Origin of the sequence: Streptomyces roseicoloratus (assembly GCF_004117935.1) — a bacterium.
Taxonomy (GTDB): domain Bacteria; phylum Actinomycetota; class Actinomycetes; order Streptomycetales; family Streptomycetaceae; genus Streptomyces; species Streptomyces roseicoloratus.
Genome location: NZ_SDOY01000038.1, coordinates 1 through 40,872 on the forward strand (window position 1 = coordinate 1; position 40,872 = coordinate 40,872).

29 protein-coding genes and 1 pseudogene are annotated in these 40,872 nt (G+C 74.0%); 20 read left to right on the plus strand and 10 right to left on the minus strand.

Annotation, left to right across the window (positions count from 1 at the left end):
* Window positions 1–174 precede the first annotated feature (174 nt).
* The gene (locus ESG85_RS02625) at window positions 175–642 is read right to left on the minus strand and encodes an NUDIX hydrolase (protein ID WP_128976371.1); all 468 of its coding nucleotides are present in this window, start codon (window positions 640–642) and stop codon (window positions 175–177) included.
* Between the two features lie 48 nt (window positions 643–690).
* Window positions 691–1,224 (minus strand): HPP family protein, encoded by a 534-nt coding sequence (locus ESG85_RS02630; protein WP_128976372.1) that lies wholly within the window; start codon window positions 1,222–1,224, stop codon window positions 691–693.
* A 164-nt stretch (window positions 1,225–1,388) separates the two neighbouring features.
* On the opposite strand from ESG85_RS02630, the gene ESG85_RS02635 reads away from it, so the two are divergent.
* The 4 genes from ESG85_RS02635 (at window position 1,389) to pepN (ending at window position 9,485) form a co-directional block, all read left to right on the plus strand.
* Complete coding sequence (locus ESG85_RS02635; RefSeq protein ID WP_128976373.1) at window positions 1,389–1,937, plus strand: CGNR zinc finger domain-containing protein; 549 nt, start codon at window positions 1,389–1,391, stop codon at window positions 1,935–1,937.
* A 249-nt stretch (window positions 1,938–2,186) separates the two neighbouring features.
* The gene (locus ESG85_RS02640) at window positions 2,187–5,510 is read left to right on the plus strand and encodes a S8 family serine peptidase (protein ID WP_128976374.1); all 3,324 of its coding nucleotides are present in this window, start codon (window positions 2,187–2,189) and stop codon (window positions 5,508–5,510) included.
* 240 nt (window positions 5,511–5,750) lie between these two features.
* On the plus strand, window positions 5,751–6,767 hold the full coding sequence (locus tag ESG85_RS02645) for an aspartate-semialdehyde dehydrogenase (protein ID WP_128976375.1): 1,017 nt from the start codon (window positions 5,751–5,753) through the stop codon (window positions 6,765–6,767).
* Window positions 6,768–6,908: 141 nt separating this feature from the next.
* Window positions 6,909–9,485, plus strand: a complete 2,577-nt coding sequence (gene pepN / locus ESG85_RS02650) for an aminopeptidase N (protein WP_128976376.1) — start codon at window positions 6,909–6,911, stop codon at window positions 9,483–9,485.
* Between the two features lie 92 nt (window positions 9,486–9,577).
* On the opposite strand, the gene alc is transcribed toward pepN, so the two are convergent.
* The 4 genes from alc to ESG85_RS02670 are packed head-to-tail and all read right to left on the minus strand — an operon-like array spanning window position 9,578 to window position 13,756.
* A complete protein-coding gene (gene alc, locus ESG85_RS02655) occupies window positions 9,578–10,747 on the minus strand; it encodes an allantoicase (protein WP_128976377.1) in 1,170 nt (389 codons plus the stop codon).
* A gap of 60 nt (window positions 10,748–10,807) precedes the next feature.
* The gene (locus ESG85_RS02660) at window positions 10,808–11,740 is read right to left on the minus strand and encodes a LysR family transcriptional regulator (protein ID WP_128976378.1); all 933 of its coding nucleotides are present in this window, start codon (window positions 11,738–11,740) and stop codon (window positions 10,808–10,810) included.
* A gap of 10 nt (window positions 11,741–11,750) precedes the next feature.
* Window positions 11,751–12,794, minus strand: coding sequence for a DMT family transporter (locus ESG85_RS02665; protein ID WP_128976379.1), 1,044 nt, complete (start codon window positions 12,792–12,794; stop codon window positions 11,751–11,753).
* 5 nt (window positions 12,795–12,799) lie between these two features.
* Entirely contained in the window at window positions 12,800–13,756 is a 957-nt protein-coding gene (locus tag ESG85_RS02670; protein WP_128976380.1) for an EamA family transporter, read from the minus strand.
* Between the two features lie 223 nt (window positions 13,757–13,979).
* Here ESG85_RS02670 and ESG85_RS02675 point away from each other — a divergent pair, with 223 nt between their 5' ends.
* Window positions 13,980–14,477 carry a MarR family winged helix-turn-helix transcriptional regulator gene (locus ESG85_RS02675; protein WP_128976381.1) on the plus strand — a complete coding sequence of 166 codons (498 nt, stop codon included), beginning with the start codon at window positions 13,980–13,982 and terminating at the stop codon, window positions 14,475–14,477.
* Between the two features lie 227 nt (window positions 14,478–14,704).
* Here the strand turns inward: ESG85_RS02675 and ESG85_RS02680 are convergent, their stop codons facing one another.
* Genes ESG85_RS02680 through ESG85_RS02690 form a run of 3 tightly spaced genes read right to left on the minus strand, consistent with a single transcriptional unit; the run spans window position 14,705 to window position 17,530 of the window.
* Window positions 14,705–14,953, minus strand: coding sequence for a hypothetical protein (locus ESG85_RS02680; protein ID WP_128976382.1), 249 nt, complete (start codon window positions 14,951–14,953; stop codon window positions 14,705–14,707).
* Between the two features lie 20 nt (window positions 14,954–14,973).
* Window positions 14,974–17,340 (minus strand): 4-alpha-glucanotransferase, encoded by a 2,367-nt coding sequence (gene malQ / locus ESG85_RS02685; protein WP_128976383.1) that lies wholly within the window; start codon window positions 17,338–17,340, stop codon window positions 14,974–14,976.
* 1 nt (window position 17,341) lies between these two features.
* The gene (locus ESG85_RS02690; RefSeq protein ID WP_128976384.1) at window positions 17,342–17,530 is read right to left on the minus strand and encodes a hypothetical protein; all 189 of its coding nucleotides are present in this window, start codon (window positions 17,528–17,530) and stop codon (window positions 17,342–17,344) included.
* Between the two features lie 360 nt (window positions 17,531–17,890).
* Between ESG85_RS02690 and ESG85_RS02695 the strand changes: the two genes are divergently transcribed.
* Window positions 17,891–21,097, plus strand: a complete 3,207-nt coding sequence (locus ESG85_RS02695; RefSeq protein ID WP_128976385.1) for a glycoside hydrolase family 84 protein — start codon at window positions 17,891–17,893, stop codon at window positions 21,095–21,097.
* Window positions 21,098–21,292: 195 nt separating this feature from the next.
* Here the strand turns inward: ESG85_RS02695 and ESG85_RS02700 are convergent, their stop codons facing one another.
* Entirely contained in the window at window positions 21,293–21,856 is a 564-nt protein-coding gene (locus ESG85_RS02700) for an HNH endonuclease (protein WP_128976386.1), read from the minus strand.
* A 226-nt stretch (window positions 21,857–22,082) separates the two neighbouring features.
* Here ESG85_RS02700 and ESG85_RS02705 point away from each other — a divergent pair, with 226 nt between their 5' ends.
* The 14 genes and pseudogenes from ESG85_RS02705 to ESG85_RS02770 form a co-directional block, all read left to right on the plus strand.
* Window positions 22,083–23,177, plus strand: a complete 1,095-nt coding sequence (locus ESG85_RS02705) for a mechanosensitive ion channel family protein (protein WP_128976387.1) — start codon at window positions 22,083–22,085, stop codon at window positions 23,175–23,177.
* Between the two features lie 301 nt (window positions 23,178–23,478).
* Entirely contained in the window at window positions 23,479–24,645 is a 1,167-nt protein-coding gene (locus ESG85_RS02710; protein ID WP_181018942.1) for an ROK family transcriptional regulator, read from the plus strand.
* Between the two features lie 113 nt (window positions 24,646–24,758).
* Complete coding sequence (locus ESG85_RS02715; RefSeq protein WP_128976389.1) at window positions 24,759–26,108, plus strand: ABC transporter substrate-binding protein; 1,350 nt, start codon at window positions 24,759–24,761, stop codon at window positions 26,106–26,108.
* A 6-nt stretch (window positions 26,109–26,114) separates the two neighbouring features.
* Entirely contained in the window at window positions 26,115–27,056 is a 942-nt protein-coding gene (locus tag ESG85_RS02720; protein ID WP_128976390.1) for a carbohydrate ABC transporter permease, read from the plus strand.
* Window positions 27,057–27,059: 3 nt separating this feature from the next.
* Window positions 27,060–27,977 (plus strand): carbohydrate ABC transporter permease, encoded by a 918-nt coding sequence (locus ESG85_RS02725; RefSeq protein ID WP_128976391.1) that lies wholly within the window; start codon window positions 27,060–27,062, stop codon window positions 27,975–27,977.
* 8 nt (window positions 27,978–27,985) lie between these two features.
* Complete coding sequence (locus tag ESG85_RS02730) at window positions 27,986–29,251, plus strand: 6-phospho-beta-glucosidase (RefSeq protein WP_128976392.1); 1,266 nt, start codon at window positions 27,986–27,988, stop codon at window positions 29,249–29,251.
* On the plus strand, window positions 29,242–30,222 hold the full coding sequence (locus ESG85_RS02735; protein ID WP_128976393.1) for an N-acetylglucosamine kinase: 981 nt from the start codon (window positions 29,242–29,244) through the stop codon (window positions 30,220–30,222). The genes ESG85_RS02730 and ESG85_RS02735 overlap by 10 nt, the downstream gene beginning before the upstream one ends.
* A gap of 277 nt (window positions 30,223–30,499) precedes the next feature.
* Window positions 30,500–31,942: a hypothetical protein gene (locus ESG85_RS02740; protein WP_181018943.1), complete on the plus strand. Its 1,443-nt coding sequence runs from the start codon at window positions 30,500–30,502 to the stop codon at window positions 31,940–31,942.
* Between the two features lie 11 nt (window positions 31,943–31,953).
* Complete coding sequence (locus ESG85_RS02745; protein ID WP_128976394.1) at window positions 31,954–33,072, plus strand: glutamate ABC transporter substrate-binding protein; 1,119 nt, start codon at window positions 31,954–31,956, stop codon at window positions 33,070–33,072.
* A gap of 20 nt (window positions 33,073–33,092) precedes the next feature.
* Entirely contained in the window at window positions 33,093–34,370 is a 1,278-nt protein-coding gene (locus ESG85_RS02750; protein ID WP_164986147.1) for a coiled-coil domain-containing protein, read from the plus strand.
* Between the two features lie 59 nt (window positions 34,371–34,429).
* A complete protein-coding gene (locus tag ESG85_RS02755; protein ID WP_128976397.1) occupies window positions 34,430–36,862 on the plus strand; it encodes a serine/threonine-protein kinase in 2,433 nt (810 codons plus the stop codon).
* Between the two features lie 2 nt (window positions 36,863–36,864).
* On the plus strand, window positions 36,865–38,409 hold the full coding sequence (locus tag ESG85_RS02760) for a PP2C family protein-serine/threonine phosphatase (RefSeq protein WP_128976399.1): 1,545 nt from the start codon (window positions 36,865–36,867) through the stop codon (window positions 38,407–38,409).
* A gap of 162 nt (window positions 38,410–38,571) precedes the next feature.
* The gene (locus ESG85_RS02765; RefSeq protein WP_128976395.1) at window positions 38,572–39,897 is read left to right on the plus strand and encodes a vWA domain-containing protein; all 1,326 of its coding nucleotides are present in this window, start codon (window positions 38,572–38,574) and stop codon (window positions 39,895–39,897) included.
* A 40-nt stretch (window positions 39,898–39,937) separates the two neighbouring features.
* Window positions 39,938–40,872, plus strand: a pseudogene (locus ESG85_RS02770) (hypothetical protein); the annotation flags it as partial.

The following is a 40,872-nucleotide window of genomic DNA, read 5'->3' on the forward strand; positions in this document are numbered from 1 at the left end:
GGCGACGGCGGGCGCGGCGAGCGCGGTCGCGGCGAGGCCGGCCACCAGGCCGGCGGCGGCGACGGTGCGGGCGGCTGACATGCGGACTCCCCTGATCGTGGTGCTTGCGGTCACGGGAGGGGACCGGGGGCGGCCCGCGGAGGGTTGAGGCCGGTCCTGACGGTTGAGCCGTTTTCAGCCGTTCGCCGGATCGGAGAGGTGGGAGTGGCCGGTGGGGGGCCGGTCGCGCCACAGCTGGAGGCCGATGTCGACGAGCTCGACGCGGTGGAGCGAGGGCACGGAGTCGAGCGGGTGCCAGGCGGCGAGGTCGGTGGAGCCGCCCTGCTCGTTGCGCAGGGAGCCGCCGGTGATCCCGGCCTCGTAGATGATCCTGAGGCCCTGCCAGTCGAGGCTTCCGCCGAGCCGGCCCGGCCGCTCGCGGCGGATGGAGTCGATGCCGAGCAGGGCGACGACCTCGGCGTCGTACCCCGTCTCCTCCTCGACCTCCCGCACGACGGTCTCGACCGGCAGCTCGCCGTGGTCCATGCCGCCGCCGGGCAGCGTCCACCGCCTGACGCCGCCCCCGTCCACCCAGCGGGCGAGCAGGATCTCGCCGTCCCGCACGCACACGGCGTAGGCCGCCACCCTCAACTCCGTTCTCATACGGCGAGGTTAGGCCGTCCCGTTCGGATCTTGGCCGGAAAGGGCTCTCTAGGTCCAGTACGCCGGGTAGCGGCGGCCGGTGAGGCGGGCGCCGGCCAGGCCGGTGGCGACGAGGAGGAGGGAGGCGAGGGCGAGGAGGCCGAGGAAGGTCCAGAACGGCGGATTCTGGACGGTCACGATCACGGCGGTGGCCGCGGCGGGCGAGTGGGGGGTGCGGGCGGCCGCCATCACACCGAGGGCGAGACCGCCGGCGAGCGCGGCGCCCCACAGGCCGGGGCCGGTGACCGCGAGCACGGCGAAGCCGGTGAGCGCGGACAGGAGCTGACCGCCGACGACGGAGCGGGGCTGGGCCAGCGGCAGGTCGGGCGCGCCGGCCACCAGCGCCATGCTCGCGGCGAGCGGCGGGATGAGCAGCGGCTGGTGCAGGACGCTGCCGACCGCGACGAGCAGGAACAGGGCGGTGACGCTGACCGCGGTGGACGCGAGCAGCACCCGCGGCCGGGGCCGAGGAGGCGCGACGACGGACCGGGCGGGGGTGACCGGGGCCGTCGCGGACGTCGGGGCGGCCGGAGTGGTGGTCATGCGCGGTCCTTCGCGTCGGAGGGAGGTACGGACGGGCGGGTGAGCGGACCGAGGATGGGCTAACCGCTGATCGCGACTTTAGAGGTTAGATCCGGCCCCATGCAACCGCTCACGTACCCTTGAAGGGTTAGTCCGGAATTCGTCCTTCGAGGAGGCCGCCCGCCATGACCGCCACCGCCACCGATCCGCGGCCGCTCACCGGCGAGCCCCTCTCCCTCGACCTGCTCAACACCCGGTGGATGGCGGACGGCGTACGCCAGGACCTGCTCACCGACACCGACGGGCTCACGGTCTGGCTCGTCTCCAACGGGCTCGACGGGCGCTTCGCCGCCGACGCGGCGACCCTGCGCCACACCCTCGTCGCCCGCGACGCCCTCGCCGCGCTCGTCGACCGGCCCGGCGACGCCGGGGCGACCGCGGCGGTGGACGCCGTGCTCGGGCACGGCCGCATCCGGGCCACGCTCACCGCGGACGGCCCGGGCGAGACGGCGGAGTTCACGGATCCCGCGTACGGGCCCGGCTGGACGGCCGCGCGCGACTACCTCGACCTGCTCCGGACGAACCCCGACCGCATCCGCGCCTGCGCGCACGAGGCGTGCATCCTGCACTTCTTCGACACCTCGCGGAACGGCACGCGCCGCTGGTGCTCGATGGCCCTGTGCGGCAACCGGGCCAAGGCCTCGCGCCACTACGCCCGCACCAAGGACAACTAGGCCACGACCAGGCCGCCCCTTCCGGGTCCCGGCCCGGGTCCGAACGAAGCGGCCTGGCCCGGCACTTCGCGAGAACGCCCCCGTTAGGGGCGTTTCGTCCCTCATGGCGCACGGTCCGCAGTGGCGGATGTGCGCCATGCGCGCATTCCGCCGCCCGCGAACTCTCCCCAAAACCCTCCCTCTTGCGAAAGGCTGAGCGGTCATCCGGTACCGAAATCCGGACTCTCTCTTTTCACAACAGGGATGTAAATGACCACCCCCGAAACCCAGAGCTCCATACCCGGGCGCTCGACCACCGGGACCAGACGCGCGGCCCGCATCGCCGCCGCCGCCGGACTCGTGACCGCGCTGGTCGCGACCGGCGCCGCCCCGGTTCTGGCCGCCGACGACCCGGCGACCACCCCGGCGACCACCGCCAAGACCGCCGACGCGGGCGACAAGCTCGGCGCCACCGACGCCCAGCGCCTCTCCGAGGCCGAGGCCGCCGACGCGCCGCACGTCACCGTCCTGGTCGCCACCGCGCCCGGCGCCACCGAGCAGGTCGCCGGCCAGCTCGACGCCGTGCCCGGCGCCTCCGTCGGCCGGCGGGACGACAAGCTCGGCTACGTCCGCGCCACCCTGCCGACCGGCAAGGCCCAGGCCGCCATCAAGGCCGCCACCAAGCTCTCCTCGGTCCAGTCGATCGACCTCCAGGCGGAGATCGAGCTCGACGACCCGACCCCGGACGCGGGCACCACGGGCGCCGTCGACGGCACCACCGTCAAGCGGACCTACCCGGCGCCGTCCCGCAAGACCCCGGCGAAGAACCCGTACAACCCGTCCCACGAGACCGGTGCGGTCGACTTCGTCCAGGACCACCCCAAGGCCGACGGCCGCGGCGTGACCATCGGCATCCTCGACTCCGGCGTCGACCTCGGCCACCCGGCCCTGCAGAAGACCACCACCGGCGAGCGCAAGATCGTCGACTGGGTCACCGCCACCGACCCGCTGACCGAGGGCGACGGCACCTGGCGTGCCCAGATCACCCCGGTCGCCGGTCCCGTCTTCACCGCGGGCAACCAGAGCTGGAAGGCCCCCGAGGGCTCCTACAGCTTCAGCGTGTTCCGCGAGTCGGTCACCGCGGGCGGCGACCCCAAGGGCGACATCAACCGCGACGGCGACACCACCGACGTCTTCGGCCTGCTCTACGACGCCGCCGCCGGCACCGTCCGGGTGGACTCCGACCAGAACGGCGACTTCACGGACAACGCTCCGATGAAGCCGTACAAGGACGGCAACCAGGTCGGCTACTTCGGCACCGACAACCCGGCCACCGAGGTCGTCGAGAAGACCCCGTTCGTCGTGCAGATCCGCAAGGACGTGCCGATGGACCCGCTGGGCGGCACCTGGGTCGGCAAGAAGGCCGACTTCGTGAACGTCGGCCTCGTCGAGTCCTCGCACGGCACCCACGTCGCCGGCATCACCGCCGCCAACGGCCTGTTCGGCGGCAGGATGAACGGCGCCGCGCCCGGCGCGAAGATCGTCTCCGCCCGTGCCTGCACCTGGACCGGCGGCTGCACCAACACCGCGCTCACCGAGGGCATGATCGACCTCGTCGCCAACCGCGGCGTCGACATCGTCAACATGTCCATCGGCGGTCTGCCGCTGCAGAACGACGGCGACAACGTCCGCGCCCGCCTCTACACCCGTCTCATCGACGAGTACGGCGTGCAGCTGGTCATCTCCGCCGGCAACGAGGGCCCCGGCATCAACACGATCGGCGACCCCGGCCTGGCCGACAAGGTCCTGTCGGTCGGCGCCGCCGTCTCCAAGGAGACCTGGGCCGCCAACTACGGCTCGGCGGTCGAGAAGAAGTACGCCATGTTCCCCTTCTCCTCGCGCGGCCCGCGTGAGGACGGCGGCTTCACCCCGACCATCTCCGCCCCCGGCTCGGCCGTGAACACCATCCCGACCTGGCAGGCCGGCGCCGGTGTCCCCGAGGCCGGTTACGACCTGCCCGCCGGCTACGGCATGCTCAACGGCACCTCGATGTCCTCGCCGCAGGCGGCGGGCGCGAGCGCGCTGCTGATCTCCGCGGCCAAGCAGAAGCGCATCGCGCTCTCCCCGAACACCCTGCGCACCGCGCTCACCTCGACCGCGAAGCGGATCCCCGGTGTCGCGGCCCACGAGCAGGGCGCCGGCCTCATCGACATCGAGGAGGCCTGGGAGTCGATCAGGGACGGCGCCACGGCGCACGACTACAAGGTCGAGGCCCCGGTCGACACCGTGATCTTCCCGGCCCCCCACACCGGCACCGGTGTGTACGACCGCGAGGGCGGCCTCAAGGTCGGCCAGAAGAAGGTCTACGAGGTCACCGTCACCCGTACGAGCGGCCCGAACCGTGCCATCGAGCACGAGCTGGACCTCAAGTACAACGACGGCACCTTCCGCATCCTCGGCGACGACGAGGTCCGCCTGCCGCTGAACAAGCCGGTCACCGTCCGGCTGGAGGCCCGCCCGAAGACGGCCGGCGTGCACAGCGTCATCCTGGAGGCCGACGACGAGCGCACCGAGGGCGTCGACAAGCAGATCCTCGCCACCTCGATCGTCTCCGCGAACCTGACCGCCCCGAGCTACGGCTTCACCGCCTCCGGCTCCGTGCAGCGCAACAGCCACAAGTCGTACTTCGTGACCGTGCCGAAGGGCGCCAAGACCCTCGAGGTCGCGATCGGCGGGCTGAAGGCGAAGAGCCAGACCCGGTTCATCACCCAGCACCCGTACGGCGTGGCCCTCGAGGACAACGCGACCAACCAGTGCTACCCGCACTACAACCCGGCGAACACCTGCCGTCCGGACGTGCGCTCCTACGCGAACCCGATCCCGGGCGTCTGGGAGATCATCGTCGAGTCCCGCCGCACCTCGCCGGACCTGGACAACCCGTTCACCCTGAACGTGTCCGTGCTCGGCGCCGACTTCGACCCGGCGGTGCAGACCGTCGCCGAGGCGAAGATCGGCACCCCGGCCGCCGTGCAGTGGAACGTCGCCAACGGCTTCGCCGCGCTCGACGGGCGTCTGAAGGGCGGCCCGCTCGGCTCGCGGAAGTCCGAGACGGCGACCATCCAGCACCACGAGCAGCAGATCAAGACCGTCACCATCGGTGAGGGCGTGGAGCGCCTGGACATCGCCATCGGCAACACCTCCGACCTGGCCGCCGACCTCGACCTCACGGTCCTGCTCGGCGACGAGCAGGTCGGCCAGTCCGCCGACGGCGACTCCGAGGAGTCCGTCACGCTGCTCAAGCCCGCCGCGGGCACCTACACCGTCGTCATCGACGGCTACTCCGTGCAGGCGGCCGGCGGCACCAGCTACGACTACAAGGACGTGTACTACTCGTCCGCGCTCGGCACCGTGAAGGTCGACGAGTCGAAGCAGGTCAAGCTGGCCAACGGCGGCACCGCCCAGGTCGCCGCCGAGGTCGTGGTGAACGCCGCCGCGCCCGAGGGCCGGCAGTTCTTCGGCCAGGTCCAGCTGCTGAACGCGCGCGGCACCGCCGCGGGCACCGGCAGCGTCGTGATCGAAAAGGTCACGCCGTAACCGGCCGGCGATGAGGCGGGCAGCCTCGTCGTCACGATGAGGCGGGCAGCCTCGTCGTAACAAGGGTCACACTCCCGCATGGGAGTGCCGGGGGCGGGCACCGGAACGGTGTCCGCCCCTTCGGCGTCTTGACAGCTGCCGGAACCGTCCCGCCCCTTGGACAATGAACTGGACAAGGCGCCCCCGGCCACACGCATGATGGACGCGGCACCACCCTGCACACACATTCGGAGGACCCCCGTGAAGGTCGGAATCGTCGGAGCCACCGGTCAGGTCGGCACAGTCATGCGCAGGATCCTGGTCGAGCGGGACTTCCCGGTGACCGAGCTGCGCCTGTTCGCCTCGGCCCGCTCCGCCGGCACCGTCCTGGACGGCGTCACCGTCGAGGACGCCGCCACCGCCGACTACACGGGCCTGGACATCGTCCTCTTCTCGGCCGGCGGCACCACCTCCAAGGCCCTCGCCGAGAAGGTCGCCTCGCAGGGCGCCGTGGTGATCGACAACTCCTCCGCCTGGCGCCGCGACCCCGAGGTCCCGCTGGTGGTGTCCGAGGTCAACCCGCACGCGATCAAGGACCGCCCCAAGGGCATCATCGCCAACCCGAACTGCACCACCATGGCCGCCATGCCGGTGCTCAAGCCGCTCCACCAGGAGGCCGGCCTGACCGCCCTGGTCGCCACCACCTACCAGGCCGTGTCCGGCTCCGGCCTGGCCGGTGTCGCCGAGCTGGACGGCCAGGTCAAGGCCGTCGCCGGGGGCGCCACCGCGCTCACCCACGACGGCGGGGCCGTGGAGTTCCCCGAGCCCGGCGTCTACAAGCGCCCGATCGCCTTCAACGTGCTGCCGCTGGCCGGCTCGATCGTCGACGACGGCTCCTTCGAGACCGACGAGGAGCAGAAGCTCCGCAACGAGTCGCGCAAGATCCTGGAGATCCCGGACCTCAAGGTCTCCGGCACCTGTGTGCGCGTGCCGGTCTTCTCCGGCCACTCGCTGCAGGTCAACGCCCGCTTCGAGCGTCCGATCAGCGTCGAGCGCGCCTACGAGCTCCTCAAGGACGCCGAGGGCGTCGAGCTCTCCGAGATCCCGACCCCCCTCCAGGCCGCCGGCAAGGACGCCTCGTACGTGGGCCGCATCCGGGTCGACGAGACCGTCGAGCACGGCCTGGCGCTGTTCCTGTCGAACGACAACCTGCGCAAGGGCGCCGCTCTGAACGCGGTGCAGATCGCCGAGCTCGTCGCCGCCGAGCTGAAGGGCTGACACCCGGACGTACGCATCGAGGGCGGCCACCCGTGGGGGTGGCCGCCCTTTCGGCTGTTCGCCCTGGGAAATGGACCGTGCGCCGCCCGCACACCCCGTGGAAGGATGAGCCAAACGTCACGAAACCGAGGAGTTGACCGGGTGCCTGGCACGAACCTGACCCGTGAAGAGGCGCAGCAGCGGGCGAAGCTGCTGTCCGTGGACGCGTACGAGGTCGAACTGGACCTCACCGGTGCGCAGGAGGGCGGCACCTACCGGTCCGTCACCACCGTCCGCTTCGATTCCGCCGAGGCCGGTGCCGAGACCTTCATCGACCTGGTCGCCCCCGCCGTCCACGAGGTGGTGCTCAACGGGCACGCCCTCGACGCGGCCGCCGTCTTCCGGGACTCCCGGATCACGCTGCCGCAGCTGCGGGAGGGCCGCAACGAGCTGAAGGTCGTCGCCGACTGCGCGTACACCAACACGGGTGAAGGCCTGCACCGCTTCGTCGACCCCGTCGACGGCCAGGCCTACCTGTACACGCAGTTCGAGGTGCCGGACGCCCGCCGGGTGTTCGCGTCCTTCGAGCAGCCCGACCTGAAGGCGACCTTCCGGTTCACCGTGAAGGCGCCGGAGGGCTGGAGCGTCATCTCCAACTCGCCCACGCCGGAGCCGAAGGACGGCGTGTGGGCCTTCGAGCCGACGCCGCGGATCTCCACGTACATCACGGCGCTGATCGTCGGCCCGTACCACGCCGTGCACTCGACGTACGAGGGCCCCGGCGGCCAGGTCGTGCCGCTCGGCATCTACTGCCGTCCGTCGCTGGCCGAGTTCCTGGACGCGGAGCACATCTTCGACGTCACCCGTCAGGGCTTCGGCTGGTTCCAGGAGAAGTTCGGCTACGCCTACCCGTTCGCCAAGTACGACCAGCTGTTCGTGCCGGAGTTCAACGCGGGCGCGATGGAGAACGCGGGCGCGGTCACCATCCGCGACCAGTACGTGTTCCGGTCGAAGGTGACGGACGCGGCGTACGAGCGCCGGGCCGAGACCATCCTGCACGAGCTCGCCCACATGTGGTTCGGCGACCTCGTCACCATGGAGTGGTGGAACGACCTGTGGCTGAACGAGTCGTTCGCCACCTACACCTCGGTCGCCTGCCAGGCCGCCGTCAAGGGCACCCGCTGGCCGAACGCCTGGACCACCTTCGCCAACGCGGAGAAGACCTGGGCCTACCGCCAGGACCAGCTGCCGTCGACGCACCCGATCATGGCGGAGATCAACGACCTGGAGGACGTGCTCGTCAACTTCGACGGCATCACCTACGCCAAGGGCGCCTCCGTCCTGAAGCAGCTGGTGGCGTACGTCGGCCAGGACGAGTTCTTCCAGGGCGTGCAGGCGTACTTCAAGCGCCACGCCTTCGGCAACACCCGCCTCACCGACCTGCTCGGCGCGCTGGAGGAGACCTCCGGGCGTGACCTGAAGGCCTGGTCGAAGGCCTGGCTCGAGACCGCGGGCATCAACATCCTGCGGCCCGAGATCGAGACCGACGAGAACGGCTCCGTCACCTCCTTCGCCGTCCGCCAGGAGGCACCGGCGCTGCCGGCCGGCGCCAAGGGCCAGGCCGTGCTGCGCCCGCACCGCATCGCGATCGGCTTCTACGACCTGGACGCGGCCGGCAAGCTGGTGCGCACCGACCGTCTGGAGCTGGACATCGAGGCGGCCGAGCTGACGGCCGTCCCGCAGCTCGTGGGCAAGAAGCGCCCGGCCGTGGTGCTGCTCAACGACGACGACCTGTCGTACGCGAAGGTCCGTCTCGACGAGGTGTCCCTGAAGAACGTCACCGCGCACCTCGGCGACTTCACCGACTCGCTGCCGCGGGCGCTGTGCTGGGCCTCGGCCTGGGACATGACCCGGGACGGCGAGCTGGCCACCCGCGCCTACCTGGACCTGGTGCTCTCCGGCATCGCCAAGGAGACCGACATCGGCGTGGTGCAGTCGCTGCAGGGCCAGGTCAAGGCGGCCCTCGAGCTGTACGCGGCGCCGGAGTGGCGCGCCGAGGGCCTGGCCCGCTGGGGCGCGGCCGCGCAGGAGCAGCTGCGTGCGGCGGCCCCGGGCAGCGACCACCAGCTGGCGTGGGCGCGGGCCTTCGCGGCGACCGCCCGCGAGGACGCGGAGCTGGACCTGCTCGCCGGCCTGCTGGACGGCAGCGAGGTCATCGACGGCCTGGCCGTCGACACCGAGCTGCGCTGGGCGTTCGTGCAGCGGCTCGCGGCCACCGGCCGGTTCGACGAGCCGGAGATCGCGGCGGAGCTGGAGCGGGACAGGACCGCCGCCGGAGAGCGGCACGCGGCCACGGCCCGTGCGGCCCGCCCGACCGAGGCCGCCAAGGCCGAGGCGTGGGCGTCGGTCGTGGAGTCCGACACGCTGACGAACGCGGTGCAGGAGGCGGTGATCGGCGGCTTCGCGCAGGCCGACCAGCGTGAGCTGCTGGCGCCGTACACGGAGAAGTACTTCGCCTCCATCAAGGGCGTCTCCGAGACCCGCAGCCACGAGATCGTCCAGCAGATCGTGGTGGGCCTCTACCCGACCCTCCAGGTCTCGCAGGCGACCCTGGACGCCACGGACTCCTGGATCGCGGCGAACGACCCGTCCCCGGCGCTGCGGCGCCTGGTGACGGAGTGCCGTGCGGGCGTCGAGCGTGCCCTGAAGGCGCAGGCGGCGGACGCGTCGGCGGCCTGACGGCGCATGCGGTGAGGTGAGGGGCCCCGGACCGATGTCGGTCGGTCCGGGGCCCCTCCGTCATGGGGGCGCGGAGGCGCCGCGCGCGGTGCTCAGTCCGTCAGGCGGGCGTGGCGCGCGCGGAGTCCGGCCGCGCCGTCCGCCGTCAGACTGCCGTGGAGGCGCATCCGGGCGATGCCGCCGTCGGGGAAGGCGTCGAGGCGGACGTGGGTGACGACGGCGTGCGCGGGGAGCGCGAACCGGTGGAGGGTGTCGGGCTGGAGGCGGGTGCGCGGAATGATCTCGAACCACTCGCCGGCTTCGCCGTCGCGGCCCTGGAGGGCGATCCAGCCGGCCGAGTTGCCCTTGAGGTAGGCGGTGTCGATCTCGACCGCGCGGACGGCGCCCTGGGCGGCGAGCCGGAAGCGTACCCAGTCGTGGGTGCCGCGGACCCGGCGGCGGCGGTTCTCCCAGCCGTCGTCCATCTTGCGGGAGGTGCCGGGCAGGATGATCTGGGTCGGCGAGGAGTAGAAGCGGTCGGAGGCGTCCTCGTACACACCGCCGTTGACCACGGCGATCAGGTCGAGGGTGCCGAGGACGGCGAGCCACTCGGGGTCGGGGACGACCTCGCCGTGCACCCGGAGACGGGCGATGCCGCCGTCGGGGTGCTGGCGGAGCCGGACGTGGGTGTAGCGCCGCTCGGCGTCGACGGCGAAGCCGTTGGCGGCGTGGCCGCGGACGGGTGTGGGCGGGACGAGCTCCTCCCACTTCGCGTCGAGGAGCTCCTCGGGGCTCGGTGAGCCGTCGACGGCGGTGGCCTGGACGCTGACGCGCTGCGGGTAGTTGCCGCGGAAGTGGGCGGTGTCGACGACGATGCCGCGGATGACGCCGGGGGCGCCGAGGCGGACGATCGCCCAGTCGTGGTCCTCGGGCGAGGGGAACGGGTGGGCGGCGTCGGCGCCGCGGCGGCGCCGGGTCTCCCAGCCGTCCATGATCTTGCCCTTGTGGCCGAAGTGCTCGGGGTCGAAGACGGCGCGCTCGCGGACGAGCAGGTTCTCGCGCTCGGCGAAGAACTCGTCGTTGGCGGCGACGACTCCGGCGCCGAGGCGGCGGTCGGCGAGGTCGACGAGCTCGGTGAAGGGGAAGTCGCCGGCGCGGTAGTCGGCGTACGGGTCGCCTCCGGCGTAGGGGGCGGCGTCGTTGGCGTGCGGGTCGTCGGTGAGCGTCCCGGGTGCGTCGGGGGCGGTGGTGTCCTGGGTGGGGGCGTCGGCGTCGTGGCTCATGCCTTCGACTGTGCCGCCGCACTTCCTCCCGGGTCCATCGAATGTTTTCGACGGTTGTCTTCAGCTCTGCTGAACGGTCTCGCGCTGTGCGGCGGCCTGCCGGAGCGCCGCCAGGACCTTGGCCACGGCGGGACCCTCCTCCGCCCCGCGCCGTACCGCCGCGACGACGTGGCGGCGCGGCTGGTCGGCGGAGAGCACCCGCATGACGACTCCGGAGCCCGCTCCCGTGCGCCGCTCGGCGGCGGCCATGCGGGGCACCAGGGCGACGCCCATCCCGGCCTCGACCAAGGCGAGGATCGCGGTCCAGCCGGCCGCGCTGTGCGCCTGCTCGGGCACGAAGCCGGCGGCCTCGCAGGCGGCGGTGGTGATCTCCGACCAGGGTCCGGAGCCGCCGAAGATCCAGGGCTCGGCGGAGAGGTCGGCGAGCCGCAGGCCCGGGGAGCCGGCGAGCGGGTGCCCGGCGGGCAGGGCGACGTCCAGCGGGTCGGCGAGCAGCGGCACCCGGCTGAACCGGGCGTCGCGGGCGGTGGGCGCGTGGGCGGCGAGCGACAGCGCCAGGTCGACCTCGCCGGCGGTGAGCAGCTCGTACGCCTCCGCCGCCTCGGCCTCGCGGATCCGGACGTCGAGCCCGGGATGGACGGGCCGCAGGGCCTGGACGGCGGGGACGACGAGCGCGGGCACGGCGGTGGAGAACGCGGCGACCCGCACCCGTCCGGCCTCGCCCCGCAGATAGCCGTCGAGCTCGGCCTCGGCCCGCTCCAGCTGCGCGAACACCGCCTCGGCGTGCCGCAGCACGAGGTGAGCGGCGTCGGTGAGCCGCACCCGCCGCCCCTGCGCCTCCAGAAGCGTCACGCCGAGCTGCCGGGAGAGGTTGGTGAGCTGCTGCGACACGGCCGAGGGCGTCATGAGCAGCGCCTCGGCGGCCGCGGTGACGGTCCCGCGGTCCCGCAGCGCCCGAAGGATCCGCAGCTTCCTGATGTCCCACTCGGTCATGCAGCGCAACCTACCGGGCCGAACTCAGCGCGACTCCGCCCAGGATCAGCGCCATGCAGGCGATGCCGGTCGCGCCGAGCCGTTCGCCGAGCAGGGCGTACGAGAGGAGGGCGACGCAGACGGGCTGGAGGTAGTAGACGGCGCCGGCGCGGGCGGCGCCGATGAGGGTGATCGCCTTGTTCCAGGCGAAGAACGCGACGGCGGAGGACATGACGCCGACGTACAGCAGGGGGCCGACGGTGCCGGTGGTGGCCGGGAAGCCGCCCTGGACGGCGACGGAGACCGCGTAGGCGGGCGCGAGCATCAGGGCGCCGAGCACGAAGGTCGTGAACAGGAAGGCCGGTCCGTCGATGCCGGCGGGCCTGCGCTTGAGCAGGGCGCTGTACGAGGCGAAGGACAGCGCCGCGGCGAACATCCACAGGTCGCCGGCGGCGAGGTCGACGGTGAGCGACCCCTTGCCGACGAGCAGGAGCACCCCGAGGGCGGCGGCCGACATCCCGAGGACGCGGCGGGCGCCGAGCCGTTCGCCGCCGAGCCGGGCGTACACCGCCATGATGACCGGCGAGGCGGCCATGATCATGCCCATGTTGCCGGCCGAGGTCGTGAGCCCGGCCTGGTGGACCAGGGTGTTGTAGAGGGCGACGCCGAACAGCGAGGCGAGGGCGACGAAACCGAGGTGACGGCGGATCAGCCGCCGCTGCCGCCAGAACGGGCGGGCGGCGAACGGGGCGACGGCGGCGAGGGCGATGATCCAGCGCCAGAAGACGGCCTGGACCGGTGGGACCGAGTCGGCCATGTCGCGCGTCGCGACGAAGCTGCCGGACCAGACGACGGTGGCGAGCAGTGCCAGCAGCACGCCGAGGCCGGCGCCCCGCGCGAGCTTCCTCGCGGGCGCCGGCCTCTCGGTGGTGGCGATGGTGGTGGTGCCTGTCGCAGCGGGTGCGGTGGCCGCAAGGGGGGCGGCCTGGGGGGTGGTCGGAAGGGGGGCGGCCTGGGGGGTGGTCGGAGGGATGGTCGGAGGGATGGTCGGGTGGCGGGCGGTGGTGGGGGTCATGCGGCCTACCGTCGCACCGCCTGAACCTCCAGGTCCATCGAAAGTTCCTGAGCGTTCTTTTCGGCTTCCCTGAACGATTCCACGGAGGCGGAGGCCGCCGGCTGCTTCGCCGGGGGGTTCAGCTGGCCGACCAGGGTGGCGCCGAAGGCGATCACCATGCCGAGGAGCTGGACCGGGCCGAGCGCCTGGCCGAGCGCGGCCCAGCCGATGACCGCGGCGGTGATCGGCGAGAGCGGGCCGAGCAGGGTCACCGAGGAGGCGCTGAGCCGCTCGATGCCGCGGAACCAGAGGAAGTACGAGATCGCGGTGTTGCCGAAGGCGAGGTACGCGTAACCGGCCAGGCTGCCGCCGGTCAGCGCGGGCGGCGCGCCTTCGAGCAGCAGGGCCGGCGGCAGGATGATGAGGCCGCCCGCGGTGAGCTGCCAGCCGGTGAGCGCGAGGGCGCCGACGCCCTCGGGGCGGCCCCAGCGCTTGGTGAAGACGGTGCCCGCCGACATCGACAGGGCGGAGAGCAGTCCGGCGACGACGCCGATGGTGTCGAGCGCCGCGTTCGCCTTGAGGACCACGAGGCTGACGCCGAAGGCGGCGGCGATGGCCGTGAGCAGGGACTTCACGGTGGGCTTGTCGCCGAGCAGGAGGGCTGCGAGGCCGACGACGAAGAGCGGACCGACCGAGCCGACCACGGCGGCGACACCACCGGGCAGGCGGTAGGCGGCCAGGAAGAGCAGCGGGAAGAAGGCGCCGATGTTGAGGCCGCCGAGGACCGCCGCCTTCCACCACCAGGCGCCCCGCGGCAGCTTGCGGGTGAGGGCCAGGAGCAGGAGCCCGGCGGGCAGGGCCCGCATCAGACCGGTGAAGAGCGGCCGGTCGGGCGGCAGGAACTCCGTGGTGACGTAGTAGGTCGAGCCCCAGGAGACCGGGGCGAGGGCGGTCAGGGCGATGGTGGCGGCCTTGCGGGACATGACGGTTCCCCCCTGCGCTGGACGGACCGGGCCGGGCACCCGGACTGACTTGGCGGTAATTAACTTAGCACTAAGCTACTTGCTGGCAAGCGGGTTAGCTGGAAGTGGCTTGAATGCGAGTCACTTGATGGTGAGTGACTTGGCGGTGAGTGACTTGTCGGTGAGTGACTTGGTGGTGAGTGACTTGCTTGCGAGTCACTCACCAGGCGGGGAAACTGGCGCCATGGACAACCACGACGCCGTCGACGCCATCGCCGACCAGTGGGCCCGCGTGCGGCCCGACCTGGACAGCCTGCCCATGGTCGTGTTCGGCCGGATCTACCGGCTCGCGGCCGCCATGCGCGGCAAGGTGGACAAGGCCTACGGGCAGTACGGCGGGATGTCGCTCGGCGAGTTCGACGTGCTCGCGACGCTGCGCCGCTCGGGCGAGCCGTACACCCTCTCACCCCGCGAGCTGACCGCCACGCTGATGATCACCACCGGCGGGATGACGGGCCGGCTCGACAAGCTGGAGCGGGCCGGACTGCTCACCCGCAGCCCCGACCCGAACGACCGGCGCGGACTGCGGGTCACGCTCACCGAGGAGGGCCTGGAGCTGGTGGACCAGGCCGTGGGCGCCGGACTCGCCCAGCAGCGCGCGGCCCTGGAAGCGGCGCTCACCCCGGAGGAGGCGGAACAGCTCTCCGGGCTGCTGCGCAAGCTCCTCGCGACGACGGCCTGAGGCGGGGACGCGGCGGGGACGTGCCGGGGCCGCGGCGGGGCGGGACCGGGCCGTCCGCCCGTACGGGGACCCTGTCCGCCCGTACGGAGACCCGTCCCCCGTACGGAGACCCCGTCCGCCCGTGCGAAGCCGGCGACGCCCCGTACGAAGACACGCGAGGGCGCCGCGCGGTGACGTGCACCGCGCGGCGCCCTCGGTGAAGCAGGGTGAAGAAGAGGACCCGCGTCCTACTTGGCCTTGACGGCCTTGACGCGGTCCTTGGACCTGTCGAGCACCATCACCAGGCCGGCGATGACCAGGAACAGCGCGAGCGGGAGGGCCACGAACAGACCGAGGGTCTCGACGACCTCCAGCTTGGGGGCCGGGTCGTCACCGTCGTCGCGGGTCAGCGCGAGCGCGGGGGACGACATGAGCAGCATCATCAGCGTCGTACCGGCCGCGACGGCGCCGGCGCGCAGGGCGTTCTTCTTGTCCACGGTGCAAAAGTAGCGAACACCTAAACGGGCCGCGCGCCCGGGGGTGCCGTACGGGCCCCGACCCGCTCCGCGAGCGACCGCAGCAGGTCGTGCGCGCGGGCCGAGGAGGCCAACCGCTCCAGGGACACCGGCTGCCCGTCGGAGCCCGCCACGGGCAGCCGCCAGTTGGGGTACTGGTCCCAGGTGCCCGGCAGGTTCTGCGGCCGGCGGTCCCCCACCGCGTCCGGCAGCCACACCCCGACCATCCGGGCCGGCGTGGCCGCCAGGAAGCGGTGGAAGGCGCGGATCTCGGCGGGTTCGTCGCCCGGCCCCTCCGGCAGCAGGTCGAGCCGCTGGAGCACGCCCAGCCACTCGGCGGTCTCCGCCGCGTCCCGGGCCCGCTCCCGGTCCAGGTCACCGGAGAGCAGGCCCAGCCGATGGCGCAGCGTCACGTGGTCGCCGGAGAGCCGGGCCGCGGTCGACGGCAGGTCGTGGGTGGTGACGGTGGCCACGCAGTCGGCCCGCCACTCCTCCGGGGCCAGCGGACGGCCGCCGCCGGCCCAGTCCCGCTCGAACCACAGCACCGAGGTGCCGAGCACCCCGCGCCGCGCCAGCGCCTCCCGTACGCCCGGCTCGACGGTCCCCAGGTCCTCGCCGACCACGGCCGCGCCGGACCGGTGGGCCTCCAGGACGAGCACGGCGAGCATCGCCTCGGGGTCGTAGCGGACGTACGTGCCCTCGGTCGGCTCGCCGCCCTCGGGCACCCACCACAGCCGGAACAGGCCCATCACGTGGTCGATCCGCAGCGCGCCCGCGTGCCGCAGCAGTTCGCGCAGCAGACCGCGGTACGGCGCGTAGCCCTCCGCCTCGAGGACGTCGGGCCGCCAGGGCGGCAGGCCCCAGTCCTGGCCGCGGGAGTTGAACGCGTCGGGCGGCGCGCCCACCGACATGCCCGCGGCGAAGACGTGCTGCTGCGCCCAGGCGTCGGAGCCGTCCGGGTGCACGCCCACGGCCAGGTCGTGCACGATCCCGACCGCCATCCCGGCCCGCCGGGCGGTCAGCGCCGCGTCGGCGAGCTGCCGGTCCGTCAGCCAGGCGAGCCGGCAGTGGAAGTCGACGCGGGCGGTGAGCCCGGCGTCGGCCCGGACCGCCGCAGCGGCCGAGCGCGGGTCGCGCAGCTCCTCGGGCCAGCGGCGCCAGTGGTGACCGTGCCGCTCGGCGAGCGCCTGGTAGGTCGCGTGGTCCTCCAGGGCCCGGCCGCGCTCGGCCAGGAAGTCGCGGTAGTCGGCCCGGCGGCCGGGCCCGAGCTCCACGGTGTGCACCAGCTCCAGGGCCCGGCGCTTCACCTCCCACACGGCGTCCCGGTCGATCAGGGCGCCCTTGCCGAGCACCTGTTCGCGCAGCTCGGCGGCGTCGGCCAGCACCCGGTCGAGCTCCTCGCGGCGGCCCGGGTCGACGTGTCCGTACTCCGGCACGTCCTCGATCCGCAGGTGCACCGGGTCGGGGAAGCGACGGGAGGACGGGCGGTAGGGCGAGGGGTCGGTGGGCGCGCCGGGCACGGCCGCGTGCAGCGGGTTGATCTGCAGGAAGCCCGCGCCGTGCGTACGGCCCGCCCAGTCGGCGAGCTCCCGCAGGTCACCGAGGTCGCCCATGCCCCAGGACCGGCCGGAGAGCAGCGAGTACAGCTGGACCAGCAGGCCGAAGGCCCGCCCGTCGGGGCCGGGCACGCGCGCGGGGGCCACGATCAGCGTGCTGGTGGAGCGGCGCCCGTCGGGAGCGACGGCGACCAGCCGGTGCACGCCGAGCGGCAGGCCGCTCCAGTCGGGGCCGGTGACGGTCCGTCCGTTCTCGGTGGTGACGGTGAGCCGGGTCCCGGCGGGCAGCCCGCGCGCCGACGGGAGGAACGGCGCCCGGCGGGACCGGTCCTCGGGCACGGCCTCGCCGTGGGACACGGCCTGGGCCTGGGGCACGGCCTGGGCCTGGGGCACGGCCTGGGCCTGAGGCACGGCCTGGTCCTGAGGCACGGCCTGGTCCTGAGGCACGGCCTGGTCCTGAGGCACGGATTCGCCCTGGGGAACGGCCTGGTCCTCGGGCACGGCCTGGTCCTCGGGCACGGTCCGCCTCCGCGCCCGGCCCGCGCCCTCCCGCTCCTCCCGCTCCTCCCGGGGCTCGTCCCGCTCCGGCTCCTCCTCCCGCCACAGCACCACGGTGGCCGGCAGCAGCCGCTCCCGGTCCGCCCGTTCCGCCGCTTCGAGCGCCGTGGCCAGCGCCTCCGGGGTGGACGCGTCGACGTCCAGGGCGCGCAGTACGGCCACCACGGTGGCCTCGGGCACGGTCACCGTGACGCCCTCGGAGGGGGCGTACTCGGTGGCGACACCGTGCAGGGCGGCGAGACGGGCCAGGGTCACGTCACACTCCGGGGGACTCCGAACCGCCCGCGGTGGCACGGGCGGTGGGTTCGCTGGTGAGGGGCGCCGCCTCGACGAGGGGCGGCTCGCTGGTGAGCGGTGCGGCGTCGGCGAGGGGCGGCTCGCTGGTGAGCGGCGGGCCCTGCCGCGGAATGCGTATCCGTTTGGAGGTGGGGTCGGTCGTGGTCACGGGGTCTCCGGTTCGTCTCGACAGGTGGGACAGCACGAGGAGCCCTACCCACGGATCCCCGTTTTACCGGCGGAAATCGGCGAAAGCGCGCCACCTCGCCGAAACGCCGCCGGGCAAAGCCGACACTTCGACCACGTGCATTGACACCCCGTCGGCTCGGATGGTGGGCTCGTCATCGAATCGTGACCAACGGGCAGGACGACCGGCGGCCGGACCGCCGGCGGCCGGACGGCCAACGGGCCGGAAGCTCGACGGTCGGACGGCCGCGGGTCGACGACCGACAGGTCGGACGGCCGGCGGGCCGTCGCGGCCGAGGACCGAGAGGAGTCCCGCGTGCCGAAGGGCGGAGAGGAGTCGCGCGTGCGCGTCGGACGCAGGAAGCGGACGGCGACGGCCGTGGCCGCGGCCGTCATCGGCGGACTCCTCGGCGGTGTCGTGCCCGGTGCCGCCCACGCCGCGCCCGTCTCCCCCGTCGCCACGCCCGACCGGCAGCCCGCCGCGGTGCCTCCGGTGTGGCCGCGACCCCAGTCCCTGACCGCCGCGGGCGAGGCCGTACCGCTCGGCACCGAGGTGACCCTGCTCGCCGCGCCCGAGGCCGACCCGTACGCCCTGACCGCCCTGCGCACGCTCCTGCGGGCCGCCGGGGTGCGCACCGTGCACGAGGCGCTGCCCGGCCGCGGCCCGGTCCTGCGGGTCGGCGACAGCCTGGAGACCGAGAAGGCCCTGCGCGCCCTGGGGGTGCCCGAGCGCGGGGACCTGCCCGACGGCGGCTATCGCCTCGCCACCGGCCGGCTCCAGGGCCGGGACACCGTCGTCCTCGACGGCGTCGGCGACGACGGCCTCTTCCACGCCGTCCAGACCCTCCGTCAACTCGTCGGACTCGTCGGGCACGTCGGGCACGTCGGCGGCACCGTGCGGGTGCCCGGCGTGGTCGTCCGCGACTGGCCGGCCGGTGCCGTGCGCGGCATGACGGAGGGCTTCTACGGCCGCCCCTGGACGACCGCCGAGCGGCTCGCCCAGCTCGACTTCATGGGCCGCACCAAGCAGAACCGTTACCTGTACGCGCCGGGCGACGACCCGTACCGCCGGGCGCTGTGGCGCGAGCCCTACCCGGCCGCCGAGCGGGCCGCGTTCCGCGAGCTGTCCGCGCGGGCCGCCGCCAACCACGTCACGCTCGCCTGGGCCGTGGCCCCCGCCCAGGCGATGTGCCTGTCGTCCGACGCCGACGTGAAGGCACTCACCCGGAAGATCGACTCGATGTGGGCGCTCGGGGTGCGCGCCTTCCAGCTGCAGTTCCAGGACGTCAGCTACAGCGAGTGGCACTGCTCCGACGACAGCGACACCTTCGGCAGCGGTCCCCGGGCCGCCGCCCGCGCGCACGCGCGCGTGGCGAACGCCGTCGCCGCCCACCTGGTGGAGCGGTATCCGGGCGCGGCCCCGCTGTCGCTGATGCCGACGGAGTACTACCAGGACGGCGCCACCGACTACCGCACCGCGCTCGCCGGCGCCCTCGACGCGCGCGTGGAGGTCGCCTGGACCGGCGTCGGCGCCGTGCCGCGCACCATCACCGGGCGCGAACTGGCCGGCGCCCGTGACGCGCTGCGCCACCCGCTGCTCACCATGGACAACTACCCGGTCAACGACTACGCCCAGGACCGGCTGTTCCTCGGCCCGTCGACCGGCCGCGAGCCGGCCGTGGCCGCCGGGTCCGCCGGGTTCCTGGCCAACGCGATGGAGCAGGCCGCCGCCTCCCGGGTGCCGCTGTTCACCGCCGCCGACTTCGCCTGGAACCCGAAGGGCTACCGGCCGCAGGAATCCTGGCAGGCGGCCGTCGACGAGCTCGCGGGCCCGGATCCGGCCGCCCGGGAGGCGCTGCGGGCGCTGGCCGGGAACGGCGCCTCGTCGCTCCTCGCCCCGAACGGCGAGTCGGCCTATCTGAAGCCGCTGGCCGCCGCCTTCTGGGCGAGCCGCGGCCAGTCCGACCCGGCCGTACGGGAGAAGGCGGCGCGCGAGCTGCGGGCCGCGTTCACGGTGATGCGGGAGGCGCCCGCACGCCTGGAGGACACCGCGGGCGGCGCGCTGGGCGACGAGGCGGGGCCGTGGCTCGACCGGCTCGCGCGGTACGGGGCGGCGGGCGAGACGGCCGTCGACATGCTGGCCGCGCAGGGGCGCGGCGACGGCGCCGCGGCCTGGCGGTCCCAGCTCGACCTGGAGCGGCGGCGCGCGGAGCTGCGGCCGGGCGGTGTGACGGTCGGCAAGGGCGTCCTCGACGGCTTCCTCGTCCGTGCGGTGTCGGAGGCGGCGGCGTGGACGGGCGCCGACCGGGCGCAGCGGGGCGGGCAGGGCCGTGACGCGGACGCCCGGCCGGAGGCGGCGGTGGACGCGGCGCGCGGCACGTACACCGTGCGGCTCGACCGCTCGCGGCCGGTGGAGACGGCCACGGTGATGACGGACCCGGTGGGGCCCGGGGAGCCGTCCGGCGGTACGGGCGAGCCCGGCGGCACCGCCGAAGGCGCCCCGGCCGGCTTCCTCGAGGCGTTCGTGCCGGGCGAGGGCTGGCGGCGGATCGGCGCGCTGGCCGCCTCCGGCTGGACCCAGGCGGATCTGAAGGGCCTGCGGACCGAGGCGCTGCGCATCGTCTGGACCGGCACCGGCGAGCCGCCCCGGGTGCGCTCTCTGGTGCCGTGGTTCGCCGACGAGCCGCGCGCCGGGCTGGAACTGGCCCGTGCCGAGACGGACGCCGAGATCGGGGGCCCCGCCCAGCGGGTGGACGTGACCCTGGAGGGGCGGCGCGCGGCCCCGGTGCGCGGCGCCCTGGCCGCGCGGGCGCCCCAGGGGATCGCGGTGCGGCTGCCGAAGGAGGCCGTGGTGCCGCGGGGCACCCGGACCACGGTCCCGCTGGAGGTGTCGGTGGCGGCGGACGTGCCGGCCGGCTCGTACGAGGTGCCGGTGTCGTTCGCGGGCGAGGAGCGGGTCCTGACGGTGCGGGCCTTCCCGCGTACGGCGGGCCCGGACCTGGCCCGTACGGCCACGGCCTCCTCCTCGGGCGACGAGACGCCCGACTTCCCCGCCGCGCTCGCGGTGGACGGCGACCCGGCCACGCGCTGGTCCTCGCCGGCCGAGGACGGGGCCTGGTGGCAGATGGAGCTGGCGGAGCCGGCCCGGATAGGGCAGGTGGTGCTGCACTGGCAGGACGCCTACGCCTCCCGTTACCGCATCCAGGTCTCCGCCGACGGCCGCACCTGGCGTACGGCCGCCACGGTCCGCGACGGCCGGGGCGGACGCGAGTCGGTCCGCATGGACGCGGCGGACACCCGCTTCCTGCGCGTGCAGGGCGACGGGCGGGCGACGCCGTACGGCTACTCGCTGTGGTCGGTGGAGACGTACGCCGTGGCGGGCACGGCGACGGATCCGGGGGCGGGCGGCGCGACGGGAACGGCGGGAGGCACGGCGACGGACCCGGGCGCGGGCGCTGGTACGGGCGCGGCGGCCGGCGCCGGGACCGGGACCGGGGGCACGACGGAGGCGGAGTCGGAGCCGGGCGCGACGACACCCGGCTCCCCATAGCGGCTTCCCGGACCAGCCTCCCGGCGCGCGGCCTCCCCGAGCGGCCTCCCGGCGCGCGGCCTCCCCGAGCGGCCTCCCGGCGCGCGGCCTCCTGGAGCGGCCGTCCGGAGTGCGCCGTACGCGCACCCGGCGTGCCCGGCGCGCCGACCGCCGCCCCCGCGCGAGGCGGGCGGCCGGATACGCGAAAGGCCCGGCTCAACCCGTCGTCAGCACCTCCTGAGGAGTGCTGCCGACGGCGTCGATCCGGGCCATGGCGTCATCCGCGCCGTACGGCTGGAGGTACGGCAGCCAGCGTGGGTCGCGATGGCCGGTGCCGATGATCCGCCAGGCGAGGCCGGTCGGCGGCGCGGGTTGGTGCCGCAGCCGCCAGCCGAGCTCCCGCAGGTGCCGGTCGGCCTTCACGTGGTTGCAGCGGCGGCAGGCCGCCACGACGTTGTCCCAGGCGTGCGTGCCCCCGCGGCTGCGCGGAACGACGTGGTCGACGCTGGTTGCGACGCCACCGCAGTACGCGCAGCGCCCGCCGTCGCGGGCGAACAGGGCTCTGCGGGTCAAGGGAACGGGCCCCCGGTAGGGGACCCGCACGAACCGTTTGAGCCGCACCACACTGGGCGCGGCGATGACACGGCTCTCGCTGTGCAGGAAGGCGCCGGATTCCTCGAGGCAGAGTGCCTTGTTCTCCAGGACGAGGACGAGCGCGCGGCGGAGCGGTACGACGCCGAGCGGCTCGTACGACGCGTTGAGGACCAGGACGTGCGGCACGGATGCCTCCTATGACGCCGGCGGCGCGTGGCTCGCGCCGGGACGAAACTGCAACCAGTCTCTCCTCCTGCCCTGCCGGTGCGCCACCACGTGGAGGTAACGGCCCTGAGGTGTTCTCGACCACATCGGCGGGCGTACGGGAGTCTTCCCCGGCCGCGAGCCGTCCTTCCTTGTGCACGAGCGCGCGTACGGCGACGGGGGCACCCCCTGTCCCCCGCTAGTGTGGATGAATTGCGAACGCCTTCCTGGAGGTCTCCCCGTGCTCTGGTCCGCCCCGCCGACCGACGATCCGCAAACCGTCCCGGTGACGCTGGACGAGGCGGCGGAGAAGGCGACGAACGCCGCGGGCTGGGTGGAGCAGAACTGGGCCACCTGGCTGAACACCGGTCTGCAGATCCTGCTCATCCTGGTCGTGGCGCTGACCCTGCGGATGCTGGTGCGCAAGGCGCTGACGAAGCTGATAGCGCGGATGAACCGCTCGGCGCAGGCGGTGGAGGGCACGGCCCTCGGCGGTCTGCTCGTGAACGCGGAGCGCCGCCGGCAGCGCTCGGAGGCGATCGGTTCGGTGCTGCGCTCGGTGGCGTCGTTCCTGATCCTGGGCACGGCCGGACTGATGATCCTGGGCGCGTTCAAGATCGACCTGGCGCCGCTGCTCGCGTCGGCGGGTGTGGCGGGCGTCGCGATCGGTTTCGGTGCGCGGAACCTGGTCACGGACTTCCTGTCGGGCGTCTTCATGATCCTGGAGGACCAGTACGGCGTCGGTGACTCGATCGACGCGGGCGTGGCGTCCGGCGAGGTCATCGAGGTGGGTCTGCGCGTGACGAAGCTGCGCGGCGTCGACGGCGAGATCTGGTACGTCCGCAACGGCGAGATCAAGCGCATCGGCAACCTGAGCCAGGGCTGGGCGACGGCGGCGGTCGACGTGACGGTCCGGCCGACGGAGGACCTGGACCGCGTCCGCGAGGTCATCACCGAGGCGACCGAGGCGATGTCCAAGGAAGAGCCCTGGAACGAGCGCCTGTGGGGCCCGGTCGAGGTCCTGGGCCTCACCGAGGTCCTGCTGGACTCGATGACGGTCCGTGTCTCGGCGAAGACGATGCCCGGCAAGAAGCTGGGCGTGGAGCGCGAGCTCCGCTGGCGCATCAAGCGCGCGCTGGACCGGGCGGGCATCCGCATCGTCGGCGGCATCCCGCCGCAGGCGGAGGAGCCGGCGAAGTCGGACCCGACGGCCGGCATGGCGGCCCCGTCGGTCTTCGCGTCGCCGTCCTCCCCCCAGTCGGCCGCGGCGACCCCCCTGCCGAAGCCGGACATGAGCAAGTAGTCCCCTCCCCCGCACCCCGAAGGGGCGCCCCCGCCGAATCCCCGGCGCGGGCGCCCCTTCGCCGTACGGCACCGCATCGTCGTCGCCGGGCCGGTCACGACCGCTCCGTCGGGATCCGGCCGCCGTTCAGGGGCCGTACGCGAAGTAACCGCCTGCTACGAGGTATTGACCAGCCGTCCGGCTTCGCCGTACCGTCCTTTCACGCCAATAGGAAACTTTCCTAACAGTAGACCCAGGCAGGGGGAGCGTCTTGGCCGGTACGACCCCGGGTACGCCCGGTACCCCGCGTGTGCTGCGCGCCATGAACGACCGGGCCGCGCTCGATCTGCTGCTCGCGCACGGGCCCCTGTCGCGGACCCGGATCGGGAAGCTGACCGGGCTGTCCAAGCCCACCGCCTCGCAGCTGCTCGCGCGGCTCGAGGCGGCCGGGCTCGTCGTCGTCACCGGGACGACCGAGGGACGGCCGGGACCCAACGCGCAGCTGTACGGGGTGAACCCCCGGGTCGCGCACGCGGCCGGGCTCGACGTCAGTCCCGTACGGGTGCGCGCCGCCGTCGCCGACATCACCGGCGCGGTCGTCGGGGAGTTCCGGGTGCCGACGCCCGGCCGCGGCGGGGACGACGTGGTGCGGCAGGTCGCCGACGCCCTCGGCGGGGCGGTCAAGGACGCCGGGCTCTCCCTCTCCGACGTCCACCGCGTCGTCATCGGCACGCCCGGCGCCTTCGACCCGGCCACCGGGCGGCTGCGCTACGCCTCCCACCTGCCCGGCTGGCACTCCCCCACCCTCCTGGAGGAGCTGGCCGTCGCCCTGCCGATGCCGTTCGAGTACGAGAACGACGTCAACCTCGTCGCCGTCGCCGAGCAGCGGCTCGGCGCCGCCCGCGGCCACGAGGACTTCGTGCTGCTGTGGAACGAGGAGGGCATCGGCGCCGCCCTCGTCCTCGGCGGCCGGCTGCACCGCGGCTTCACCGGCGGCGCCGGCGAGGTCGGCTTCATGCCGGTGCCCGGCACCCCGCTCGTCCGGCAGGTCGCCAAGGCCAACTCCGGCGGCTTCCAGGAACTCGCCGGCGTCCAGTCCGTCCCCCGGATCGCCAAGGCCGTCGGCATCCCGACGCGCGAGCAGCCGTACGTCGAGACCGCCGCCGCGCTGCTCGCCCGCGCCGCCGAACTGCACGCCGAGGACGAGCGCCACGGCCGGCTCCTCGACGTCTACGCCGAGCGGCTCGCGACCGGGCTCGCCGCCCTCGTCGCCGTACTCGACCCCGAGCTGATCGTCCTGTCCGGCGCCGCCGTCAGCCCCGGCGGCGAGCCGCTCCGCTCCCGCGTCCAGGCCCAGCTCGCCGACCTCGCCGCCTCCCGGCCGCGGCTGGTCCTCGCCGAGGTCGACCGGCACCCGGTGCTGCGCGGCGCGCTCGAATCCGCCCTCGCCGCCACCCGCGACGAGGTCTTCGACACCACCGCGCGGTAGGCCGCGCCCGGGCCGCCCACGCCCGTGTCCGTACTGCCCCGGCACCCCTGCCCCCGTCCCCTGCCCCCGTCCCCTGCCCCCGTCCCCCGGCCCCCGTCCCAGGGAGATCCTCCATGCCCGCTCGTCCCCGCCGCCGCGCCGCGGCCGCGCTCGCCGTCACCGCCTCCATAGGGCTCTTCGCCTCGGCCTGCACCGGCCAGTCCGACGGCGCCGCGGCCGCCGACGACCCGAACGCCAAGGTCACCCTCACCTTCTGGCACGGCTGGGCCGCGGAGTCCGAGGTGAAGGCCATCAACGACAGCATCGAGCGCTTCGAGCGGGCCCACCCCAACATCACGGTGAACGCCGTCGGCGACATCAACGACGACAAGCTCAACCAGGCGCTGCGCACCGGCGGTTCGAAGGGGCCCGACGTGGTCTCGTCGTTCACCACGTCCAACGTCGGCAAGTTCTGTTCGTCCGGCGCCTTCGCCGATCTGAAGCCCTTCATCGAGAAGTCGAAGCTCGACCTGGAGAAGGTCTTCCCGAAGACGCTGCTCGACTACACCCAGTTCGAGGGCAAGCGGTGCGCCATGCCGCTGCTCACCGACGCCTACGGCCTCTACTACAACAAGGACGCCTTCAAGGCCGCCGGACTCGACCCCGCCAAGCCCCCGAAGACGTACTCCGAGCTGCTCTCGTACGCGAAGAAGCTCACCAAGCCCAAGGGCGACGGCTTCGAGACGCTCGGCTTCATGCCGAACTACCACGGCTACGAGACCACCACCGAGCACTATCTCGGCAGTTGGGGGCCCTCCTACTTCGACGCGGCCGGCAAGTCCGCCGTCGCCTCCGACCCGGCGTTCGCGGCGATGCTGACGACGCAGAAGAAGATGGTCGACGAGCTCGGCGGCTACGCGAAGCTGGAGAAGTTCCGCACGGCCTTCGGCGCCGAGTTCGGCCCGAAGCACCCCTTCCACACCGGTCAGGTCGCCATGCAGCTCGACGGCGAGTGGCGGCTCGGCATGGCCGTCGACGCCAAGGCGCCCTTCGACATCGGCGTCGCCCCGATGCCGGTCCCCGACGACCGCGCGGCGGAGTACGGCAAGGGCTTCCTGTCCGGCACGATCATGGGCATCGCGCCGCGGAGCACGAAGCAGAACGCCGCCTGGGAACTGGTCAAGTTCATGACCACGGACACGGAGGCCGTCGTCGCCTTCGCCAACGGGATCCGCAACGTGCCGTCCACCTTCGAGGCCCTGGACTCGCCGAACCTGAACCTCGACCCGCGCTTCCGGACCTTCCTGGACATCGCCCGGCACCCGAAGTCCAACACCCCGGCGGGCGCGGTCAACGGCGCCGCGCACCTCAACACGCTCCAGGACTTCGCCCTGCAGTACGAGAAGGGCGAGGTGCCCGACCTCCAGGCCGGTCTGGCGAAGACCGCGCGGCAGATCGACACCGACATCGCCAAGGCGAAGTAGGCGCCGATGGCCGCCCCCACCCTCCGCTCGAAGCGCCGGCGCTCGGCGCTGCGCACGGCCGCGTTCCTGTCGCCGTGGCTCATCGGGTTCGGCGTCTTCTTCGCGTACCCGATGGTCTCGACCGTCTACTTCTCCTTCATGCGCTACGACGGCTTCCAGCCGCCGTCCTTCAACGGCCTGGCGAACTGGACGTACGTCTTCCGGGACTACCCGATGTTCTGGCCGGCGCTGCGCAACACCCTGTGGCTGGTCGTGGTGATGACGGCCTGCCGGGTCGTCTTCGGCCTCGGCGTCGGCCTGCTCATCACGAAGATCAAGACCGGCGCCGGGGTCTTCCGCACCCTGTTCTACCTGCCGTACCTGGCCCCGCCGGTCGCGGCGACGCTCGCCTTCGTCTTCCTGCTCAACCCGGGCACCGGGCCGGTGAACTCGGTCCTGGAAGGCCTCGGCGTGCCCGCACCGGCCTGGTTCACCGACGCGGCCTGGTCCAAGCCCGCGCTCACCATGCTCGCGGTGTGGGGCGTCGGCGACCTCATGGTCATCTTCATGGCCGCGCTGCTCGACGTACCGAAGGAGCAGTACGAGGCCGCCGAGCTCGACGGGGCCTCGGCCCTCCAGCGCTTCCGCTTCGTGACGCTGCCGAACATCGCGCCGATCGTGATGTTCGCCGTGGTCACCGGGATCATCCAGGCCATGCAGTACTACACCCAGCCCCTGGTGGCCGGAAAGGTCGCCTCCGGCGTCATCGGCGGATCGGGCCAGTCCTTCGAGCCGGGCTACCCGGACAAGTCCACGCTGACCCTGCCGCAGCTCGTCTACAACCTCGGCTTCCAGCGCTTCGACTACGGCGCGGCCTGCGCCACCGCCCTCGTCCTCTTCGCCCTGGCCATGGCCTTCACCGCCCTGCTCATGCGCCGTCGCGGCGGACTCGTCCAGGCAGGTGACTGACCCATGAGCCAGGTCGTGAAGACCCGCGGGCCCGGCGCCCGGCCGCCCGCCGCCGCGCCGGCCGCGCCGCGCACCCCGGCCGCCCGCACCGCGCGCCGCACGGCGGTGCTGCACTGGATCGCCGTGCACGCGCTCGGCGTCGCCGCCGCGCTGTTCTTCGTGCTGCCGTTCGTCTTCGTGCTGCTCACCTCGCTGATGAGCGGCCAGCAGGCCCTCACCCGCGACCTCGTCCCCGACACCTGGGAATGGCACAACTACGTCCGCGTCTTCGAGACGCCGGGCTTCCTCACCTGGTGGCGCAACACCCTGCTGTACGCGGGCCTCGGCACCGTCCTCACCGTGGTGTCGTCGGTCCCGGTGGCGTACGCGCTCGCCAGGTTCCGCTTCCGCGGCAGCAGGCTCGCGCTGATGCTGGTGATCTCGATGATGATGCTGCCGCCGCAGGTCGTCGTCATCCCGATGTACCTGTTCTGGGCGAAGCAGCTGGACCTCTCGGGCAGCCTGTGGCCGCTGATCATCCCGATGGCCTTCGGCGACGCCTTCTCCATCTTCCTGCTGCGCCAGTTCCTGCTGACCATCCCGAGCGAGTACCTCGACGCCGCCCGCGTCGACGGCTGCGGCGAACTGCGCACGCTCGTCCGGGTCGTGCTGCCCATGGCGAAGCCGGGCATCGCGGCCGTCGCGCTCTTCCAGTTCTTCGCCGCGTGGAACGACTACTTCGGGCCGCAGATCTACGCCTCGGAGAACCCGGCGGCATGGACGCTGAGCTACGGGCTCGAGTCCTTCAAAGGCGCGCACCACACCGACTGGAATCTGACCATGGCCGCGACCGTCCTGGTCATGGCCCCCGTGATCCTCGTCTTCTTCTTCGCCCAGAAGGCATTCGTCGAGGGCGTCACACTGACCGGAGTGAAGGGCTGACTGATCTGATGAAGCTGGCTGTCGTGGGGGGCGGCTCCACCTACACCCCCGAACTGATCGACGGGTTCGCGCGGTTGCGCGACACCCTGCCCGTCACCGAACTCGTCCTCGTCGACCCGGCCGCCGAGCGCCTGGAGCTCGTCGGCGGCCTGGCCCGGCGGATCTTCGCCCGGCAGGGCCACGAAGGGACCATCACCACCACCTCGGACCTCGACGCGGGGGTCGACGGCGCCGACGCCGTCCTCCTCCAGCTGCGGGTCGGCGGACAGGCCGCCCGCGAACGGGACGAGACCTGGCCGCTGGAGTGCGGCTGTGTCGGGCAGGAGACCACCGGCGCCGGCGGCCTCGCCAAGGCGCTGCGCACCGTCCCCGTCGTCCTGGACATCGCCGAGCGGGTGCGCCGCACCAACCCGGACGCCTGGATCATCGACTTCACCAACCCGGTCGGCATCGTCACCCGGGCGCTGCTCCGGGCCGGCCACAAGGCCGTCGGCCTGTGCAACGTGGCCATCGGCTTCCAGCGGAAGTTCGCCGCGCTGCTCGGCGTCTCCCCCGCCGAGGTGCACCTCGACCACGTGGGCCTCAACCACCTCACCTGGGAGACCGGGGTACGGCTCGGCGGCCCCGGGGGCGAGGACGTCCTGCCCCGGCTGCTCGCCGAACACGGCGACGCCGTCGCCGACGACCTGCGGCTGCCGCGCTCCGTCCTCGACCGGCTCGGCGTCGTCCCCTCGTACTACCTGCGCTACTTCTACGCGCACGACGCCGTCGTGGAGGAGCTGCGCACCAAGCCGTCGCGGGCGGCCGAGGTCGCCGCGATGGAGAAGCAGCTCCTGGAGATGTACGGGGACTCGGCGCTCGACGAGAAGCCGGCCCTGCTCGGCAAGCGAGGCGGCGCCTTCTACTCGGAGGCGGCCGTGGACCTCGCGGCCGCGCTGCTGGGCGGCGGCGGGTCGCCGCACCAGGTGGTGAACACGTACAACAGGGGCACGCTGCCGTTCCTGCCGGACGACGCCGTGATCGAGGTGCCGGCGGCGGTCGGTCCGCAGGGCGCCGCGCCGCTGCCGGTGGCGCCGGTCGACCCGCTGTACGCGGGCCTCATCGCGAACGTCACCGCGTACGAGGACCTGGCCCTGGAGGCGGCGCTGCGCGGCGGCCGGGAGCGGGTGTTCAAGGCGCTGCTCGCGCACCCGCTGGTGGGGCAGCTGGAGTACGCGGACGGGCTGACGGACCGGCTGCTCGCCCACAACCGGGAGCACCTGGCGTGGGCCTGACCGGAGCGCTCCTCGCCGTGGACGCGGGGAACAGCAAGACCGACGTCGCGGTCCTCGCCCCGGACGGCACGGTCCTGGGCGAGGCGCGCGGCGGCGGGTTCCGGCCGCCGGTGGTGGGCGTGGCGGCGGCGGTCGACGCGCTCGCGGAGATCGTCGACGCGGCGTGGTCGGCGGCCGGCGGCGACGCCGCTCCGGTCTTCGGGCGGGTCGCCGCCTGTCTCGCCAACGCAGATCTGCCGGTCGAGGAGGCGGAGTTGACGGCGGCCCTGGAGGCGCGCGGCTGGGGCGGCGCGGTCCGGGTGCACAACGACACCTTCGCGATCCTGCGGGCCGGTGTCGACGAGCCGCGCGGTGTCGCCGTGGTGTGCGGCGCCGGGATCAACTGCGTGGGCATGACGCCGGACGGCCGGACGGCCCGGTTCCCCGCGATCGGGAAGATCTCCGGGGACTGGGGCGGTGGCGGCGGACTCGCCGAGGAGGCCCTGTGGTTCGCCGCGCGCGCCGAGGACGGGCGGGGCGCGCCGACCGAACTGGCCAGGGCCCTGCCGGAGCACTTCGGGCTGGCGTCGATGTACGCGCTGATCGAGGCGCTGCACCTGGGGCACGTGGCGCCGGAGCGCCGGCACGAGTTGACGCCGGTGCTGTTCCGTACGAGCGCGGCGGGCGACCCGGTCGCCCGGTCGCTGGTGGACCGGCTGGCGGAGGAGGTCGTGGCGCTGGCGTCGGTGGCGCTCGGGCGGCTCGGGCTGCTCGGCGAGGAGGTGCCGGTGGTGCTCGGCGGCAGCGTGCTGGCCGCGCGCCATCCGCGTCTCGACGCGCGGATCGCCGCGCTGCTCGCCGTGAAGGCGCCGCGGGCGGTGCTCCGCGTGGTGACCGCGCCGCCGGTGCTCGGCGCGGGACTGCTGGCGCTGGACGCGGCGGGCGCGCCGCCGGAGGCGGCGGCGCGGCTGCGGGAGCACTACGGAAGCTGAGCGCGGGCGTGGTGGGTGCGGGGCGTTCCTCCGGGGGCGCCCCGCACGCATGTTCACTCGTTCGAGGACGTTCGGGGTGGAACCGATTCCGGCCAGGGATCGTATTCATGGTGAGGGGGGTTCGCCTGCGAGGGGCAGGGGACCATGGGGCACGATAGGAACAAGATCAGGTCAATCCCGGTGTGCGGGAAGGGCGCTGCGGCCATACTGCTGGCCGGGGAGTCGTCCGCCGCCGCCGGCGTGACGGGTCGACGTCGGAGACCGAGGGGGAGGTCACGTGACATACCCGCCGAACGCGCCCGCCGCCTCGGCGGCGCAGGGCACCACCGCCGCGCCCGCGCGGCCGGTTCCCGCGGTGCCCGCACAGGCGACGCGGGCCGGTCACTCGCCGGCCGCCGCCCCGCCGCCGGCCTCGCCCGGCGCCTGGGCCGAGGGCCGTGAGCTGCTGCGCCGCGCCGCGACGACCGAGCCGGGCCGGCTGCGGATCCTCGGCGCCGTCCTGGCGCTGCTGGTCGTCGCCTTCGGCGCCGTCACGGCCTACGAGGTCGCCGACCGCGCCGCGTACGCGGACGACGTGGCGGGCCGCAGCCAGCCGCTGAGCGCCGACGCCGCCGACATCTACCGTTCCCTCGCCGACGCGGACGCCACGGCCGCGAGCGGCTTCCTGGCCGGCCCGCAGGAGTCCGAGCAGGTCCGCAAGCGGTACGCGGACGACATCGCGACCGCCTCCCGGCTGCTGGTCAAGGCCGCAGCGAGCACCGACGCGGGCGGCGACTCGGCCCGCGAGATCGCCGTCCTGAACGAGCACCTGCCGCGCTACACGGGCCTGATAGAGCGGGCGCGGGCCGCCAACCGGCAGGGCCTGCCGCTCGGCGGCGCCTATCTGCGGTACGCGAACCTGACCATGAGCCGGCAGCTCCTGCCCGCCGCGGAGCGGCTGTACGCGGAGGAGACCGAGCGGCTGCACCGGGACGACGACGAGGCCCGCGCCTGGCCGGTGCTCTCGCTCGCGCTCGGGCTGCTCGCCCTGGCCGTGCTGGTCGGGGTCCAGCGCCGCACCTACCTGCGCACCAACCGGGTGTTCAACCGCGGGCTGCTCGCCGCGAGCGCCTCCTGTCTGGTGGCCCTGCTGTGGCTGCTCGCCGGGCACGGCCTCGCACGCGCCGGCCTGAACGACGCCCGGGAGCACGGCCAGAAGTCGCTCCAGGTGCTCAACGAGGCCCGGATCAGCTCCCTGAAGGCGCGCGCCAACGAGAACCTGGCCGTGGTCGCGCGCGGCGCCGTGCTCACCGAGGACGGCAAGAACGACAAGTACGAGGCCGACTACGGCGCCGGCGTGGACGCGCTGGACGGCGCGCTCGACACCGCGGAGGGCCTCGCCGACGACGCGGAGGGGCGCGGTCCGCTCGCCGAGGCCGCCGCCCGCACCGGAGAGTGGCGCGAGCGGCACGCGAAGGCCCGCGAGCTCGACGACGCGGGCGACTTCACCCGCGCCATGGAGAAGATCATCGGCAGCAAGGGGTCGACCGGCGAGTCCTTCGACCAGGTCGACGCGGCGCTCGGCCGGGCCCTCGCCCACGAGCAGGCCGAGTTCACCCGCGCCGCCGAGGGCGGCCGGGACGCCCTGACCGGGCTGCCGCTGGGCGCCGCGGTCCTGGGCGTGTTCGCCGCGGGGTGCGCCGTCACGGGCGTCAACCGCAGACTGTCGGAGTACCGGTGAGAGGGGGCGGGATGCCGGACGGCGTCGACACGACGAACGGGACGCCCGGGGTGCCGGGCGGCACCGCCACGCCGCCCGCCGCGGCTCCGCGTGGCGTCGCGCGCCTGCGCGGCTGGGGCGGGGTGGCCGCGATGGCCGTGGCCTGCGCCCTGACCGCCTCCCTCGCGCTGTTCGCGCTTCCGCGCGCCGGTGAGCCGGCGGGGCCCGCCGGGCCGGGCCCCGGCGTGGGCCGGGGTCTGCAGATCAGGGCGGAGAGCGCGGAGACCTGCGAGAACCCGGAGGCGTCGCTGACGCCGTCGACGGCCGACGGTCCCGCCGTGGCCCGGATCAAGAACCGCGGCAAGCTGATCGTGGGCGTCGACCAGTCCAGCTACAACTGGGGCTTCCGCACGCCGCCGACGGTCGTCCGGCAGCAGGACGGCTCGGTGAAGGAGGTGCCCGGCGAGCTCCGCGGCTTCGACATCGACCTGGCGAAGGCCATCGCGAAGTCCCTCCTGGGCTCCGAGGACGCCGTCATCTTCCGCACCATCCCGACCAACCAGCGGATCACAGCCCTGGAGAGCGGCAAGGTCGACCTGGTGGTGCGCACCATGACCATCAACTGCAAGCGCATCCAGCAGGTCGCCTTCTCCACCGCCTACTTCCAGGCCGGCCAGCAGGTCCTCGCGCCCAAGTCCTCCACCGTCACCGGCTACGACTCCTCGCTGAGCGGCAAGCGGGTGTGCACCGCCGAGGGCTCCACGGCCTACGAGGCACTGGAGGCGAAGTCGTTCGGCGCGGTCTACAAGGACGTCGGCGACGGCACCAAGGACGACCCGGACCTGCTGACCGTGCCCAACCAGCTGGACTGTCTGGCCCGGCTGCAGATGGGCGAGGTCGACGCCGTCCTCACCGACAACGCGCTGGCCGCCGGCCAGGCCGCGCAGGACCCGGCCGTCGAGCTGAAGGGAAAGCCGTTCACCACCGAGTACTACGGCGTGGCCGCGAAGCTGGGCGAGGACGACCTGGTGCGCCGGGTCAACCAGGTGCTCGTGGAGTACCGGCAGGGCCCCTGGCAGCGGGCGTACCAGAAGTGGCTGGCGGCGGACCTGCCCGGGATACCCGGGCCCCCCGCACCCCTGTACAAGTAGCACGAGACGAGAGGTGATCGATGGGCGTCGCGGGACCCCCCGGGCCGGTGATGGACCGGGACGAGGTGGACCGTGCGCTGGCGCGGCTGGGCGCGGAGCACAAGGCGGTCGAGGACTCGCTCCTCGCCCTCCAGGACCACGCGGGCCGCCGGCTGCTCGAAGGCGCCGAGCTGACCGGGACGACCCGGGACCGCTGGCAGGACGCCGAGCGGACGATCACCCTGCTGTGGGCGTACTTCGACGCGTACACGGCCGCGCTGCACGACGCCCGTGAGCTGCGCGCCCGGCGCCGCTGGCCCGGGCGGGAGGAGCTGGCCGAGCTGACCGACCGGCTGCGCGGCGAGAGCGTGCACGTGCCGGGCGGCGCGGTCGGGCGGGCCGCGCTCGCCGAGCGCTTCACCCTGGACGGCCTGGTCCGGCGGATGAACGAGCTGTACGCCTCCTCGCTCGACGTGGTGGTCACCGCCGACGCCGTGTGGTCGGCGCTGCCCGCCCGGATAGACCTGCTCGCCGCCGAGCTGGGCCGGACGCGTTCGCTGGCGCACTCGGTGGGCGTACGGCCCGGGGAGCACCCGGCCGGTGACGAGCTGGAGTCGATCACGGCCGAGCTGTCCGCGCTGCGCGCCCAGGTGGTGTCCGATCCGCTGGCCTTCTGGCGTCCGGCGCAGGGCAGTTCGGCACCGGGCGGCGGGCGGCCCGACACCGAGCGCTACGACACGGCGGCCCGCGCGCTGGAGGACGTCCGGCGCGAGATCGAGGCGGTGCTCCAGGTCCGGCAGGACTCCGAGGAGCGGCTGCTGCGGCTGCGGGACGTGCTGTCGCGCGCGGACCGGACCCTCGCCGAGGCGCGGGCGGCCCGCGGCGAGGTCCTCGCGAAGATCGCCGCCTCGGAGGTGCCGGCCGTCAGCGGCCCGCCGGTGGCGCTCCAGGAGCGGCTGTCCGCGGCCGCCGAGTACCGCAGACACGCCCTGTGGCACCGGCTCTCGCCGCTCCTGGACGCCCTGGAGCGCGAGGCGGAGGAGGAACTGCTGCGGGCCCGCGAGTCGTTGACGGCGGTGACCGCGCCGCTGGCGGTCCGCGCCGAGCTGCGCGGCCGGCTCGACGCGTACAAGGCGAAGGTGGCCAGGCTCGGGGCGGCGGAGGATCCGCTGCTCATCGAGCGGTACGACACGGCACGCCGGATGCTGTGGAGCGCACCGTGCGATCTGCGGGCCGCCGAGCAGGCGGTGCTGCGCTATCAGCAGGCGGCGGCGGAGACGCTGTCCGGACCGAGAGACGGCGGGGGGAACCAGTGGTGAGCGAGGGGTCCGGAGTGGGCAGCTGTCAGCGTCCGTCGTGCGAGGGCTCGTACGAGGACATGGGCGGCGGCGAGCTGTACTGCGACACCTGCGGTCTCGCCCCGGTCGTCGCGGCCGGCGGCATGCTGCGGGCGACGCGCACCGGGCTCGCGGTGCCCGGCGGCACCGGGCGCGGGAGCGACTCGGGCCGTTCGGCCTCGTCCGCGTCGTCGCGGGTGTCCTCGCGCTCGGCGCGGTCGGCCGCGTCCCGGCGTTCGGTGTCCGGGCGGCTCTCGCGGTCCCTGTCCGGGGCGAGCGGCCCGTCGCGTTCGGTGTCGGTGCGCAGTTCGGGCTCGACCGGCGGACCGTCGGGGCGGGGCCGGCTGGGCGCCGGTCTGGTGGCGGTGCCGGAGGTGCCGCGGCCGGACCCGCGGGCCGCCGTGATGGACACGCCGGAGGTGCCCGAGCGGAAGCGTTTCTGCTCCCGTTCGGACTGCGGTGCCCCGGTGGGCCGTTCGCGCGGCGACCGGCCGGGCCGTACCGAGGGCTTCTGCACCAAGTGCGGCCACCCGTACTCCTTCGTGCCGAAGCTGCGCGCCGGTGACGTGGTCCACGGGCAGTACGAGGTGGCGGGCTGTCTCGCGCACGGCGGTCTCGGCTGGGTCTACCTCGCCGTCGACAAGGCGGTATCCGACCGCTGGGTGGTCCTCAAGGGCCTGCTCGACACCGGCGACCAGGACGCGATGGCCGCGGCCATCTCCGAGCGCCGCTTCCTCGCGGAGATCGAGCACGCCAACATCGTCCGCATCTACAACTTCGTCGAGCACCTGGACCAGCGCACCGGCTCCCTGGACGGCTACATCGTCATGGAGTACGTGGGCGGCAAGTCCCTCAAGGAGATCGCCAACGGGCGGCGCACCCCGGACGGCCGGCGCGACCCGCTGCCGGTCGAGCAGGCCTGCGCGTACGGCATCGAGGCCCTGGAGGCCCTCGGCCATCTGCACAGCCGCAACCTGCTCTACTGCGACTTCAAGGTCGACAACGCGATCCAGACCGAGGACCAGCTGAAGCTCATCGACATGGGCGCGGTCCGGCGGATGGACGACGACGAGTCCGCGATCTACGGCACGGTCGGCTACCAGGCGCCGGAGGTCGCCGAGGTCGGCCCCTCGGTGGCGAGCGACCTGTACACGGTGGCCCGCACCCTGGCCGTGCTCACCTTCGACTTCCAGGGCTACACCAACGTCTTCGTGGACTCGCTGCCCGAGCCGGACGGCATCGACGTCCTCCGTACGTACGAGTCCTTCTACCGCTTCCTGGTGCGCGCCACCGACCCCGACCCGGCCCGCCGGTTCGGCTCCGCGCAGGAGATGGCCGAGCAGCTGACCGGCGTCCTGCGCGAGGTCGTCGCGCTGCAGTCGGGCCGGCCGCGGCCGGCGCTGTCGACGCTGTTCGGCGCCGAGGTGCGGGTCACGGACACCGAGCTGTTCGAGGAGCTCACCGAGGACGTGTCGGTGCTCGGCGCGCGCGAGCGGCGCCGCGGCAGGAAGACGCTGCCGACGTCCGTCAACGGCCGGGCCGGAAGCTTCCTGCGCCCCTTCGACGTGCCCGCGACGGCTCTCGCGCTGCCGCTGCCGCGGGTGGACCCGGCCGATCCCAACGCCGGTTTCCTCGCCGGTCTGCTCGCCGCCGCTCCCGCCGAGCTGATCACCGCACTGCACGCGGCGCCGCTCCCCTCGCTGGAACTGCGGCTCAGGGAACTGCGGGCGCGCCTGGAGATGGGCGACCTGGTGTCCGCCGGACGTGCGCTGGACGACCTGGAGCACGGCCACACGGACGACTGGCGGGTGGTCTGGTACCGGGGCGTGACGTCCCTGATCGGCGGCGACCGGGAGAGCGCGGCGCTCTCCTTCGACGCGATCTACGACGCCTTCCCCGGCGAGCCCGCGCCCAAGCTGGCGCTCGGCGTCTGCGCCGAGCTGCTCGGCCAGCTGGACAACGCGGCGGAGTACTACCGGCTGGTGTGGGCGACCGACCCCAGCTACGTCAGCGCCGCGTTCGGCCTGGCCCGGGTGCAGCTCGCGGCCGGCGACCGGGCGGGCGCGGTCCGCACCCTGGAGTCGGTGCCCGAGTCGTCCATCCACTACACGGCGGCCCGGGTCGCCGCCGTACGGGCACGGCTGCGCCGCCGGCCGGCCAACGAACCGCTGGGCGCCGATCTGACCGCCGCCGCGGCGCAGGTCTCCGCGCTGCAGGGCTTCGGCCTGGACGCGGTGCGCCGTGAGCAGCTGTCGGCGGAGGTGCTCGGCACGGCCCTCGACTGGGTGCTGTCCGGCAGCCCCGGCGCGGGCCCGGGCGGCACGGCGCTGCTGGGCAGCGAACTGGACGAGCGCGGACTGCGCTTCGGCCTCGAACGCTCGTACCGGGTGCTCGCCCGGCTCGCCCAACGCGGCGAGGAGAGGATCGAACTGGTGGAGCGGGCCAACCGCTTCCGCCCCAGGACGTGGGTGTGAGTATGTCGTTGAAGCCCAAGCCGCCGCACCCGCTGGGGAACTGCCCCGGCTGCGCGGAGCCGCTCGAGTCGGGCGACCGGTTCTGTGGCGCGTGCGGCTTCGACCTGTCGGCCGCCGAGGTGCCGGACCGGCCGACGGTGCCCATCGCGCTGCCCGTGGAATGGCCGGAGCCCCCGCCCCGCGACCCCCAGTCCCTGACCACGGCCACCCAGCATCCCCACGACCTCCCGGGCACCGACTCGGGCGGCCGCGACCTCCCGACGATCCCGGTCCGCACGGACGGGGTACCGGAGGGCGCGGGGGCGGAGGCTGCGGCTGCGGCTGCGGCTGCGGCGCCCCAGGGCGACGCGGCCGAGGCGGTCGGGGCCACGGGCGGGCAGGCGCCCGCCGAGCGGACGGCCCCTGGCGCGGAGCCCGAGGGCGCCGGGGCCCCGGGCGAGCCGGTGACCGCCGAGCGGACGCCGGCTGTCACGGGGCCGGAGGGCGCGACGTCGTCGTCCGGTTCCGGTCCGGAGGCCGTACAGCCGTCCGACGACGGGGACTTCACCCTGCCCGCGCCCGATCCGCGAGCGGCGCTGCGCGCCGAGCCGACGGCCGCCCCGCCCACGCCGGCAGCCGAGCCTTCCGGCGGCGACGGGCGGAAGGTGTGTGTCGCCTGCCGGGTCGGACGGGTCGACGGCGACGGTTACTGCGAGCACTGCGGGCACGCCCAGCCGCGCGACCGCGACCACATGGAGGAGGACCTGCCGGCGGTCGCCGCCGTCAGCGACCGCGGGCTGCGCCACCACCGCAACGAGGACTCCTTCGCCGTGGCCTCCACCGCGCTGGCCGACGGCTCGCCGGCCACGCTCGCCGTCGTCTGCGACGGCGTGTCCTCCGCGACCCGCCCCGACGAGGCGTCCGCCGCCGCCGCGTCCGCGGCGCGCGCCGCGCTCCTCACGGCACTGCCCCGCGGCACCCACCCGCAGCAGGCCATGCAGGAGGCCATCGTCGCCGCCGCCGACGCGGTCACCGCACTGGCCGAGCGCCCGGAAGGCGAGCGGGAGCACCAGAACGCGCCGGCCTGCACCATCGTCGGCTCGATCGTCACCGACGGGCTGCTCGTCGTCGGCTGGGTCGGCGACAGCCGGGCCTACTGGGTGCCGGACGACCGCACCACCCCGCCCGCCCGGCTCACCGAGGACGACTCGTGGGCCGCGCAGATGGTCGCGGCGGGCCTGATGAACGAGGCGCAGGCGTACGCGGACGAGCGCGCCCACGCGATCACCGGCTGGCTCGGCGCGGACAGCTACGAACTGGATCCGCACACCGCCGCGTTCAAGCCGGACCGGCCGGGCGTGGTCGTGGTCTGCACGGACGGTCTGTGGAACTACGCGGAGGCGGCGGACGACATGGCGCGCGTCCTTCCGCCGGACGCTGCCGAACGCCCGCTGCACGCCGCGCAGGTGCTGGTCGGCCACGCCCTCGACGGCGGCGGCCACGACAACATCACGGTCGCGCTGCTGCCGTTCGCCCTTCCGTCCCCGGGAGCGGCGGACCCGGCCTGACCGCCCGACCGACCGTCAACCGGCCGCCGGGCCCTCTGACCGCCCGACCGACCGTCAACCGGCCGCCTGACCGTCCGACCGGCGGTCCGACCGGCCGTCCGACCGCCGCTCCCCTTCTGCATCCGTACGCCTTCTTCGCGTGACCGAGGAGCCGAATCACCCATGGCGAACTTCTCCAAGCCGACCGGGCCGCAGTTCTCGGTGGACGTGTACCAGAACGAGTTCCTGCCGGAGGGCGGACGGGACGTCAACGCGATCGTCACCGTCACCGCCACCGGCGGCGGCACCGCCGGCTCGTTCCGGCCGGCCGCGGCCCGCTCCGCCGCCGTCGTCCTGATGCTCGACTGCTCGGGCTCGATGGACTACCCGGCGACCAAGATGCGCGGCGCCCGCGAGGCGACCGCCGCCGCGATCGACACCCTGCGCGACGGCACCTTCTTCGCCGTGGTCGCCGGCACGCACGTGGCGAAGGAGGTCTACCCGGGGGACGGACGGCTCGCCGTCGCCGACGCGCGCACCCGCGCCGAGGCGAAGAACGCGCTGCGCGGGCTGAGCGCGGGCGGCGGTACCGCCATCGGCACCTGGCTGCGGCTCGCCGACCGGCTGCTCTCCTCCGCCGACGCCGCCATCCGGCACGGCATCCTGCTCACCGACGGCCGCAACGAACACGAGGCGCCGGCCGAGCTGCGGGCCGCGCTCGACGCCTGTGCGGGCCGGTTCACCTGCGACGCCCGCGGCGTCGGCACGGACTGGGAGGTCGAGGAGGTCAAGGGCATCGCCCGGGCGCTGCTCGGTACCGCCGACATCGTCGCCGACCCGGCCGGTCTGACCGCCGACTTCACGACGATGATGGAGAACGCCATGGGCAAGGAGGTCGCGGACGTCGCCCTGCGCCTGTGGACCCCGGTCGGCGTGGAGATCGGCTTCGTGAAGCAGGTCGCGCCTACGGTCGAGGACCTGACGGGCCGGCGCACCGAGGCGGGCCCGCGCGCCGGCGACTACCCGACCGGCTCGTGGGGCGACGAGTCCCGCGACTACCACGTGTCCGTACGGGTTCCCCAGGCGGCGGTCGGCCAGGAGATGCTCGCCGCCCGGGTCTCGCTGATCGTCCCCGACCCGGCCGGCGGCGCCCCCACGACGCTGTCTCAGGGACTGGTACGGGCGGTGTGGACCGACGACATGGTCATGTCCACGGCGATCAACGCGCAGGTCGCGCACTACACGGGACAGGCCGAGCTCGCCGACGCCATCCAGAAGGGCCTCGACGCACGCAAATCGGGCGATCACGACGGCGCGACGGCCAAGCTCGGGCGAGCCGTGCAGCTCGCGGCGGCCTCCGGCAACGCCGATACCGCGAAACTCCTTTCGAAGGTGGTGGACGTGGTCGACGCCGCGACGGGTACTGTGCGTTTGAAGGCGAAGGTCGCGGAAGCGGACGAGATGACTCTCGAGACCCGCTCCACGAAGACCGTTCGCGTGAAGAAGTAGGCCCGTCAGGGCGAGGACGACGAGAGGGGGAAGCACCGACATGCCGACCTGCCCGAACGGACACCAGTCGGTCTCCGACGACTGGTGCGAGGTCTGCGGCCACCGCATGGCGGCCGGGGCGGGCGCGCCGACGGGTGCCGTACCGCCGCCTCCCCCGCCGCCCCCTCCCGCGTACGGCTACCCCGGCCCCGGTGGCCCGGGATCCCCGGCCGGTCCCGGGGCGCCGGGCGGCCCCGGTGCGCCCGGCGCTCCCGCCGGTTACGGCGCCCCCGCCGGTCCTGGTGCTCCCGGCGCTCCGGCCGGTCACGGCGGTCACGGAGCTCCGGTCCCGCCGCCTCCGCCCGCGTCCGCCGGCTTCGGACAGGGCGGCGACCCGAACGCCACCGCCCACGCCGAGCTGTGCCCGCAGTGCCGCACGCCGCGCGAGCACATGGCGCCGTTCTGCGAGGAGTGCCGCTGGAACTTCCTCACGAACACGGCGACCTCGTACACGCCGATCGCCCCGCCGAACGCGGCCCGCCCGCCGGCCGCGCCGCAGGGACCCGGCCCCCAGGGCCCCGGTCCGCACGGACCCGGCCCCCAGGGACCCGGCCCCCAGGGACCCGGACCGCAGGACCCCGGCTACCAGGGCCCCGGGCCGCAGGGCTCCGCCCCTCAGGGTCCGCCGCCCGGACTCAACCTGCCCGCCGGCTTCCAGGCGCCGCCACGGCCCGCGCAGCCGCAGCCGCAGCACCCGGACGCGTTCGACTACCAGGGCTCGCGCCCGTCCCAGGTGAACCGTCCCGCCGAGCCGCTGGGCGCCGACCCGACCCACCACCAGGCACCGCCGCAGCGCCCGCCGACGGCCGAGCCGCCGCAGGCGCCCCAGGCCGCGCCGGCCCCGCAGGCGTTCCCGGCCGCGCCCTCTCAGCCTGCCCCGCCGCAGCCGCGCGCGGACGACGACTGGATGCTCCCGCCGCCCTCGCAGGCCCAGCA

Bases quoted from the DNA above. Each gene is read 5' to 3' on its own strand.
- ESG85_RS02725 (WP_128976391.1), top strand. From the start codon at position 27,060: ATGAGCCAGGTCGTGAAGACCCGCGGGCCCGGCGCCCGGCCGCCCGCC.
- ESG85_RS02670 (WP_128976380.1), bottom strand. From the start codon at position 13,756: ATGTCCCGCAAGGCCGCCACCATCGCCCTGACCGCCCTCGCCCCGGTC.
- ESG85_RS02665 (WP_128976379.1), bottom strand. From the start codon at position 12,794: ATGACCCCCACCACCGCCCGCCACCCGACCATCCCTCCGACCATCCCT.
- ESG85_RS02745 (WP_128976394.1), top strand. From the start codon at position 31,954: ATGCCGGACGGCGTCGACACGACGAACGGGACGCCCGGGGTGCCGGGC.
- alc (WP_128976377.1), bottom strand. From the start codon at position 10,747: ATGAGCCACGACGCCGACGCCCCCACCCAGGACACCACCGCCCCCGAC.
- ESG85_RS02715 (WP_128976389.1), top strand. From the start codon at position 24,759: ATGCCCGCTCGTCCCCGCCGCCGCGCCGCGGCCGCGCTCGCCGTCACC.
- ESG85_RS02625 (WP_128976371.1), bottom strand. From the start codon at position 642: ATGAGAACGGAGTTGAGGGTGGCGGCCTACGCCGTGTGCGTGCGGGAC.
- ESG85_RS02675 (WP_128976381.1), top strand. From the start codon at position 13,980: ATGGACAACCACGACGCCGTCGACGCCATCGCCGACCAGTGGGCCCGC.
- ESG85_RS02730 (WP_128976392.1), top strand. From the start codon at position 27,986: ATGAAGCTGGCTGTCGTGGGGGGCGGCTCCACCTACACCCCCGAACTG.
- ESG85_RS02765 (WP_128976395.1), top strand. From the start codon at position 38,572: ATGGCGAACTTCTCCAAGCCGACCGGGCCGCAGTTCTCGGTGGACGTG.
- ESG85_RS02710 (WP_181018942.1), top strand. From the start codon at position 23,479: ATGAACGACCGGGCCGCGCTCGATCTGCTGCTCGCGCACGGGCCCCTG.
- ESG85_RS02755 (WP_128976397.1), top strand. From the start codon at position 34,430: ATGGGCGGCGGCGAGCTGTACTGCGACACCTGCGGTCTCGCCCCGGTC.
- ESG85_RS02635 (WP_128976373.1), top strand. From the start codon at position 1,389: ATGACCGCCACCGCCACCGATCCGCGGCCGCTCACCGGCGAGCCCCTC.
- ESG85_RS02640 (WP_128976374.1), top strand. From the start codon at position 2,187: ATGACCACCCCCGAAACCCAGAGCTCCATACCCGGGCGCTCGACCACC.
- ESG85_RS02760 (WP_128976399.1), top strand. From the start codon at position 36,865: ATGTCGTTGAAGCCCAAGCCGCCGCACCCGCTGGGGAACTGCCCCGGC.
- ESG85_RS02630 (WP_128976372.1), bottom strand. From the start codon at position 1,224: ATGACCACCACTCCGGCCGCCCCGACGTCCGCGACGGCCCCGGTCACC.
- ESG85_RS02660 (WP_128976378.1), bottom strand. From the start codon at position 11,740: ATGACCGAGTGGGACATCAGGAAGCTGCGGATCCTTCGGGCGCTGCGG.
- ESG85_RS02750 (WP_164986147.1), top strand. From the start codon at position 33,093: ATGGGCGTCGCGGGACCCCCCGGGCCGGTGATGGACCGGGACGAGGTG.
- ESG85_RS02720 (WP_128976390.1), top strand. From the start codon at position 26,115: ATGGCCGCCCCCACCCTCCGCTCGAAGCGCCGGCGCTCGGCGCTGCGC.
- ESG85_RS02705 (WP_128976387.1), top strand. From the start codon at position 22,083: ATGAATTGCGAACGCCTTCCTGGAGGTCTCCCCGTGCTCTGGTCCGCC.